Source organism: Streptomyces sp. NBC_01257 (assembly GCF_035917255.1).
In the GTDB taxonomy this organism is placed as follows: Bacteria; Actinomycetota; Actinomycetes; order Streptomycetales; family Streptomycetaceae; genus Streptomyces.
In genome coordinates, this window is sequence record NZ_CP108472.1 from 4,677,006 (window position 1) to 4,733,282 (window position 56,277).

The 56,277-nt window shown below is 72.0% G+C and carries 50 protein-coding genes and 3 tRNA genes (1 of these 53 cut by a window edge); 24 read left to right on the forward strand and 29 right to left on the reverse strand.

Translation table 11 applies throughout. The features are described from left to right. The 5 genes from OG408_RS20085 to OG408_RS20105 all read right to left on the reverse strand — a co-directional run. Nucleotides 1–589, reverse strand: the 5' portion of a protein-coding gene (locus OG408_RS20085; protein WP_326671143.1) for a copper resistance CopC/CopD family protein. The gene continues 1,400 nt to the left of window position 1, outside the view; 589 of the gene's 1,989 nt are visible here — the first part of the coding sequence; the start codon lies at nt 587–589; its stop codon lies off the left edge, out of view. Between the two features lie 14 nt (nt 590–603). Next, the gene (locus OG408_RS20090; protein WP_266780457.1) at nt 604–1,053 is read right to left on the reverse strand and encodes a copper chaperone PCu(A)C; all 450 of its coding nucleotides are present in this window, start codon (nt 1,051–1,053) and stop codon (nt 604–606) included. Continuing rightward, nucleotides 1,050–1,703 (reverse strand): SCO family protein, encoded by a 654-nt coding sequence (locus tag OG408_RS20095; protein ID WP_266780458.1) that lies wholly within the window; start codon nt 1,701–1,703, stop codon nt 1,050–1,052. The genes OG408_RS20090 and OG408_RS20095 overlap by 4 nt, the downstream gene beginning before the upstream one ends. A 49-nt stretch (nt 1,704–1,752) precedes the next feature. After that, nucleotides 1,753–2,490, reverse strand: a complete 738-nt coding sequence (locus OG408_RS20100) for a YcnI family copper-binding membrane protein (RefSeq protein ID WP_266780459.1) — start codon at nt 2,488–2,490, stop codon at nt 1,753–1,755. 102 nt (nt 2,491–2,592) lie between these two features. After that, nucleotides 2,593–3,411, reverse strand: coding sequence for a hypothetical protein (locus OG408_RS20105; RefSeq protein ID WP_266780460.1), 819 nt, complete (start codon nt 3,409–3,411; stop codon nt 2,593–2,595). Between the two features lie 257 nt (nt 3,412–3,668). On the opposite strand from OG408_RS20105, the gene OG408_RS20110 reads away from it, so the two are divergent. Continuing rightward, nucleotides 3,669–4,241, forward strand: a complete 573-nt coding sequence (locus OG408_RS20110) for an ATP-binding protein (protein ID WP_266780461.1) — start codon at nt 3,669–3,671, stop codon at nt 4,239–4,241. Between the two features lie 34 nt (nt 4,242–4,275). Here OG408_RS20110 and OG408_RS20115 read toward each other — a convergent pair whose 3' ends face one another. Together OG408_RS20115 and OG408_RS20120 are read right to left on the reverse strand one after the other, a co-directional pair. Continuing rightward, a complete protein-coding gene (locus OG408_RS20115; RefSeq protein WP_326671146.1) occupies nt 4,276–5,739 on the reverse strand; it encodes an aminopeptidase P family protein in 1,464 nt (487 codons plus the stop codon). A 121-nt stretch (nt 5,740–5,860) separates the two neighbouring features. Further along, nucleotides 5,861–7,348 (reverse strand): PP2C family protein-serine/threonine phosphatase, encoded by a 1,488-nt coding sequence (locus OG408_RS20120; RefSeq protein ID WP_266780463.1) that lies wholly within the window; start codon nt 7,346–7,348, stop codon nt 5,861–5,863. Nucleotides 7,349–7,840: 492 nt separating this feature from the next. Here OG408_RS20120 and OG408_RS20125 point away from each other — a divergent pair, with 492 nt between their 5' ends. Next, the gene (locus tag OG408_RS20125) at nt 7,841–8,560 is read left to right on the forward strand and encodes a bifunctional DNA primase/polymerase (RefSeq protein WP_326671148.1); all 720 of its coding nucleotides are present in this window, start codon (nt 7,841–7,843) and stop codon (nt 8,558–8,560) included. A gap of 790 nt (nt 8,561–9,350) precedes the next feature. Here the strand turns inward: OG408_RS20125 and OG408_RS20130 are convergent. The 3 genes from OG408_RS20130 to OG408_RS20140 form a co-directional block, all read right to left on the reverse strand. Then, a complete protein-coding gene (locus OG408_RS20130; RefSeq protein WP_266780465.1) occupies nt 9,351–10,316 on the reverse strand; it encodes a DUF5926 family protein in 966 nt (321 codons plus the stop codon). A 188-nt stretch (nt 10,317–10,504) separates the two neighbouring features. Next, nucleotides 10,505–11,173, reverse strand: coding sequence for an ATP-binding protein (locus OG408_RS20135; RefSeq protein WP_266780466.1), 669 nt, complete (start codon nt 11,171–11,173; stop codon nt 10,505–10,507). Nucleotides 11,174–11,226: 53 nt separating this feature from the next. Next, the gene (locus tag OG408_RS20140) at nt 11,227–12,072 is read right to left on the reverse strand and encodes a glycerophosphodiester phosphodiesterase (RefSeq protein WP_266780467.1); all 846 of its coding nucleotides are present in this window, start codon (nt 12,070–12,072) and stop codon (nt 11,227–11,229) included. Between the two features lie 190 nt (nt 12,073–12,262). Between OG408_RS20140 and OG408_RS20145 the strand changes: the two genes are divergently transcribed. Together OG408_RS20145 and OG408_RS20150 are read left to right on the forward strand one after the other, a co-directional pair. After that, on the forward strand, nt 12,263–13,747 hold the full coding sequence (locus OG408_RS20145) for a S1C family serine protease (RefSeq protein ID WP_326671152.1): 1,485 nt from the start codon (nt 12,263–12,265) through the stop codon (nt 13,745–13,747). A 51-nt stretch (nt 13,748–13,798) separates the two neighbouring features. Beyond that, nucleotides 13,799–13,883: transfer RNA gene (locus OG408_RS20150), tRNA-Ser, on the forward strand. Nucleotides 13,884–14,035: 152 nt separating this feature from the next. Here OG408_RS20150 and OG408_RS20155 read toward each other — a convergent pair. Then, the gene (locus tag OG408_RS20155) at nt 14,036–14,914 is read right to left on the reverse strand and encodes a bifunctional DNA primase/polymerase (RefSeq protein ID WP_285564397.1); all 879 of its coding nucleotides are present in this window, start codon (nt 14,912–14,914) and stop codon (nt 14,036–14,038) included. Nucleotides 14,915–15,223: 309 nt separating this feature from the next. On the opposite strand from OG408_RS20155, the gene OG408_RS20160 reads away from it, so the two are divergent. The 8 genes from OG408_RS20160 (at nt 15,224) to OG408_RS20195 (ending at nt 23,468) form a co-directional block, all read left to right on the forward strand. Then, complete coding sequence (locus OG408_RS20160; protein WP_266780470.1) at nt 15,224–15,535, forward strand: hypothetical protein; 312 nt, start codon at nt 15,224–15,226, stop codon at nt 15,533–15,535. Between the two features lie 340 nt (nt 15,536–15,875). Further along, on the forward strand, nt 15,876–17,051 hold the full coding sequence (locus OG408_RS20165) for an acyl-CoA dehydrogenase family protein (RefSeq protein WP_326671156.1): 1,176 nt from the start codon (nt 15,876–15,878) through the stop codon (nt 17,049–17,051). Next, nucleotides 17,048–18,031, forward strand: coding sequence for a bifunctional MaoC family dehydratase N-terminal/OB-fold nucleic acid binding domain-containing protein (locus tag OG408_RS20170; protein WP_326671158.1), 984 nt, complete (start codon nt 17,048–17,050; stop codon nt 18,029–18,031). The genes OG408_RS20165 and OG408_RS20170 overlap by 4 nt, the downstream gene beginning before the upstream one ends. Nucleotide 18,032: 1 nt before the next feature. Next, nucleotides 18,033–19,067 carry an acyl-CoA dehydrogenase family protein gene (locus OG408_RS20175; protein ID WP_326671160.1) on the forward strand — a complete coding sequence of 345 codons (1,035 nt, stop codon included), beginning with the start codon at nt 18,033–18,035 and terminating at the stop codon, nt 19,065–19,067. Next, nucleotides 19,064–19,459: a MaoC family dehydratase gene (locus OG408_RS20180; RefSeq protein WP_266780474.1), complete on the forward strand. Its 396-nt coding sequence runs from the start codon at nt 19,064–19,066 to the stop codon at nt 19,457–19,459. The genes OG408_RS20175 and OG408_RS20180 overlap by 4 nt, the downstream gene beginning before the upstream one ends. Then, nucleotides 19,456–20,622 (forward strand): lipid-transfer protein, encoded by a 1,167-nt coding sequence (locus OG408_RS20185; protein WP_285564394.1) that lies wholly within the window; start codon nt 19,456–19,458, stop codon nt 20,620–20,622. Before OG408_RS20180 ends, OG408_RS20185 begins: the two co-directional genes overlap by 4 nt. A gap of 285 nt (nt 20,623–20,907) precedes the next feature. After that, nucleotides 20,908–21,636, forward strand: a complete 729-nt coding sequence (locus OG408_RS20190; RefSeq protein WP_442806047.1) for a SigE family RNA polymerase sigma factor — start codon at nt 20,908–20,910, stop codon at nt 21,634–21,636. Nucleotides 21,637–21,818: 182 nt separating this feature from the next. Beyond that, nucleotides 21,819–23,468 carry a long-chain fatty acid--CoA ligase gene (locus OG408_RS20195; RefSeq protein ID WP_266780476.1) on the forward strand — a complete coding sequence of 550 codons (1,650 nt, stop codon included), beginning with the start codon at nt 21,819–21,821 and terminating at the stop codon, nt 23,466–23,468. 92 nt (nt 23,469–23,560) lie between these two features. Here OG408_RS20195 and OG408_RS20200 read toward each other — a convergent pair whose 3' ends face one another. After that, entirely contained in the window at nt 23,561–27,916 is a 4,356-nt protein-coding gene (locus OG408_RS20200) for a PAS domain-containing protein (protein WP_326671164.1), read from the reverse strand. 213 nt (nt 27,917–28,129) lie between these two features. Then, on the reverse strand, nt 28,130–28,588 hold the full coding sequence (locus OG408_RS20205) for an SSI family serine proteinase inhibitor (RefSeq protein WP_326671166.1): 459 nt from the start codon (nt 28,586–28,588) through the stop codon (nt 28,130–28,132). 221 nt (nt 28,589–28,809) lie between these two features. On the opposite strand from OG408_RS20205, the gene OG408_RS20210 reads away from it, so the two are divergent. Both OG408_RS20210 and OG408_RS20215 read left to right on the forward strand, forming a co-directional pair. Beyond that, a tRNA-Ser gene (locus OG408_RS20210) sits at nt 28,810–28,900 on the forward strand. 198 nt (nt 28,901–29,098) lie between these two features. After that, nucleotides 29,099–29,171 (forward strand) — tRNA-Arg (locus OG408_RS20215). A 74-nt stretch (nt 29,172–29,245) separates the two neighbouring features. Here the strand turns inward: OG408_RS20215 and OG408_RS20220 are convergent. Then, nucleotides 29,246–29,686 carry a VOC family protein gene (locus OG408_RS20220; protein ID WP_266780479.1) on the reverse strand — a complete coding sequence of 147 codons (441 nt, stop codon included), beginning with the start codon at nt 29,684–29,686 and terminating at the stop codon, nt 29,246–29,248. 194 nt (nt 29,687–29,880) lie between these two features. Here OG408_RS20220 and OG408_RS20225 point away from each other — a divergent pair, with 194 nt between their 5' ends. Next, nucleotides 29,881–30,027 carry a hypothetical protein gene (locus OG408_RS20225; protein WP_326671168.1) on the forward strand — a complete coding sequence of 49 codons (147 nt, stop codon included), beginning with the start codon at nt 29,881–29,883 and terminating at the stop codon, nt 30,025–30,027. A 24-nt stretch (nt 30,028–30,051) separates the two neighbouring features. On the opposite strand, the gene OG408_RS20230 is transcribed toward OG408_RS20225, so the two are convergent. The 3 genes from OG408_RS20230 to OG408_RS20240 all read right to left on the reverse strand — a co-directional run bounded on the left by OG408_RS20230 (nt 30,052) and on the right by OG408_RS20240 (nt 33,800). Next, nucleotides 30,052–31,284, reverse strand: coding sequence for an NAD(P)/FAD-dependent oxidoreductase (locus OG408_RS20230; protein ID WP_326671170.1), 1,233 nt, complete (start codon nt 31,282–31,284; stop codon nt 30,052–30,054). 92 nt (nt 31,285–31,376) lie between these two features. Then, entirely contained in the window at nt 31,377–32,321 is a 945-nt protein-coding gene (locus OG408_RS20235; protein WP_285564390.1) for an RNA polymerase sigma-70 factor, read from the reverse strand. A 78-nt stretch (nt 32,322–32,399) separates the two neighbouring features. Next, complete coding sequence (locus tag OG408_RS20240) at nt 32,400–33,800, reverse strand: FAD-binding oxidoreductase (protein ID WP_266780483.1); 1,401 nt, start codon at nt 33,798–33,800, stop codon at nt 32,400–32,402. Nucleotides 33,801–33,984: 184 nt separating this feature from the next. Between OG408_RS20240 and OG408_RS20245 the strand changes: the two genes are divergently transcribed. From OG408_RS20245 to OG408_RS20270, 6 genes are all read left to right on the forward strand, one after another. Next, a complete protein-coding gene (locus OG408_RS20245) occupies nt 33,985–34,875 on the forward strand; it encodes a DUF2797 domain-containing protein (protein ID WP_326671173.1) in 891 nt (296 codons plus the stop codon). 33 nt (nt 34,876–34,908) lie between these two features. Beyond that, a complete protein-coding gene (locus OG408_RS20250) occupies nt 34,909–35,790 on the forward strand; it encodes an amidohydrolase family protein (protein WP_266780485.1) in 882 nt (293 codons plus the stop codon). A 90-nt stretch (nt 35,791–35,880) separates the two neighbouring features. Beyond that, the gene (locus OG408_RS20255; protein WP_266780486.1) at nt 35,881–36,621 is read left to right on the forward strand and encodes a response regulator transcription factor; all 741 of its coding nucleotides are present in this window, start codon (nt 35,881–35,883) and stop codon (nt 36,619–36,621) included. After that, nucleotides 36,614–38,209, forward strand: coding sequence for a HAMP domain-containing sensor histidine kinase (locus OG408_RS20260; protein WP_285564387.1), 1,596 nt, complete (start codon nt 36,614–36,616; stop codon nt 38,207–38,209). Before OG408_RS20255 ends, OG408_RS20260 begins: the two co-directional genes overlap by 8 nt. Nucleotides 38,210–38,235: 26 nt before the next feature. After that, nucleotides 38,236–39,603 (forward strand): bifunctional glycosyltransferase family 2/GtrA family protein, encoded by a 1,368-nt coding sequence (locus OG408_RS20265; protein WP_266780488.1) that lies wholly within the window; start codon nt 38,236–38,238, stop codon nt 39,601–39,603. Then, nucleotides 39,600–41,759 (forward strand): glycosyltransferase family 39 protein, encoded by a 2,160-nt coding sequence (locus tag OG408_RS20270; RefSeq protein WP_326671176.1) that lies wholly within the window; start codon nt 39,600–39,602, stop codon nt 41,757–41,759. Before OG408_RS20265 ends, OG408_RS20270 begins: the two co-directional genes overlap by 4 nt. 12 nt (nt 41,760–41,771) lie before the next feature. Here the strand turns inward: OG408_RS20270 and OG408_RS20275 are convergent, their stop codons facing one another. After that, nucleotides 41,772–42,635 carry an endonuclease/exonuclease/phosphatase family protein gene (locus OG408_RS20275; protein ID WP_285564385.1) on the reverse strand — a complete coding sequence of 288 codons (864 nt, stop codon included), beginning with the start codon at nt 42,633–42,635 and terminating at the stop codon, nt 41,772–41,774. Nucleotides 42,636–42,776: 141 nt separating this feature from the next. On the opposite strand from OG408_RS20275, the gene OG408_RS20280 reads away from it, so the two are divergent. Together OG408_RS20280 and OG408_RS20285 are read left to right on the forward strand one after the other, a co-directional pair. Continuing rightward, entirely contained in the window at nt 42,777–44,300 is a 1,524-nt protein-coding gene (locus OG408_RS20280) for an MFS transporter (protein ID WP_266780491.1), read from the forward strand. Nucleotides 44,301–44,449: 149 nt separating this feature from the next. Beyond that, nucleotides 44,450–45,256, forward strand: a complete 807-nt coding sequence (locus OG408_RS20285) for a TetR/AcrR family transcriptional regulator (RefSeq protein WP_266780492.1) — start codon at nt 44,450–44,452, stop codon at nt 45,254–45,256. Here the strand turns inward: OG408_RS20285 and OG408_RS20290 are convergent. The 5 genes from OG408_RS20290 to OG408_RS20310 form a co-directional block, all read right to left on the reverse strand. Continuing rightward, nucleotides 45,250–46,182 carry an NAD(P)-dependent oxidoreductase gene (locus OG408_RS20290; protein WP_285564383.1) on the reverse strand — a complete coding sequence of 311 codons (933 nt, stop codon included), beginning with the start codon at nt 46,180–46,182 and terminating at the stop codon, nt 45,250–45,252. The two genes, OG408_RS20285 and OG408_RS20290, sit on opposite strands and share 7 nt — an antisense overlap. A gap of 5 nt (nt 46,183–46,187) precedes the next feature. Further along, nucleotides 46,188–46,658 carry a PPOX class F420-dependent oxidoreductase gene (locus OG408_RS20295; protein ID WP_266780494.1) on the reverse strand — a complete coding sequence of 157 codons (471 nt, stop codon included), beginning with the start codon at nt 46,656–46,658 and terminating at the stop codon, nt 46,188–46,190. Nucleotides 46,659–46,682: 24 nt separating this feature from the next. Beyond that, entirely contained in the window at nt 46,683–47,501 is an 819-nt protein-coding gene (locus OG408_RS20300) for a YceI family protein (RefSeq protein WP_285564381.1), read from the reverse strand. Nucleotides 47,502–47,713: 212 nt separating this feature from the next. Continuing rightward, nucleotides 47,714–50,203: an MFS transporter gene (locus OG408_RS20305; RefSeq protein WP_266780496.1), complete on the reverse strand. Its 2,490-nt coding sequence runs from the start codon at nt 50,201–50,203 to the stop codon at nt 47,714–47,716. A gap of 23 nt (nt 50,204–50,226) precedes the next feature. After that, entirely contained in the window at nt 50,227–50,748 is a 522-nt protein-coding gene (locus OG408_RS20310; protein WP_266780497.1) for a MarR family winged helix-turn-helix transcriptional regulator, read from the reverse strand. 495 nt (nt 50,749–51,243) lie between these two features. On the opposite strand from OG408_RS20310, the gene OG408_RS20315 reads away from it, so the two are divergent. After that, nucleotides 51,244–51,456, forward strand: a complete 213-nt coding sequence (locus tag OG408_RS20315; RefSeq protein ID WP_266780498.1) for a hypothetical protein — start codon at nt 51,244–51,246, stop codon at nt 51,454–51,456. A gap of 30 nt (nt 51,457–51,486) precedes the next feature. Here the strand turns inward: OG408_RS20315 and OG408_RS20320 are convergent, their stop codons facing one another. The 6 genes from OG408_RS20320 to OG408_RS20345 form a co-directional block, all read right to left on the reverse strand. After that, nucleotides 51,487–52,347, reverse strand: a complete 861-nt coding sequence (locus tag OG408_RS20320) for a hypothetical protein (RefSeq protein WP_326671183.1) — start codon at nt 52,345–52,347, stop codon at nt 51,487–51,489. 57 nt (nt 52,348–52,404) lie between these two features. Next, entirely contained in the window at nt 52,405–53,271 is an 867-nt protein-coding gene (locus tag OG408_RS20325; protein WP_266780500.1) for an RNA polymerase sigma factor SigF, read from the reverse strand. A 234-nt stretch (nt 53,272–53,505) separates the two neighbouring features. Continuing rightward, nucleotides 53,506–54,396, reverse strand: coding sequence for an RNA polymerase sigma factor SigF (locus OG408_RS20330; protein WP_442806048.1), 891 nt, complete (start codon nt 54,394–54,396; stop codon nt 53,506–53,508). Between the two features lie 203 nt (nt 54,397–54,599). Further along, on the reverse strand, nt 54,600–54,893 hold the full coding sequence (locus OG408_RS20335; protein ID WP_266780502.1) for a Dabb family protein: 294 nt from the start codon (nt 54,891–54,893) through the stop codon (nt 54,600–54,602). Between the two features lie 10 nt (nt 54,894–54,903). Then, nucleotides 54,904–55,068 carry a hypothetical protein gene (locus OG408_RS20340; protein ID WP_164494166.1) on the reverse strand — a complete coding sequence of 55 codons (165 nt, stop codon included), beginning with the start codon at nt 55,066–55,068 and terminating at the stop codon, nt 54,904–54,906. 413 nt (nt 55,069–55,481) lie between these two features. Then, nucleotides 55,482–56,180 (reverse strand): GntR family transcriptional regulator, encoded by a 699-nt coding sequence (locus tag OG408_RS20345; RefSeq protein WP_266780503.1) that lies wholly within the window; start codon nt 56,178–56,180, stop codon nt 55,482–55,484. Nucleotides 56,181–56,277 lie beyond the last annotated feature (97 nt).

Consider the following 56,277-nt stretch of genomic DNA (forward strand, 5'->3'; position numbering starts at 1 on the left):
AGCAGGCCAGCACGAAGGCGGCACCGCCGGCGAGCACGATGAATCCGGCGTACGCGGCGTAGCGGGCGATGCCGTAGAGCGTGCCGACGAGGCCGCCGCCGGCCTCGTTGTCCGGGAGGGCGACCGTGGTCTCCGAGGGCGCGCCGATGGAGAAGGTGAAGGCGCCGGACACCGGATGGCTGTCGGCGGAGACCGCCTGCCAGGCGACGGTGTACGTACCGTCGGGCAGCCCGGTGTGCAGGGAGACGCCGTACTTCACGGTGGAGCCTGCGGTCAGGTCGCTCGGGGCCTTCTCAGTGTCGGCGCGCTTGCCGTCCGGGTCGAGGATCCGGATGGAGCCCTCGCCCATGGCGACCTGTTCGGAGAAGGTGAGCGTGACCTCCTTGGGTGCGGTGGCGACCACCGCCCCGTCCTGCGGATCGCTCCCGGTCAGCGCGGCGTGCGCCGACGCGGGGCCCGCGACGGCCAGCAGCAGACCGAACACCACGCCGGCCAGCGCGGCGAGGAGCCCGGCGACGGCGAGCGGCCGCCGCCGGGCGGGTGCGGATATGGACGGGGCCGGCCCGAAGGGCGGGGCGGTGGCTGTCATGGTCGGTCAGTCCCTCACTGCTTCTTCGGGTTGTGGGTGGTCTCCTTCACGGGAAGGTCGACCCTGATGGGGCCGGCCTTCTCGAAGTGCAGTTCCACGGACACCTTCTGGCCCTGCTTGGGCTGCTGCTTGAGCTTCGCGAACATGATGTGGTTTCCACCGCGTTCCAGGTCCAGCTCACCGCCCGCGGGTACGTCGAAGGACGTCACCATGCGCATGACCTGGTTCTTCGTCTCGTGGATCGTGACGTCGTCCGACAGCGGACTGGTGACCGAGGTGAGCCGGTCCGAGCTGCCGCCGTTGTTCTTCACGACGAGGAAGCCGGCCGCCATGTCGCTGACGGGCTGCGGCATGAACGCGCCGATGACCTTCAGTTCCGGTGTGCTGTCCGAGGTGGAGCACCCCGCCAGCGTCAGACCCGTGGAGAGGGTCAGGACGCCGGCGAGGGTGGTGCGGCGGTTCACGGGTTCTCCCCCTTGACGATCTTGGGGAGGTCCTTGGTGTAGTCGTCGGGCGTGGTGTCCTCGCTGTACAGCACGTACCCCTGGTCGGTCTTCGGGGAGAAGGCGATGACCTGGGAACCGTGCATCGAGACGATCGTGCCGTCCTTCTCCTTCTTCGGTGCGTCGATCCCGATGCCGATCTGCCGGGCGCCCGCCTGGATGGTCGGGAAGTCGCCGGTGAGACCGATGAAGGACGGGTCCTGGGACTTGAGCCAGCTGCCAAGCGAGGACGGGGTGTCCCGCTCCGGGTCGGTGGTGACGAAGACGACCTGGAGCTTCTCCTGGTCGGCCTTGGGGAGGGACTTCTTGGCGACGGCGATGTTGCTCATGATGAGCGGGCAGACGTCGGGGCAGTTCGTGTAGCCGAAGTAGATGAGCGTCGGCTTGCCCTTGGTCTTCTCGCGCAGGTCGTACTTCTTGCCGTGCGTGTCGGTCAGGACGAGGTTCGGCTTGGTGAACGGCTGGTCCAGCACCGTCGCGGCCTGGGTCTTCGCCTCCACCGACACGTCGGCGATGGGCTTCTTGCTGTCGTTGTCACTGCCGCCGCAGGCGGACAGGGTGAGCGCGGCCGCGGCGACGAGCGCCGCGGCCAGCACAGACTTCTTAACCATGGAGCACTGTTTCCTGATGGGTCGGTATTACGGGTGGGGCCAGGGGTGATCAGGCGGTGCGGCGACGGCCGGCCAGGACGCCGAAGGCGACGCCCGCGACGCCGATGACGATGCCGACGATGCCGAGGACACGGGCGGTGGTGTCACTGGAGGAGGACGACGCGGAAGCCGTCGTCTGCTTGTCCTTCGCGGCGGCGTCCTTGTCGGCGGCGCCGGAACCGGAGGCGGCGGTGGCACCGTGCGCGTCGTCGGCGGCCGCCGTCAGCTTGAGTACGGGAGCGGGGCTCTCGGGCTCCTCCGCCCCGTCCTTCGGCTCCTCGATCCAGCGCACGACCTCCTTGTTGTCGTACGTCTGGATGGCCTTGAAGACCAGCTGGTCGGCGTCCTCGGGGAGCTGGCCGACGGAGAGCGGGAACTGCTGGAAGCGGCCGGGCTCGATCTTGCCGCCGTCCGCGGTCCAGGTGACCTTGGAGACGGCCTCGTTGATCTTCTTGCCGTGCATGTCGAGCGGCTTGGCCAGCTTGCTCTTGGTGACGTCGATCTTCCAGCCGGGTACGGGCTGCGGCATGACGGACGCCAGCGGGTGGTCGGTGGGGAAGTTGACCTCGAGCTTGGTCGTCGAGGCGTCGTCGCGCTCGTTGGGGACCTTGAAGTTGATGACGGCGTAACCGCCCTTGGCGGCCTCGCCCTGCGGCTGGACGCTGACATGGGCGGAGGCCGTACCGGCGAGGATCAGCACGGTGGACGCGGCGACGCCGCCGGCGAGGGCGATGCGGGAAATGTTCATGGCAGGGATCACTCCACGGATGCACGAAGGAAGGGTGCTCCGGCGCGCGGGTGCGCGACGGCATCGCGACACCGCTTCCGTTCTTGCGTGGAGGGCGTCGCGTCAGGCTGCGAGGGTGAGTACGGGAGGCGGCCCGCGCCTGATCACCATGTGCTGCAGCGGATCCCCGGTGACCGGCGACGGCGCGTCCACGGCGGTACGGGGGGTGCACGGCCCGGTCGTCGGCCCGCCGGGAAGCCCGGCGCGCAGGGCGGCCACGAGGACGAGCGCGGCCCGCAGCGCCCGCAGCCGGGCCCCGGCCGCCACCTGCTGGGCGCCGTGGGCCGACAGCCGGGCGATACGGAACAGGGCGATCTCGCCGCGCCGCAGCAGCCAGCCCGCGGTGAGCGCGGCCAGCAGGTGGCCGAGCAGCATGGGCAGGGTCGGCAGCATTCCGACGACGTCGGCGACGGTGCCGCCGGCCGTCGCGGAGGAGGCGGCCGCCATGTGCTGGTGAGCCTGGTCGGCCACCGACTGCGGGTCGATGCCCGCGGTGGTGACGATGCGGTGGGCGTCGGCCGCGTTGAGCTGACCGGGCCCGGCACCGCAGACGAGGCTCGCCGCGAACCGGACCAGGGCGTCGTCACCGCCAGCCGTGGCCTGGGGCGCGGCGGTGTGCGTCCCCACGCCGAACAACGTGTGGAGGGCGACCTGTCCGCCGGCCAGGGCCGCGGCGATGGACGGCAGTGAGCGCTCGCGGCCGGCGAGCGGGACGGCCACCGCGAGGATTCCGAGGAATCCGGCGAGCAGCGTCCACCAGGGGACGGTCGCACAGGCGGCCATGGTGTGCCCGGCAGCGGACAACGCGACACAGACCGCGGCGAACACCGCGGCCCTCAGCAGCCGCATACCGGCTCCGGCGCGTCCCACAGACGTAGTCATGGCCGGGACATCATCGCACTGAGGCCCCGCCCTCCGTACGGCAGGTCCGGAAGGTCACCTTCCGCCCGAATGCCCGCGCGCGGGCCTGTTCGGACTGGTTACTGACGGGGCAGAACGGTTCTGTGGGCCGGGGATGCACACGTGTGGCGAGCGCGGGTATCCGCCGAATGAGCGGTCTCACATCCCGTCCGTGCTTACGAACGGCCTCGGGCGGCAATACGTATCGGTATGTCGAGCCGCAGCCAGGAGGCTGGAGCATGAGCATCTGGTGGTCACTCCATTTGCGGCGCGAAGCTGCGAGCGTTCCGCTCGCCCGTCGGTTCCTGCTGGGCACGATGGAATCCGCGGGCGTGGACCCGGACATCTCCTTCGACCTGTCGCTCGCCCTGAGCGAGGCCTGCGCGAACGCCGTCGAGCACGGCGGGGCGCACGGTGACGCGGGCGATGTCCTGAACGACTGGGACGCTTGGGACGCCTGGGAGGAGCCGTCCGGTACGGCCTGCGGGCAGTACCGGGTCACCGCGTATCTGGACGGCGAGAAGTGCCGTATCGAAGTCGCCGATTCGGGACCGGGCTTCCCCGCCAGGCGCGTGCTTCGCACCGCCGCACAGCCGGACGAAGCGGTTCCGCTGCCCGGGTCCAAGCAGCCGCACGGACCGCAGTACGCCGAGTACCCGCCGCTCACCGCCGAGGACGGGCGGGGGCTCTGTCTGATCGAGCAGCTCGCCGATCACGTCCACTTCGGCAACAGGCCGGGGCAGGGCGGCGCGGTGGTCAGCTTCGACAAGGTCCTGAAATGGCGGGAGGGCGCCCTGCTCATGGCGTCCTGAGCGGGGCGCCCTCCGGCGTGTGGAACGGGGTCGATCAGCCCTTGAGCCGGGCCATCCACGCCTCGACCTCGTCGGCCTGCCGGGGCAGCTTGTCCGAGAGGTTCCGGTTGCCGTCCTCGGTGACGAGGATGTCGTCCTCGATCCGGACGCCGATGCCGCGGTACTCCGCGGGCACGGTCAGGTCGTCGGCCTGGAAGTAGAGACCGGGCTCGACGGTGAGGCACACGCCGGGCTCCAGCGTTCCGTTGACGTACGACTCGGTCCGCGCGGCGGCGCAGTCGTGGACGTCCATGCCGAGCATGTGGCCGGTGCCGTGCAGGGTCCAGCGGCGCTGGAGACCCAGCTCCAGGACCTTGTCCACGGAGAGGTCGCCGAGCAGGCCCCACTCGACCAGCTTCTCGGTGAGCACGCGCTGCGCGGCGTCGTGGAAGTCGCGGAACTCCGCGCCGGGCTTCACCGCGGCGATGCCGGCCTCCTGCGCCTCGTACACCGCGTCGTAGATCTTCCGCTGCAGCGGCGTGAACGTGCCGTCGATGGGAAGGGTGCGGGTCACGTCGGCGGTGTAGAGGTCGTTGGTCTCCACACCGGCGTCGAGCAGCAGCAGTTCGCCGGAGCGCACCGCGCCGTCGTTGCGCACCCAGTGCAGGGTGGTGGCGTGCGGGCCCGCGGCGCAGATCGAGCCGTAGCCGATGTCGTTGCCCTCGATGCGGGCGCGGAGGAAGAACGTTCCCTCGATGTAGCGCTCGCTCGTCGCCTCGGCCTTGTCGAGGACCTTCACGACGTCCTCGAAGCCGCGCGCGGTGATGTCGCAGGCCTTCGCCAGCTCGGCGATCTCGAACGCGTCCTTGACCAGGCGCGCCTCGGAGAGGAAGACCCGCAGCTCCTCGTCGCGCTCCGCGGTGACCTTGTCGGTCAGCGCGGCTTCGATGCCCGCGTCGTGACCGCGGACGTTACGCACCGGACCGGTGGCCTCGGACAGCGCGGCGGGCAGCTCGCGGACGTCCTTCGCCGGGATGCCCAGCAGGGTCCCCGCCTCGGTGAGGGAGTGGCGGCGGCCGACCCAGAGCTCGCCCTGCCCGTCGAGCCAGAACTCGCCGTTCTCACGGTCGGAGCGCGGCAGCAGGTAGACGGTCGCCTCGTGGCCCTCGCCCTTCGGCTCCAGGACGAGAACGCCGTCCTGGGTCTGGTCACCGGTCAGGTACGCGTACTCGGTGGAGGCGCGGAAGGCGTACTCGGTGTCGTTGGACCGCGTCTTGAGCCGGCCGGCCGGGATGACCAGCCGCTCGCCGGGGAAGCGCGCCGAGAGCGCGGCACGGCGGTCGGCGGTGTGGCCGGCCTGGGCGATCGGCTCCAGACCGTGCAGCTCGGTGTCGGCCCAGCCGGACTTCATGTTCGCGGCGAGCTCATCGGAGACGCCCGGGTACAGGCCGTTCTTCCGCTGCTTGACCGGCTCGGTCTCTTCGGTCTCCGGGTTCTCCGGGGTGAGCTCCTCAGACACGACTTCGACTCTCCTTGATACGACACTGGACCCTCTCCATCGTACGGGCGTACGGAAGGGGGCCCAGGGCCGGAAGGCCTCTTACCTGCGAGGGCGCCCGCACCGGCCCGTACGGGGCGGCTCAGTCGAAGCGGGCCGCCAGCAGGACCACGTCCTCGGTGTCGTCGCCCTGGTCGATCCCGCCGGGCAGCACGGTGCGCACGACATGGTCGGCGACCGATGCGGCGTCGTGGCGCAGCGCCTTCGGGACGCTCGCCGCCGCCGAGTGGAGCCGTGCGAACGCGCGGTCCATCGAGTCGCCGGCCCGGCGCAGCAGCCCGTCGGTGTACAGCAGCACGGTCTCGCCGGGCGCCGGGGCGATCTCCACGCTCGGCGCCTCCCAGCAGGCCAGCATGCCCAGCGGGGCGGAGAGGGTGGTCTCGACGAACTCGGTGCGCCGGTCGCCGACGATGAGCGGCGGGGTGTGCCCGGCACCGGCAAGGAGGATCTTGCGGCGCGCCGGTTCGCAGTAGGCGAAGAGCGCGGTCGCGGATCGGGACGGTTCGGTCAGCCGCATCAGGAGTTCGAGGTCGGAGAGGACCGCGACCGGATCCTCGCCCTCCATCACCGCGTAGGCCCGCAGACCCGCGCGCAGCCGTCCCATGGCGGCCAGGGCGCTGGGTCCGGAACCGCCCACCGAGCCGACGGCGAGACCGAGTGCCCCCTCCGGCAGGGCCAGCGCGTCGTACCAGTCGCTGCCGCTCTGCGGCGCCGCGTGATGGCGTACGGCCAGCTGGACGCCGGGGACGCGGGGCAGCCGGCTGGGCAGGAGCTCCTCGGCGATGGTGGCGACGTCGGTCCTGGCCCGTTCCAGTTCCAGCAGGCGGGCCAGGTGTTCGGCGGCGTATCCGGCGTACAGGCCGGCGAGGTGGCGCTGGCGCTCCAGCGGTTCGGCGGGTTCGTCGTAGAGCCAGACCGCGGCGCCCAGCCGTCCGGTGCGATCGGTGGTGATCGGCAGCGCGTAACTGGCGGCGTAGCCGAGGCGGGCGGCGACCTCGCGCCTGCGGGGGTCCAGGCTGGTGTCGCCGAGCAGATCGGGGGTGGTCAGCGGGCCGTCGGGGTTGGGCAGACCTTCCAGGATGCGGCCGTAGGAGGTCGCGCTGCGCGGCACCGTCTCGATCTGGCCGAGCTCCGCGTGGGCCAGCCCGAGACCGATGGTGCTGACGGGGCCGCGGAGGTCCGACGGTTCGAAGACGATCAGTCCGCGGCGGGCGCCGACCAGGGCCGCTCCGGCGTCGAGCAGTTCGTGGAGGGCGTCGTCGAGGGTGCTGGTTCTGGCCAGCCGTTCGGTGAGCTCGTGCAGCGTGGTGAGGTCGGAGACCCAGCCCGCCAGACGGTCCTGGATGAAGGCGCCGGGGGCTGCGGGCACCTCGGAGAGAGGCCCGGCAGTGTGCGCCGAAACCGGAACTGTGGGATCGATTCCAGCCACTTTCGGCAGGTGTGGGGCGCTCATGGTCGCCGGCTTTCCGACTGGTGTGTTTCGTCGAATAGCATCGCAAACCCCCATGTCATTCTGCGCCGCTATCAGTGCATCCACATGTACACGCACAAGTAAGGGGATGTCCAGCATTGTCCCCACGGGATTTGTGGTGTCCACGCGACTACTAACTTGGCCAAAAAATGCACCCCGTGGCTGCCATTTGCGGTCGACTGGGTCTGCTCGACGGGGGTTGCCCCCGGGGTGAAGTCCCAGAGGGAGCGTCATTCCGGGCATGCTGGGTACGTAAATCGGTAGATGATCGGCAGATGACCAGGGGCGGTTCCGACCGCCTCCGGAACCTGGCAGCGGGCCCGGACGTCCTCACTTGTGACGGCCACGCCCCGCCCCCGAGTGGCAAGGCCGCACGACGGACGGCAGGCGCCGCACGCGCCCTGCACCTCGCCATGATCCCGACCGGAACCGGCTCGATTCGGCTCAGCACAGCTCACGCTCGGTACCGACGATTCACCCGTACCGCAGGCTCGACGAGCATGTACACAAAGTAAGCATCTACACGCGTGGTGTGACGTACACGCGGTGTGATGTGGACCCTCGGCGTTCAACGGAAAGGAACGAGCGCTCATGCGCGAGATCCTCGGAAGGCGACGCAGGCTCCGGTTCGGACGCAGGGGCGGGACCGCCCGGCTCGACGCGGCCCTGACCTGTGCCACCGCATGGCAGTGGCCCGTGCTCCCAGGGGCGGGACTCCAGGCGGCCGGCAGCCTCGGTGACCGCGGCCGCGGCTGCGCCTGCCCCGATCCCGAGTGCGCCGTGCCCGGCGCGCACCCCTTCGATCCCGGACTGCTCGCCGCGACCACCGACGCCCGGATGGTGCGCTGGTGGTGGACGAACCGGCCCACCGCGCCGGTCCTGCTGGCCACGGGCGGGCGTGCGCCGTGCGCACTGAGCCTGCCTGCCGTGGCCGGCGCCAGGGCGCTGGCCGAACTCGACCGGATGGGGCTGCGACTGGGCCCCGTGGTGGCGACCCCGACCCGGTGGTCGTTGCTGGTGGCCCCGTACACCCTTGAACGGCTCGGCGAACTGCTGCACGCCCAGGACTGGGTGCCCAGTTCCCTGCGGTTCCACGGGGAGGGCGGCTATCTCGTCCTGCCGCCGTCCGAGATCGGCACGGGGCAGGTGCGCTGGGAGCGGGCGCCGGAGCGCATCGGACGCCTGAGCCTCGGCGGGACGTCGGTCCGTGCGGCGGCATCGCCGTGGCTGCCGGATGTGGGGGCGGTTCTGGACGCGCTGGTCGAGGCGAGCAACAGCGCCCCGGACGGCGGAAGCCGGCTCGCCTACTGAACGGCGGGCGGCGCCGCGCCTGCTCGGGGACGAGCGCCGCTACTGAACGGCGAGCGTCGTTACGGGACGGCGAGCGCCGCTACTGAACGGCGAGCGCCGCTTTGGGACGGCGAGCGTCGCTTCCGTTCTTGATCTCTGTCTGTTCTTCTCGGTCCGTTTTCATTACCGAGCGCTGTCGGATCCCTGACGTATCCCTTCCGAGTGGTCGGATCGGTGTGAGCTTTTTCGGCCATGCAAAGTCTGCCGGTGCAAAGTCGGCCGGTGGTCGGCTTTCTGATGCCCCTTCCGGAAATCGTTCGAACCGTCTTCGAAGATCTCTTCGGTGGGCTGTTCCGCGGCGTATTCGGAAAGGGACCGGCCGATGACTTCTGTCCGATACCGAACGGTCCGGCCGAGCCGCGTCACCGTTTGCCGTCGCTGTCGACAGGGGGTCCAATAGGGCTGCCCCGGTGGCGGGTTGATGTTCCATCGCCTGTGGAGCCCTGGCGGAGCCGTCGGGAGGACGCGAGGCGCGAGGGCCGGACGCGTGGGTGGCCAGGGGGGCCTGACCGGGAAGCTGTGGGGGGCCTGTGCGCGGTTCGTGCGCCGTCTGGCGCGCCGTGTGCGCCGCCCCCGGACATGAGGATGCCCGATCGCTGGCGACGGGGGATGCACCAGCGACCGGGCTTCTAGAACGGTAACAAGAGATCTGCCGTTCGCAAATTCGATCTCGCGTATTCGGACAGCGATTTACCTGCCAGTACGCCGAGTTGTGACGGGAGTCACCGTTCGGGCCGGGTGACGGTCACTGTCAGCTGAGGGTCACCTGGCGGTTGGTGAGCCCGCCGCGCGCCCGTCGCTCCTCGGCGGTGAGCGGCGCGTCCGACGCGAGCGCCGTCGCGAGCTGCTCCGCGAACGCGGCGGCGGGCTTCTCGCACTCCTCGGCGCCCATCGCGCTCGGCAGGTCCCAGACGGGGACCATCAGGCCGTGGGCACGGAAGGAGCCGACCAGCCGGGTCCCCTCGCCGAGGGAGGAGGCGCCGGCGGCGTGCAGCCGGGCGAGCGCGTCGAGGAGCTGCTCCTCGGGGTGCGGCATGACCCAGCGCAGATGGTTCTTCTCCGGGGTCTCGCACCAGTAGGCGGCGTCCACCCCGGACAGCAGGACGGTCGGGATCGCCGCGTCGTTGGCCCGCTCCAGGGACGCGGACACCTCGGCCGTGGCGTTCTCCGCGTCCGGCACCCAGAACTCGAATCCGGGGTGCACGACGGGCGAGAACGCGGCGTCGGCGTCCAGCACGTCCTGCAGCCGCGGACCGTCGGCCGGAACACGCCGGGCGGCGACGGGCGAGCCGGGCTCGGTCTCCAGCGCGCGCTGGAGGGTGTCGGCGAGGTCGCGGCTCAGGTCGCCGGAGGAGGTGTCGTTCTGCAGGGCGAGCAGGACCGAACCGTCGTCGCGGCGCAGCGCGGGCCACGCCATCGGCAGGACGGTCGCGAGCGTCACCGACGGCACACCGTCGGGCAGGCCGCCCTTCAGCGTCAGTTCGACCGTGGCGGCGGGGACCAGCTCGCGCAGCGCGACCCAGTCGCATTCGCCGGCCAGGCCCTCGAAGGGGCGCTGGACGAGCTCGGTCACGGCCTGGGCGGCGGCACGGCCGTGACAGGCCTTGTAGCGGCGGCCCGAACCGCACGGGCAGGGCTCGCGAGCCCCGACCACCGGGATCTCGCCGTCCTTGAGCTGCTGCTTCCCGGCCTTGGTCTGAGGGCGCTTCTTCGCCATGGTGGGCTTTCTCCCGATTGCGACAGTGCGGTCTGGGCCGCGAGCCTAGCCGCCCGCGCACCGTCCGGTGGCACGGCTGCCCCGAGATCCGCGCCCGCCGATGTCCGATGATCGGCACGCGCGATGCCGACCGGGTTCCACGCCGGTGGGACCGTCCCGGGAGGCGGCGTGGGCCGGCGCCCCGACGGTCAGCCCGCGTCGTCGAAGGCGTCGGCGAAATCCAGCCCGTCGAGGCCCGCGCCGGTCACCGCGGAGCCGGTGCCCGCGGGTGCCGTCCCGGCCGGTGTCCGGCCGTTGGGCCGTGCGCCCGGCCGTTCCTCCGGGTGCCCGTGACCCTCGTTGACCAGCACCCAGACGGTGACCTCGCCCGAGGAGTCGTCACGCACGCCCCACGCCTCGGCGAGGGCGCTGATGATGTTGAGCCCCCGGCCACCGCGCGCGGTCACCGAAGGAGTGGCCGGAACCGGCCGGGTCGGGCCGCCACCGTCGGTCACCTCGACGGTCAGCCCGCCCGTTCTGTCGACGCGCCAGGCGGCGCGCACGTCCCCGTCCCCCACATCGGTGTGCCGGCCCAGTGGCCTGCCGTGCCGGCAGGCGTTGCTGAGCAGTTCGGAAAGGATCAATACAGCATCGTCGACGACCGAATCCGACACCCCGTAGCTGCGCAACTGCTCACGCATCCGGTGCCGTGCCTGACCCACGCCCGCAGGGCCATGGGGTACGGCCATGCTCGACGACGTGGGCACTTCCTGTGCCACCACCAACGCCACCCCCGAGACCTCCTTTGCCCCACGCCACGGAGTGGATGCCCCCCTGACGTGGACCGGAAACCGGCCAATGGCCTGCCAGTGACGCACTCGTAACGATCGAGCACACGCCGAATGCGCCGGTGTACTCCGTGTAACTGATGTTAAGAGCGTCCCAGTTGTGACAGAACCTGTTTTGGGCGATTCGTGATGATTGCCTCGACGCCGAGCCGGATGCAGAGCTCGACATCCTCCGGTTCGTTCACCGTCCAGACGTGCGCCTGCCGTCCGGCGCGGTGCAGGCGTTCGATGTATCCCGGGTGGCTGCGTACGATCCGCATCCCCGGACCGGCGATGCGGGCCCCGGCCGGCAGCCGCCCGTCGCGCAGCCGCGGGGAGACGAACTGCATCAGGTACACGGTGGGCAGGCCGGGTGCGGCGGCCTGGATGCGGTGCAGGGAGCGGGCCGAGAAGCTCATGATGCGGACCGGCGAGGCCTCGTCGGCGGGCGGCGCGTCGAGCTCGAAGCGCTTCAGCAGGTGCAGCAGCCGCTCCTCGACCTGGCCCGCCCAGCGTGTGGGGTGCTTGGTCTCGATGGCCAGCTGGAGCGGCCGGCCGGCGGCTCTCGTCTCGACGAGGAGTTCGAGGAGGCGCTCCAGGGTGAGTACGGAGGTGAGCTCGCCCGGCACCGGGTCCCAGTCCGGGGACTCCGACTCCTCGCGGTCCTTCCACGACCCGAAGTCGAGTGCGGCGAGCTCGTTGAGCTCCAGGGCGGAGACCGCGCCGCGGCCGTTGGACGTGCGGTTCACCCGGCGGTCGTGTACGCATACGAGATGACCGTCGGCCGTGAGCCGTACGTCGCACTCCAGGGCGTCGGCGCCGTCCTCGATCGCCTTCCGGTACGCGGCCAGGGTGTGCTCGGGGGCGTCGTCGGACGCGCCCCGGTGTGCGATGACCTGGATGGGATGCTGCTTGGGGCGCTGCTGCCGTGCTTGGGTCACCCGCGCCATGGTGTCACCGGGAGACCATGGGTGAGCGCACCTGATGAAGTCGGACCGTTTTGTCCGATGTAAAGGCCCGTGCGCAGATGCACAGGTCCTGTTTACAGTGGCCTGACGTGCTGTGGGAAAAGCTGACTCCAGACACGTACACAGCGGATCTCTTGCCGAATGATGATGTGGAACCGAGGAGTAAAGAGCTGTGAGCACAGAGAACGAGGGCAACGAGGGCAACGCGGCCGAGGCCGCCCCGTCCGTTCCGTCCGCACCTCCAGTGCCGGCCGACGCTCCCCAGGGGCCCCCGCAGAGCGCGCCCGCCGCCCCGTCGCATCCGGATGCGACGGCGACGCAGCAGCAGCCGCACTCCCCCGCACCGGACCCGGCGACCGCTCCGATGAACCCGGTCCCGGCGGCCGCGCCGCAGTACGCGCCGCCCGCACCGCAGGCCGCGGCCGACGCCGGCTGGCCCCCGCCGCCGCCCGCCGTCCCGGCGTACGCCCACCATGCGCAGGGCGGCGGCCCCGTGTGGGGCGCACCCGGCCAGGTGCACGCGCCCGACGCGCCGCGCAAGCGGGGCGCGGGCGGACTGGTGGCCGCGGTGGTCGTCGCGGCGCTCGTCGCGGGCGGAGTCGGCGGCGCCCTCGGCTTCTGGGCCGCGGACAGCAACAACAGTTCGGACTCCTCCGGTTCGACCACGGTCTCGGCGTCGGGCAACCCGCAGGACCTCAAGCGCGACCCGGGGACGGTCGCGGGCGTCGCGGCCAAGGCGCTGCCCAGCGTCGTCACGATCGACGCGCAGGGCGGTGACGGCGAGGGCGGCACCGGCACCGGCTTCGTGTACGACAAGGAAGGCCACATCCTCACGAACAACCACGTGGTGGCCTCCGCGGCGGACAGCGGTCAGCTCACGGCGACGTTCTCCAACGGCAAGAAGTACGACGCCGAGGTGGTCGGCCGGGCCCAGGGCTACGACGTGGCCGTCCTGAAGCTGAAGAACCCGCCGCAGGGGCTCACCCCGCTGCCGCTGGGCAATTCGGACCAGGTGGCGGTCGGCGACTCGACGATCGCGATCGGCGCCCCGTTCGGCCTCTCCAACACGGTCACCACGGGCATCATCAGCGCCAAGAACCGCCCGGTGGCCTCCGGTGACGGCTCCGGCGGCAGCAACTCGTACATGAGCGCGCTGCAGACGGACGCCTCGATCAACCCGGGCAACTCCGGCGGCCCGCTGCTGAGCGCCGGCGGCGCGGTCATCGGCATCAACTCGGCGATCCAGTCGACCGGAAGCAGCGGCCAGAGCCAGGCCGGCTCCATCGGCCTCGGCTTCGCCATCCCGGTCAACCAGGCGAAGAACGTCGCACAGCAGCTGATCAAGACCGGCCAGCCGGTCTACCCGGTCATCGGCGCCACGGTGACGATGGACGAGAAGACCGGCGGCGCGGTCATCTCGGACCAGGGCGCGGGCGGCACGGAGGCGGTCTCGAAGGACGGCCCCGCGGCCCGGGCCGGTCTCAAGGCGGGCGACGTCATCACGAAGTTCAACGACACCGTCGTCGACAGCGGCCCGACCCTGATCGGCGAGATCTGGACCCACAAGCCGGGCGACAAGGTCACGCTGACGTACAAGCGCGACGGCAAGACGGCGACGGCGGAAGTCACCCTGGGCGAGCGCAAGGGCGACAGCTGACCGGCTAGGCTGTCCTCGCGCCGATCCGGTCCTCGTTGACCGCCGGCGCGGGGTGGGTTGCCCGAGCGGCCTAAGGGAACGGTCTTGAAAACCGTCGTGGCGCGAGTCACCGTGGGTTCAAATCCCACACCCACCGCAGAGAGACGGCCCCTGACCGGGTGAATCGGTCGGGGGCCGTTCGCGTGCCCGCCCGCGGTGAGGGCGCTGAGGGCATCCGGGCGCCCGGACTTCGCCGGTCGCCACTACCGGGCTGCCGGGCTGCCGGGCTACCGGTCCGCCGGTCCGCCGTCAGGCGGGAGGCTCGCAGCGGGTCGCGGTGAGGCGGGCCGCGGAGGCGATCGTGGCGCGGGCCTCGTGTTCGGGGAGGCCGGTGCGGACGGCGGCCCGGGTGAGGGCGTCCGCGAGGGCGTCGCCGAAGCCGTGTTCGTAGGCGCGGCAGGCCGCCCAGAAGAGCCGGGTGTTGCGCTGGCCCTCGTCCGCAGCGAGGACGAACTGGATCAGGCCGCCGCCCTGGTCGGTGTGGTCCGCGTGCCGGCGGGGGCGGGCCGGGGGAGTCAGGAGGTGGAGGAGGGCGCTCGGGCAGGGTGCGGGCGGGAGGGTGCCGGTTCCGGGAACGAGGCGGTAGGTGCCGTGGGCGGTGACCGAGCCCGGGCCGACCAGGTAGCCGCCGGTGCCGCGGATGTCGATGCCGGGGGCCAGGCGGCCGGCCGAGTTCGGCACGGCCACGTCGGGCGGGCCGGACAGCCAGATGTGGCGGCCGCCGCTGGGGGTGAGCACCGTGACGGTCGGCGGGATGGTGAACAGGTGCTGCAGGGCCAGCTGTTGCAGGGACGCCACGGAGTCGTTCCGGCCGGTCGCGTCGATGTCGAGGTCCACGCCGATGAGGTGGTGCGGGGCGCGCCCGCAGGCGATGCCGTAGCCGGTGGCCCAGGGGGCGGCGGCGAAGAGGGCGCGTACGGCGACGGGGTCGGTGGTCGCGTCGTGGACACCGTGTCCGGGCAGGCCGCAGGCTCCCCGGCAGCTGACCGGACGGGTCTCGTGGCGGTGCGGGGAGCGCAGAGCGGGGAGCTTGGTGGCGGACAGCGGGATGACGGGGAGCCCGTGCTCCGCGGCGGAGAGCGCGTGGGCCAGGGCCAGGGTGGCGGTTCGCCGGTCAGTGGTGGCCATGGATCCATGTTCGTACTAATGTTCGAATAAGGGAAGAGGGGGTGCGGAGGGAGGTCGTCGGAGTGGCATGACGGAACGCTTCTTCTCCGGTGGGGCAAGGGTTCTTCCGGTGTGCCGGGCTGACCTGCGAGTTCGATGGGTGTGGGGGTTTATCTTCGCTTCCTCATGCTTGCGGGGGAATCGGAGTGCATGGGTGGTTCGTCGGTGAGGTGCTGGGCAACTCTGATCTCGCGACGTCGTGACCATCACCCGGTCGGTCGGCCAACTGGCCCGGGATCAGCCTTACTTTCGGTTCCTGGAGGAATAGACATGGCAAGCATCCGTACCGCTCGTGCCCTCGCCGTTGTTGCCGCCCTGCCTCTCGCCGCCGTTCTCCTCAGCGGTGTGGCCCAGGCCGACAACGGCTCGTTCGCGAACGACGGATCGAACGCGGGAGTGGCCACGATCAGCGGCAGCGGGGTCGGTGGGAACAACCTCGGCAACTCGTCCACCTCGCAGCAGCAGGCCGTCGGTTCCGGGGCGTCGAACCAGAGCAACTCCGCCCAGGTGAACGGTTCCGCGTTCACCGCGATCGACCAGTCCAACCACAACCTGGCGGTGAACTTCACCAATCTCTGGTGAGCCGGTGACTGCCACGATCCGGTCGGGGGGTCGGGTCGCGGTGGGGGGAACGACGGCCTGTGCGGCGCCACTTCGGTGGCGCCGCACAGGCCGTTCGGCGTTTGGTGGATGGGTGGGCGGGCGGAACAGACGGATGGGTGAGCGTGCGGGCGGTCGTGCGCGAGCGGTTCGGTGTTGTCGGCGGTCGCGTGCCGGACGCTCGGCGCGGGGTGCGGTGGCGGGCAGGGGGGTAGCCGGGAATCGGGGCGGGTCCGGACGTCCGGTGCCTTGACAGCCGAACGGAATCTGACGGACAGTCAGAAACCCTGATCCTCGTGCCCGTTCCCGGGAGGCAGTCGCCGTGCATCTGGCCCCGACCGAGCGCCAGCGGGAGCTGCGCGCCGAACTCCGCGCCTACTTCCACGATGTGATGCCCGACAGAAGCGGGCCCGCCGGCTCCACGCCCCAGGACCTGGACGCGCAGCGCCGGCTGCTGCGCCGTATCGGGTCCGACGGGATGCTCGGTCTGGGCTGGCCCGTCGAGTACGGGGGGCAGGGCCGGGGCGCGGACGAACAGTTCGTGTTCTTCGACGAGGCCTACCGGGCCGGCGCCCCGGTCTCCATGGTCACCCTCAACACGGTCGGCCCGACCCTGATGAAGTACGGGACCCAGGAGCAGAAGGAGTACTTCCTCCCGCGCATCCTCGCCGGCGAGATCGTCTTCGCCATCGGCTACAGCGAACCCGAGGCCGGGACCGACCTCGCCGCGCTGCGCACCAGGGCCGTCCACGAGGGCGACTCCTGGGTCATCGACGGTCAGAAGATCTTCACCAGCAACGCCCAGAACGCGGACTGGATCTGGCTCGCCTGCCGCACGGACCCGGATGTGCCCAAGCACCGGGGCATCTCGATCGTGCTCGTGCCGACGGACGCGCCCGGTTTCTCCTGGACACCCATCGAAACCGTGGGCGGGCTGACCACGACCGCCACGTACTACGACGGGGTACGGGTGCCCGGCACCGCGCTGGTCGGCGCGGAGAACGGTGGCTGGGGGCTGATCACCAACCAGCTCAACCACGAGCGGGTGGCGCTCGCGGCGATCGGTATGCAGGCCGAGGACTTCTTCGACGCGGCGCTCGCCTTCGCGCGCACCCCCGACCCGGTGACCGGGCGGCGGCCAGCCGACGAGCCGTGGGTGCGCTCCCGGCTGGCCGAGGCGCACGCCCGGCTGGCCGCGACGCGGTTGCTCAACTGGCGGCTGGTGGGGGACGTGGGCGCGGGGGCGCTGGCCCCCGGCGACGCGAGCGGCGTGAAGTTCACGGGAACCGAATCCGCCGTGGAGGTGTATCGAATGTGCCAGGAAATCACGGGCGACGCCGGAACGGTGCGGGGCGGTTCGCCCGGTTCCTTCGGGGACGGGGAGCTGGAGCGGATGAACAGGGCGGCGCAGATCAACACCTTCGGGGGCGGGGTGAGCGAGGTGCAGCGGGAGATCGTCGCGACGATGCGGCTCGGCATGAAGAGGGGGAAGCGGTGACGGACGGGCAGGGCGTTCGCGACGAGCTGTACGAGCGGCTCAGGTCGTACGAGGGCCGGGCGGCCGCCACCGCGGGCGTGGGCAAGGACCTGGTCAACGAGCCGATGATCAGGCACTGGTGCGAGGCGATGGGCGAAACGAACGAGGCGTACGCGGGGCCGGGCGCGATCGCGCCGCCCACGATGCTCCAGGCCTGGACGATGGCCGGCCTGTCGGGGTACGCGGACCGGAGCGGGGCCTACGACGAACTGCTGGGCCTCCTCGACGGGGCGGGCTGCACCTCCGTGGTGGCGACCGACTGCGAGCAGGAGTACCTGCGTCCGCTGCGGCCCGGCGACCGGATCACGTTCGACGCGGTGATCGAGTCGGTGTCGGAGCGCAAGACGACGAAGCTGGGGACGGGCTACTTCGTCACCACCCGGATGGACATCCGGGCGCAGGACGAGCCGGCCGGGACGCACCGCTTCCGGATCCTCAAGTACCGCCCGGCGAAACCCAAGGAGACGACGAAGCCGAAAGAGGCGGCGAAGCCCGGGGCGAAGGAGGCGGTGCGCGGCACGGACCGGGCTCTGCGGGCGAGGCCGGTGATCAACCGGGACAACGCCGGCTTCTGGGAGGGCGTCGCCGCCCGCCGGCTGCTGATCCAGCGCTGCGGTGCGTGCACCGCCCTGCGCTTCCCCTGGCTGCCCGGGTGCAACGCCTGCGGGTCGCCCGAGTGGGACACGGTCGAGGCGTCCGGCGAGGGCACCGTCTTCAGTTACGTCGTGATGCACCACCCCTCCTTCCCCGCCTACGGCGAGTCCGGCGAGGGCGGACCGTACGCGGTGGCACTGATCGAACTCGCGGAAGGCGTCCGGATGGTCAGCAACGTGCTCGGGGTGCCCTGCGACAAGGTGCGGGTCGGCATGCCGGTGCGGCTGGAGTTCCTGCGTACGGACGCCGAGTCGGTGCTGCCGGTCTTCCGGGGGAGTGAGGGCTGACATGGATTTCACACCGAGTGAGGAACAGGCCGAGGCACGCGGGCTCGCCGCCCGGATCTTCGGGGACCTGTCGACGCACGACCGTCTCGTCGCGGCAGGCAGCGGCACGGACGCCGCACTCTGGAAGGAGCTCTGCGAGGCCGGACTGCCCGGCGCCGTCGAGGAGACCGGACTCCTCGGACTGGTGCTCCTGCTGGAGGAGCAGGGCCGGACGACCGCGCAGGTGCCGTTCGCGGCGAGCTGTGTGTACGGCCTCCTCGCCGTCGCAGGGCACGGTACGGACGAGCAGCGCGGCCGGCTGCTGCCGCCGCTGCGGGACGGTACGGCGGTGGCGGCGGGGGCGTTGCCGGACCGCGGCTCCGTGCGCGCGGAGCCGGGCGGGCGGCTGAGCGGCAGCGTGCCGGTGGTGCCGTGGCTGCGGGACGCCACCCACGTCCTGGTCGCGGCCGCGGACCGGACGCTGTGGATCGTACGGACCGCGGATCCCGGTGTGCTGACCGAGCCCGTCGAGACCACGGCCCCGTGGTCGGCCGGCCGGCTCGTGCTGGACGGCGCTCCCGCGGAGCGGCTCGGGGGGCCGGGGGCGTACGAGGAGATGCTCGCCACCGCCCGGACGGCGTTCGCCGGAGTGCAGGCGGGCGTGTGCGCGGGTTCGCTGGCCCGCGCGGTCGAACACACCGGCACACGCGAGCAGTTCGGGCGCCCCCTCTCGACCAACCAGGCGGTCCTGCTGCGGGCCGCCGACGCGTACATGGACACCGAGGCGATACGGGTCACGGCGTACGAGGCGGCATGGCGGCACGACGAGGGGCTGCCGTACGAGGCGCAGGCACTGACCGCCGCGTGGTGGGCGTCCGAGGCCGGCAGACGGGTCGTCCACGCGGGACAGCATCTGCACGGCGGCACGGGTGCCGACCTGGACCACCCCGTGCACCGCCACTTCCTGTGGGGGCGCCAGCTCGACGCCCATCTCGGCAGCGGAGGCGAAGTGCTCCAGGAACTGGGCGGACTGCTCCTGAAGGAGGGACCGGAGTGAAGGCCGGTGAGGAACTGCCACCGCTGGAGATCGCGGTGACCCGCACGCTGATCGTGGCCGGAGCCGTCGCCTCCCGCGACTACCAGGACGTGCACCATGACGCGGAACTGGCGCGGGAGAAGGGGTCCCCGGACATCTTCATGAACATCCTGACGACCAACGGCCTGGTCGGGCGGTACGTCACCGATCACTTCGGGCCCGCCGCGGTGCTCAGACGCGTCGCCATCCGGCTCGGGGCGCCCAACTATCCGGGCGACACGATGGTGTTGAGCGGCACGGTCGTCTCGGTGGACGACGACGGGACGGCCGAGGTGGCGGTCGTCGGCGACAACGGGATCGGACGGCATGTCACGGGCACGGTGACCATCAGCGTTCCGGAGGGATCCGCATGAGCGTGCGCAGGGCCGATTCGCTCGGCGGGAAGGCGGCGGTGGCCGGGATCGGGGCCACCGAGTTCTCCAAGGAGTCCGGGCGCAGCGAACTCAAGCTGGCCGTCGAGGCGGTGCACGCGGCGCTCGACGACGCGGGGCTCGTCCCCGCCGACGTCGACGGGCTGGTGACCTTCACGATGGACACCAGCCCCGAGATCACCGTCGCCCAGGCGGCCGGCATCGGCGAGCTGTCGTTCTTCTCCCGCATCCACTACGGCGGCGGCGCGGCCTGCGCCACGGTGCAACAGGCAGCGCTCGCCGTCGCCTGCGGCGTGGCCGACGTGGTCGTCTGCTATCGCGCGTTCAACGAGCGCTCGGGCCGCCGCTTCGGCTCCGGGGTGCAGCAGCGGGAACCCACGGCCGAAGGGGCCGCGCTCGGCTGGAACCTGCCGTTCGGGCTGCTCACCCCCGCCTCCTGGGTGGCGATGGCGGCCCAGCGGTATCTGCACGCGTACGGGCTGACGCCGGAGGCCTTCGGCCATGTCGCGGTGACGGACCGCCGCCATGCCGCGCGCAACCCGGCGGCGTACTTCTACGGGAAGCCGATCACCCTGGCCGACCATGCCGCCTCGCGGTGGATCGTCGAACCGCTGCGGCTGCTCGACTGCTGCCAGGAGACCGACGGCGGGCAGGCGATCGTCGTCACCAGCGCGGAACGGGCCAGGGACCTGCGGCAGCCGCCCGCGGTGATCGTCGGGGCGGCGCAGGGCGCCGGGCGGGCGCAGGAGCAGATGACGAGCTTCTACCGCGACGGGCTGACCGGGCTGCCGGAGATGGGCGTCGTCGCCCGCCAGCTGTGGCGCAACGCGGGGCTCGGTCCCGCCGACATCGACGTGGCGATCCTGTACGACCACTTCACCCCGTTCGTACTGATGCAGCTGGAGGAGTTCGGCTTCTGCGGACCGGGGGAGGCCGCGGATCTCGTGGCCGCCGACGCGCTGCCCCTGAACACGCACGGGGGGCAGCTCGGGGAGGCGTATCTGCACGGGATGAACGGCATAGCCGAGGCGGTCCGGCAGATCCGGGGGACCTCGGTCAACCAGGTGCCGGGAGCCGCCACCTCCCTGGTCACGGCCGGTACGGGGGTGCCGACCTCGGGACTCCTGCTGGGCCGGGCCCAGTAGCGGTCCGGTCATGGCACGGCGAAGTGGCCGGGGCGTGGTGCCGGGCCGTCCCGCGGTGGAGAGTCCGGCCGTCCCGCGGCGAGGGCGCCGGGCCCGTCCCGTACCGGAGGGGTCCGCGCCGCTTCCGTGAGCCGGCCGGCGGTCTCGGGGACGACCCTGAGTACGGGAGGACGGCCCCTCCACCTACAGGAGGTGGACGCGGCGCCGGCCCTACTCCCTGAGGCGGACCCCGTTTCGGGACCTGGGTGCGATCCCCTCGGCGGCGCCCGCTCCTAGCGTGGAGATATGACCACGCCAGTCTGCACGGGCGCCTCCAGGGGAGCCGCTGCCACCACCGGGGACGCACAGCGCAGCCCGCGCGCGCCGCACACCGGCCACCCGCCGCGCGCCCCGCACGCATCGCCCGCCGCGCATCCGCCCCACGCGTCGCTCGCTCCCTACGCCGTGCCCCGCGCCCCGGCCCTCCCGCGCACCCCGGCCACCGCGAGAACACCGTACGGCGCGCGGGCGCCCTACGTGCCGTACCCGTCGTTCACGTCGTTCGTGAAGGCCCGCGGTCCGGTGCTGCTGCGGGCCGCCCGCTCGCTCACCGCGAACCCGAGCGATGCCGAGGACCTGCTGCAGACGGCGCTGACCAAGACGTATGTCGCCTGGGAGCGGATCGAGGACCACCGGGCGCTCGACGGCTATGTCCGCCGGGCCCTGCTGAACACCCGGACCTCGCAGTGGCGCAAGCGCAAGGTCGACGAGTTCGCCTGCGACGAACTGCCCGAGCAGGAGGCGGTGCCCGGCCCCGACCCGGCCGAGCAGCAGTCGCTGCACGACGCGATGTGGCGCGCCGTGCTGAAGCTTCCGGACCGCCAGCGGGCCATGGTCGTCCTGCGCTACTACGAGGACCTCAGCGAGGCGCAGACCGCCGAGGTGCTCGGGGTGTCCATCGGCACGGTCAAGAGCGCGGTGTCCCGGGCGCTCGGCAAGCTGCGGCAGGACCCGGAGCTGTCACCCGTCCGGTGACCTGCCCGGGCCGCTTCGGCCTGCTGTCCGGCGAGGTGTCCGGGCTGTCCCGCGACGCCCCGGCCGGGACGGATGTTCCGGACGACACCGATTCGTACGCCCGGAAGTAGTGACATACCGCTCGGTATGTGCGCAGAATCAGCGGAACCTTACTGCCGCGTAGCGCCCACCGGGAGGACGCCGTGCTCAGCACCATGCAGGACGTACCGCTGACTGTCACCCGCATCCTGACCCATGGGATGACGATCCACGGGAAGTCGCAGGTCACGACCTGGACCGGAGAGCCCGAGCCGCACCGGCGCAGCTTCGCCGAGATCGGCCGGCGGGCCACCCAGCTCGCCCACGCCCTGCACGACGAGCTCGGCATCGACGGGGACCAGAGGGTCGCGACCCTCATGTGGAACAACTCGGAACACGTGGAGGCGTACCTCGCCATCCCGTCGATGGGCGCCGTCCTCCACACCCTCAACCTCCGGCTCCCCGCCGAGCAGCTGGTCTGGATCGTCGGGCACGCGGACGACAAGGCCGTCATCGTCAACGGCTCCCTGCTGCCGCTCCTCGCCCCGCTGCTCCCCCGGCTGACGTCGCTCGAACACGTCGTCGTGGCGGGCCCCGGTGACCGTTCCGTCCTGGACGGCGCCCCGGTGCGGGTGCACGACTACGAGGAGCTGATCGCCGGCCGGCCCACCAGCTACGACTGGCCCGAGCTGGACGAACGCCAGGCCGCCGCCATGTGCTACACCTCCGGCACCACCGGGGACCCGAAGGGCGTCGTCTACTCCCACCGCTCGATCTACCTGCACTCCATGCAGGTCAACATGTCCGAGTCGATGGGTCTCACCGACAAGGACACCACCCTGGTGGTCGTCCCCCAGTTCCACGTCAACGCCTGGGGGCTGCCGCACGCGACGTTCATGTCCGGCGTCAACATGCTGATGCCGGACCGCTTCCTGCAGCCCGCCCCGCTCGCCGACATGATCGAACGCGAGCGGCCGACCCACGCCGCCGCCGTCCCCACCATCTGGCAGGGACTGCTGGCCGAGGTCACCGCCAACCCGCGCGACCTCACCTCGATGGCCAACGTCACCATCGGCGGCGCCGCCTGTCCGCCCTCCCTCATGGAGGCGTACGACAGGCTCGGTGTCCGCCTCTGTCACGCCTGGGGCATGACGGAGACCTCGCCGCTCGGCACGATGGCCAACCCGCCCGCCGGGCTGACCGAGGAGCAGGAGTGGCCCTACCGCATCACCCAGGGCCGCTTCCCGGCCGGCGTCGAGGCGCGCCTGGTCGGCCCCGGCGGCGAACACCTCCCGTGGGACGGCGAGTCCGCCGGTGAGCTGGAGGTGCGCGGCGCCTGGATCGCCGGTTCGTACTACGGCGGCGCGGACGGCGAGGCGCTGCGTCCCGAGGACAAGTTCAGCGAGGACGGCTGGCTGAAGACCGGCGACGTCGGCGTGATCAGCGGCGAGGGCTTCCTCACCCTCACCGACCGGGCCAAGGACGTCATCAAGTCCGGTGGCGAGTGGATCTCCAGCGTCGAGCTGGAGAACGCCCTGATGGCGCACCCCGATGTCGCCGAGGCCGCCGTCGTGGCCGTCCCGGACGACAAGTGGGGCGAGCGCCCGCTCGCGACCGTCGTCCTGAAGGAGGGCGCCACCGCCGACTACGAGGCGCTGCAGACGTTCCTCGCCGACGCGGGCATCGCCAAGTGGCAGCTGCCGGAGCGCTGGTCGGTCATCGCGTCCGTGCCGAAGACGAGCGTCGGCAAGTTCGACAAGAAGGTCATCCGCAAGCAGTACGCGGCGGGCGAGCTGGACATCACCCGGCTCTGAGCCGTCCGAGCCGGGGCCGCTGACACGACGAGGGCGGTACGGGAGGGTTCCCGTACCGCCCTCGTCGTGTGCGGAAGCAGCGCCTCCGGCGGTCAGTTCGTGCCGATCTTCGCGAGCAGGTCGACGATGCGGGACTGCACCTCGTCGCTGGTCGAGCGCTCCGCCAGGAAGAGCACGGTCTCGCCCGAGCTCAGCTTCGGCAGCTCGGAGGGGTTCATCTCGGCCGAGGTGTAGACGACCAGGGGGGTGCGGTTCAGCTGGCCGTTGGCGCGCAGCCAGTCCACGATCCCGGCCCGGCGGCGGCGTACCTGCATCAGGTCCATCACCACCAGGTTCGGCCGCATCCGGGTCGCGAGCGAGACGGCCTCGCTGTCCGTCGCGGCGCAGGCGACCTGCATGCCGCGGCGCTCCAGCGTCTGCGTCAGCGCGAGCGCGATGTCGCCGTTCTCCTCGATGAGCAGGACGCGGGGCGGATGCTGTTCGCTGTCGCGCGGGGCGAGCGCCTTCAGGAGTACGGCCGGGTCGGCGCCGTACGCCGCCTCCCGCGAGGCCTGCCCCAGACCGGCCGTCACCAGCACCGGCACCTCGGCCGCCACCGCCGCCTGGCGCAGCGACTGGAGCGCCTTGCGGGTGATGGGACCGGTCAGCGGGTCCACGAACAGCGCGGCGGGGAACGCCGCGATCTGCGCGTCGACCTCCTCGCGCGAGTGCACGATCACCGGCCGGTAGCCGCGGTCGCTCAGTGCCTGCTGGGTGGAGACGTCGGGCGCCGGCCAGACCAGAAGCCGGCGCGGGTTGTCCAGCGGCTCCGGGGGCAGTTCGTCGTCGACGGGCTGCGGGGAGGGCCGGTTGGCGACCTCGACCGCGCCGCCGGGCCCGTCCAGCGGCTCCGGCCCCTCGGCGGCTCCCTCGTCGGGCGCCCCTATTGCGTACGCGCGTCCTTCGGCGGCCGGAGCGGCGAGCAGTTGCCCGGAACCCTGGCCCTGCACGGTGCCGCCCGCACCGCCCATGCCTCCTGTGCCGCCCGGGCCGCTCTGCGCGGCGGGCGGCTGCGACGGTGTGGCGGCGGGTGCCGCGGGCCCCGCAGGCGGCAGGGCGGCGCGCTCGTTGCGGTCGCCCTCGGGCGGGGCGGCGAGCTTGCGGCGCCGGCCGGCGCCACCGCCGCCGAGCGTCTGGTTCTGCTGATGGGCGATGTGCTGGGAGAACGGCACGCCCTGCCCCAGCGTCCGCACGCTGAACGCGCGCCCCTGCGTCGAGTCGGACGAGCCGCCGGGCATGGGCGCCTCGGCGGGCAGCGGCTGCCGCCGCGCGTCCGGGCCGGGCGAGAGCGTCCGCGGACGGGTCCCGTCATGGGCGTCCGGGCCGGCGGGAACCGCGGGACCCTCCAGGCCTTCGGAATCGGCGCCACGGGCGTTGCCGGCCGGGGTCGTCCCGGTCGTGTGCGTGGTCCGGCCCGATCCGGGGAGCTCCGGATCGCCGCCGGGCCCGTCGGGCGTGCCCGGTGCGGCGGCAGGGCCCTGGCCCGACGCGTCGTCCGTGTCCCAGCCACCGGGCTGCGCGGGCGGGGACGGAAGGTCGGACGGGCTGCCGGGGCCGTTCGGGTCCCTCGGGTCGTACGGACCGGGCTGCCCCGGTGATCCGAACGGCGCGCCCGGCCCGTCCTGCTGGGGCGCGTCGGCGTGCCGCGCACGGCGCCGTCCGGTCGGGACGGGGTGCGCCTGCGGCGGGGTGTGGTCGTCGCCCGGCGCACCGGACACCGCGTCGTGGCGCCCGGGCAGCGAGGCGTCCGCCTCACCGGCGGTGGGCGGCACCCGGTCGGCGTCGGCGGGCGGGAGCGCGAAGGGGACGCGCGGGCCCGCCTCGGCCTGGGCGGCGCGGTCCTGGGCGGCCGACAGGGCGCGGCGCGCCCGCCGCCCGGTCGGCTGCTGCGCCGGAGCGGGCGCCTGAGGCGCTCCCGCGTCGGCCGGTGACGTTCCATGGGGCCGGGGGGCGTCGTGGAGGTCGGTGTAGGCCGCGGGGGCTGTGGACTGCACGGCGTTCACGGCGGCGGGAAGAGCCAGTTGGCTCTCGCCGCCCCGGTGCGCCCGGTGCCCGCCGGCGGGCACCGGCCGCTGGGCCTCGGCCGGAACGCCCTGCGGCGGCACGGTCTGCCCGCGCTGCGGCCGGCCCCCGGCACCCTGAGCACCCTCGGCGGCCGTCACGACGGACCCCTCCGAAGGAGAGGGCCCCGGGGAGGCGGGCAGCGCGAGGGCCTGGCCCGGCCCCTGCTGCCCGGCACCGTCCCGGTCACCGCTCTCCGCGGGACTGGGCCGCCCGCGCCTGCGCCCGGAACCCTCGCTGGGCCGGGCCGGCACGAGCGCGTGCGGATGTCCGGCCCCGGGCGCTGCGGCATCGGCGGAGCCGGGAAGGGCCCCGGCCTCCGGAACAGCCCCGTGGCCGGGCCCGCTCCCGGCCTCCCGGCGCGCACGCCGTCGCCCGGTCGGCTCGGCCGGCTCGGTTCCGGGACCGGCGGCACCGGGTTCGCCGACGCCGTCGGAACCGTCCACCGGGCTGTCCAGGAAGGCATCCGTGGAGGCCCTGCGCGCCCGGCGCCGCCCCCGGCCGCCCTCGGGAAGCGCGACCTCACCGGACGCCCCGGAATCGGACACCCCGGTATCGAACGCCCCCGGCCCGGACACCCCGGCCCCGGGCACCGTGGCCCCGGGCACGCCGGGATCGCCGTGGACCTCAGGGGGCACAGGCCCCAGGGCCTGCTGCTCGGGAGCCATCGGCGGCATGACGGTCCCCGCGCCCGCGCCGAGCGGGACCTCGAGGACGTACGCGCTGCCGCTCATCCCGGCCATCTCGTGCGTCTGGAGCACACCGCCGTGCGCCCGCACGATCCCGCGCACGATCGGCACGTGCACCGGGTCTCCCCCGGCGAACGGCCCGCGCACCTCGATGCGGACCACATCACCGCGCTGGGCCGCCGCGACGACGACGGTCGAGTCGACGTAGCCGCCGCCCGGCACCAGCCGGGCCTTGCCGGTCGAGTCGACTCCGGCGACGTCCGCGACCAGGTGCGCGAGCGCGGTCACCAGCCGTCCCGCGTCGACCTCGGCCTCGATCGGCGGGGCATGCACGGCGAACTGGGCACGGCCGGGGCCGATCAGTTCGACCGCCGCGTCGATGCCGGCGGTCACCACGCCGTCGAGCAGCACGTTCGTCTTGACGAGCGCCTCGGAGCCGCCGTCCAGCCGCTGGTAGCTCAGCACGTTGTCGACGAGCGTCGTCATCCGCGCGTAGCCCGCCGCCAGGTGGTGCAGGATCTGGTTGGCCTCGGGCCACAGCTGCCCGGCCGGGTCGGCGGCCAGTGTGGACAGCTCGCCGCGCAGCTCCTGGAGCGGTCCGCGCAGCGACTCGCCGAGCACGGCGGTCAGCTGGGAGTGCCGGGCGGACAGGTCCGCGAGCCGCTCGGCCTGCTCCTCCAGCTCGGAGGCGTACCGCTCGGTGCGGTCGGCCAGCTCGGCGGCGTGCTGTTCCGTCAGCCCGGTGACCTCGGCGGTGTGCCGTTCGGTCAGTTCCGTGACCTCCGCGGTGTGGCGGTCGGTCAGCTCGGTGACCTCGGTCCTGCGCTGCTCGTCGAGCTCCTCGTACGGCCTGCGGTCGGTGAACGTCATGACCGCGCCGACCAACTGGTCGCCGTCGCGCACGGGGGCCGTGGTCAGGTCGACGGGCACCTGCGCACCGCTCTTGGACCACAGGACCTGCCCGCGCACCCGGTGCTTGCGCCCCGACTTGAGGGTGTCGGCCAGCGGCGACTCCTCGTACGGGAACGGCTCGCCCTCGGCCCGTGAGTGCAGGATCAGCGGATGGAGCTCCTGGCCGCCCAGGTCGCTGGCGCGGAAGCCCAGGATCTGCGCGGCGGCCGGGTTCACGAGGACGACCCGGCCGTCGGTGTCCGTGCCGACGACGCCCTCGGAGGCGGCCCGCAGGATCATCTCGGTCTGGCGCTGCGACCGGGCCAGCTCGGCCTCGGTGTCGACGGTGCCCGACAGATCGCGCACGACCAGCATGAGCAGCTCGTCACCCGTGTAGCTGCCGCTGTACGAGCTCTGGACGTCGTTGTACGCCGCCTGCCCGTCCTCCAGGCTGGCGCTCGTCACCTCGACGGGGTACTCGTTGCCGTCGGTCCGCCGCGCGATCATCCGCGTGGGCTTGGTCCGGCCCCGCTCGTCCGCAGCCTCCGGCCTCCGCATCGACCCCGGGATCAGCTTGGAGTCGAACTCCGGCAGCAGATCGAGCAGTCCGCGACCCACGAGCGCGGTGCCCGGAGTCTCGAACATTTCGAGGGCGATGGTGTTGGCGTTGACGACCGTACCGTTGCAGTTGACGAGCAGGAGCCCGTCCGGAAGGGCGTCGAGTATGGCTGCGAGGCGAGCAGCGCCTCGGGATGGCCTGCTGCTCACGACGACGCTTCCTCCCTGATTACTGCACCTTGCCGACAGCGGGCCCCATCTTGCCCCTCGGGCCTCAGGCTGTCACTGGAGGAGTCTAAAGGCAGGGGAGGGGCAAGGGGCGGCGGATGAGGGGGAGCTCTCACCAAGGTTCTGTGCATACGGTGTACGACTCTGGCCCATTACGTGCCCCGCGGCCCGCCCCGAATGCCGTGCAGCCGCAGCTCACCGCACGTTCGGGAGCACCGGCCGCAGGCTGTTCCAGCGCCCGATCTCGCACCCGTTGGTCCGGTCGAACGCGGAGTCGATGCTTCGCCCCTGCCACGTTCCGGTGATCCGGGCGGTGGCCGGTCCGCCGAACTGCTGCGTGCACATCGCGGCCCGGGACACCGGTGCGAACGGGTCCGCGCTCTCGCCCGGCAGCTGCGCCAGCCGGTCGCAGGCCTGCTGCGCCACCGGGTGGCTGCCGCCGGCCGGCTCGCAGTCCAGCTCGTACGTGCCGTCGGCCGCCGGGTCCCCCGAGCCGGAGACGACGACGGTGAGGTGGGTGCCCTCGTCGTCGTTCTGCAGCACGGGCAGCGGCACCGGCAGCGGAAGGGGACCGGCCACGGCCGTCGCCGCGGGCGCGGCGGCGGACAGTGCGGCCAGCGACACGAGGGCGGTGAGGGCGAGACGACGCATCATGCGGGCTCCTGTGGTCGTACGTGCCGCCGGACCGGGCCGGCGGCGCGGGTAACGAAGGGCGGACGCCCCACCCCGACTAACGCTCCGCACGCCACGGCGTTGCGCAACCGCAGGCGCTTTGCTCTCGCGGCCGACTGCCTAGTACCGTAGGCATCGATTGGTGACGCAACGCTCAGCTGTGTCATCATCTGCACGCACCACCGCGCATGCGCGGGTGTGCTGGAGGCGTCGCCTAGTCCGGTCTATGGCGCCGCACTGCTAATGCGGTTTGGGTCTTAAAGCCCATCGAGGGTTCAAATCCCTCCGCCTCCGCTTGATCACCGAAGCCCCGGGCCAACGGCCTGGGGCTTCGGTCGTTCCCGGGTCCGAGCGGCATCCACCGGGAGGGTCTCGAACCGGTGATCTCGCAGCTCAGCAGGGGTGCGGCTAATGGATTTCGCGTCACGGCGCAGGTCATGTAATGTTGTTCTCGCAACGCCGACGGGGCAGAGAAAAGCCCGGAACGCACAAGCACTCGTAGCTTAACGGATAGAGCATCTGACTACGGATCAGAAGGTTGCAGGTTCGAATCCTGCCGAGTGCACAGCAGGCCAGAGGCCCCCAGGAGAAATCCTGGGGGCCTCTCGCGTTGCCCGTACAGCAGCGAAGTACGCCTTCTCAGCCCAGCTGCTCGGCCAGGCCGACGATGATGCCCTCCGGCCCGCGGAGGTAGCAGAGCAGGTAGCTGTCCTCGAACCGGGCGATCTCGCCGACGAGTTCCGCGCCGTGCGGGCGCAGGCGGGCGACGGTGTCCTCGATGTCGTCGACGGCGAACATGACGCGGTGCGTGCCCAGGATGTTGTGCGGCCGGTTGCGCGGTTCGTCGCTGGTCGCCTCGGGGCTCCGGTACCTCGCCAGTTCGAGCCGGCTGTGACCGTCCGGGGTCCGGATCATCGCGATGTCGCAGCGGACACCGTCGAGTCCGGTGCACTGGTCGGCGAAGAGGCCCTCGACCGTCCCCCTGCCCTCCAGCTCCAGACCGAGCTCCACGAAGAACGCGATGGCCGCGTCCAAGTCCTCGACGACGATGCCGACGTTGTCCATCCGCTGAATCGCCATGGTGGCTTCTCCTTCGTTCCGTGTGGCCGGTGGCGGCCCCTGATGCTCCTGGGACGGAGCCGGTGGCACGTTCTCGACATCCCCGGATCGCCCGACTCCGAATAGTCCGGGTCGTTTCCCGGGCGGGATTCGTCCGGATGGGTGTGACGGGCTCGTGGAGGAGGTGCTGCTGCGAGCATTCGCCGGAGTGAGGCGTGGGCGTCCCGACGCCGGGCAATACCCCGCCCTCCTGGCGGGTGTGGTCGCCGGTGGTGTCCGAGGAACGTCTTGGTGTGTATCTCCTCGCGGTGGCGCTGGTGGCGGCTCTGGCGGCGCGCCTGGTTGCCGCCTGGCGCGAGTGAACCGTGCCGGAACGCCGTCGTCCGTCAGGCCTCGGCGTTGGCGGTGGTGGCCACCTGGGGCCCGGGTCGGGGGCGGAGTACCGGGCGGCGTCGGGTCGGGGCGCCGAGGGTGGGGTGGGCGACGCCCCAGGCCGCGCCCTTGCAGACCAGTTCCTTGTAGAGGGCGGCCGTCCTGCCGGTCAGGGCCGCGCTCACGGCGCGGTCGTCCGCGGTGACGTACTGGATGAGGCCTTCCCTGCGGCCCAGCGAGATGCACTGGTTGAAGTAGCGGAGCGGGGTCTTCGGCACCTTCGTGCCGGTCAGGCGGGCCGCGATGGCGTCGGCGGCCTGCCAGGCGGTGGGGACGCCCGAGGCGCACGACATCCGCAGGGGCTTGTCGCCGGGGCCCGCCACGAGGGCCGCGTCGCCGATGGCGTACACGTCCGGGTGCGAGAGCGAGCGCATGGTCGCGTCGACCGTGATCCGGCCGGTGTCGGAGACGTCCAGTGTGGTCGCCTCCGCGATCGGGTGGACCGCGAAGCCGGCGGTCCAGACGGCGACGGCGGCGGGGAGGGAGATGCCGTCGGCGGTGGTGACGGCGTCGGCCGTCACCTCGGTGATCCTGGTGTGTTCGTGGACCGTGATGCCGAGGCCGGCGAAGACCTTCCGCAGGTGCCGGGCCCCCTTGGGCGAGAACCCGTCGCCGAGGCCGCCGTGCGTAGCGAGGGCTACGGAGAGGTCGGGCCGGGCCTCGGCGAGTTCGGTCGCGGCCTCCAGGCCGGTGAGGCCGCCGCCGATGACGAGGACCTGCTCGCCGGCGTCCAGACGGGCGAGGCGTTCGCGGAGCCGGAGTGCGCCGGGGCGGCCGGCGATCTGGTGGGCGTGCTCGGCGGTGCCGGGGACGCCCTGGCTGTTCCAGCCGCTGCCGAGGGCGTACACGAGGGTGTCGTACGGCAGGTCCTCGGTGACCTCCTGCGCGCCGTCCTGCGCGTCGTTCACGTCCACGACCGTGACGCGCTTGCCGTCGGGGTCGATGCCGGTCACCTTCGCGTGCTTCAGTGCGACGCCGGTGCCCGCGAACATCTCGGCGAAGGGCCTGGGGGTCAGCTCCTGGCCCACCGCCAGCTGGTGCATCCGGACGCGCTCGACGAAGTCGGGCTCGGCGTTGACGAGGGTGATGGCGACGTCCTCGCGGCGCAGCCGCTTGGCAAGGCGGCCGGCGGCGATGGCTCCCGAGTATCCGGCCCCGAGGACGATGATGCGGTGCTGCTGCTGCATTTCCCTGCTCCTGTCTCGCGCGGGTTCGCCTCTTGAACCGGGCGGCCCGGCGATTTCTGACAGGGGGTGTGTGTGACCTGCGTCACGAGGGGCTAGAAGGCTCGGAACAGGGGGTCCCCGTGGTCGGAGGCCGCCCAGCGCCGGGTCGCGCGTTCGAGTTTGTCGGGGTTGACCTGGTTGCGGAACGCGGCGATGCCCTCGGCGGTGATCTCCAGGCACATCACGCCGATGACCCGGCCGTCCACGACCGCCACGACGGCCGGGAGGCCGTTGGCGGTCGTGGTGTGGACCTCGGGGGAGCCGCCGGCGATGTCGCGCTTGGCCTTGCTGGGCTTGAACAGACCGCGCATGAACGTCGCGACCGCGACAGCGCCCTCGAACGCCTTGGCGCGGGCCGGGACCTTGCCGCCGCCGTCGCCGATCGCGACGGCGTCCTCGGTCAGGAGCCGTACGAGCGGCTCGGTCCGGCCGGTGGTCGCGGCCGCGAGGAACTCCTCGACGATCCGCCGGGCGGCCGCCTCGTCGATCCCGGTGCGGGGCCTGCCGTGCGCGAGGTGCTTCTTGGCGCGGTGGAAGATCTGCTGGGTGGCGGCCTCGGTGAGGTCGAGGATCTCGGCGATCTCGCGGTGCGGGTAGCCGAAGGCCTCCCGCAGGACGTACACCGCCCGCTCGTTGGGGGAGAGCCGCTCCATGAGGGTGAGGACCGCGTACGAGACGGAGTCGCGCTGCTCGGCCGTGTCGGCGGGCCCGAGCATCGGGTCTCCGGCGAGCAGCGGCTCGGGGAGCCATTCGCCCACATAGGTCTCGCGCCGGGCGCGGGCCGACGTGAGCTGGTTGAGGCAGACGTTGGTGAGGACCTTCGTCAGCCAGGCCTCCAGGACCTCGATGCGGTCGACGTCGGCTGCCTGCCAGCGCAGGAACGTGTCCTGTACGGCGTCCTCGGCCTCGGTCGCGGAGCCGAGGAGCCGGTAGGCGATCGCCTCCAGACGGGGCCTGGAGGTCTCGAACCGCTCCACGTCCTGCACGCTCAGGGGCATGGACCGGATCCTAACGCCCGCCGCCGCACGGGTCCCGGGGGCGTCCCGGGCGATTCCCCGGCGGTCGCGGACGGGTTCTCACGCCGCGGCCGGCGGGATGTTCTGGTTGGCGTGGAAGAAGTTGTCCGGGTCGTAGGTGCGCTTGACCGCGGCCAGGCGGTCGTAGTTGCCGCCGTACGTGGACCGGACGCGGTCCGGGTCCTCCGCCTCCCCGAGGAAGTTGATGTACGCGCCGCCCATGGAGTGCGGGTGCAGCGCGGTCCAGTAGTCGACGCACCACCGGCGGATCCGTTCGGCGTTGGCCGGGTCGGGGTCGATGCCCGCGATGACACCGGACCAGGTGGCGTCCCGGTAGGCCCAGGGCGTCGCGGCGGGGCCGACCCGGTGGGCGGCTCCGTCGACCGGGTACAGGTGCATCGTCGACAGGCCGGTGGGCAGGTTGCGGCCGAACTCCGCGTGCACGTCGACCGCCGCGTCCGGGATCCCGTCGAAGAAGTCGCCGCGCCAGTACCACTGGAGCCCCTTGGGGATCAGCCCGTCGAACATGGTCTGCAGGGCCGGGTAGGGCATCGGGCTGGTGAAGTGGAACGCGGGCGGCGCCGGTTCCTCGACCGCCTTCAGCAGCTCCTCCAGCCGGCCGGACGCCGGGTCGGCCGTGCAGCACCAGACCACGCCGCACATCTTCTGCCCGTGGATCGCTTCGGGGAAGGGCGGTCCCGGCGGGACCGACAGGAGGGCGAAGAAGCCGTAGAGGTCCTCCGGCGCGGCGGGCAGGAACTCCCGGTACCAGCGCAGGACCTCCGCCGTGCGGTCGACCGGCCACACGGTCACCGCGACCCCGACCGTGCCCACCGTGTGCAGCCGGTACGTGAACGACGTGACCACGCCGAAGTTGCCGCCGCCGCCCCGCAGCGCCCAGAACAGGTCGGCGTGGTGGTTCTCGTTCGCGGTGACGAAGGTGCCGTCGGCCAGCACGACGTCCGCGGCGATCAGGCTGTCGATCGTGAGCCCGTATCTGCGGGTCAGATAGCCGTGTCCGCCGCCCAGGGTGAGGCCGCCCACTCCGGTCGTCGACATGATTCCGGCCGGTACGCCGAGACCGAAGGTGTCCGCCGCGTGGTCCAGGTCGCCCAGCTGACTGCCCCCGCCCACCTGGGCCGTCCTGGCCTCGGGGTCGACGCGCACCCAGCGCATCGGGGACAGGTCGAGGGTCAGCCCGCCGTCGGTCAGGCACAGGCCGGGCCCGCTGTGTCCGCCGCCTCGGACGGCGAGGCCGAGCCCTGTCTCCTGGGCGAAGCCGAGCGTCGCCCGTACGTCCGCGACGTCCACGCACGAGGCGATGGCGGCGGGGCGCCGGTCGATCATGGCGTTGTAGAGGCTGCGGGACGGGTCGTAGTCCGGGTCCCCCGGCGCGACGACCGGGCCCCGCAGGGCCGTGCGCAGGGTGTCGAGGGCGGTTCCGTCGATGGTGGTGGTCATGGCCGAACACCTCTGAGGGATTCCGGTGGCGAACCCACCGCCCTTCCAGTGTGACGCAGGTCACACCGCAAGGCGATATGTGTGGGATCATTGTGGGTTCGTATCCGTGGTGCCCCTCGGTATCCGGCTCGTATCCCGTTTCGCCTCTCTTTCCGTCCACGTCCAGAAGTCCGGGAGTTCACGCATGGGTTGGCAGTGCGGCGGTCTTCGGTGGCCCGAGGACCGGGGCGGTCCGGTGCTCGCGTGGCACCGGGGCCGGCAGACGCGGGGGAGCGTGCTGGCGTACGGGACGGAGCTCGGGTTCCGGGCCGCGGGCGGGCGGACGTGCATCGGCGCGCGGGGCAACGCGTGCCCGGTGACGGCCGCGGTCCCGGAGCGCAGCACCGGCGCGCGCTGCGCGGAGTGCGGGCGGCTGGACCGGGCGCATTCGGTGGCGGCCGACACGATTCCCGACGACCCGCGGACGTACCGCGTGTACCTGGCCTGGTTCGGTCCCGGGATGGTGAAGGTCGGGATCACCGCCGAGGAGCGGGGCGCGGCCCGGCTGCGGGAGCAGGGGGCGGTGGTCTTCAGCTGGCTGGGGCGTGGGCCGTTGATGGCGGCGCGACGGGCCGAGGAGGTGCTGCGGGCCGCGCTCGGGGTGCCGGACCGGATCCCGTACGCGCGCAAGCGGGCGGTGCGGGCGGATCTCCCGGTGGCCGGCGAGCGGGCCGGCGAGGTGGCGGAGCTGTACGGGAAGGCCGCGGCACTCGACGGGCGGGGCTGGCCCGAGGCGCTGGAGCGGCTGCCGTTCGAGGCCGTCGACCACGCGGGCATCTTCGGGATCGAGGGGGCGGCCGGGACGGCCGGGCCGCTGCGGGCGGTGAGCGGGCTGGTGGACGGCGGCGCGGTCGCGGGGCGGCTGGTCGCGGCGGCCGGGCCGGATCTGCATCTGGACACCGGGACGGACGGGGTCGTCGTGGTGGACACCCGGCTGATGACCGGCTGGGACCTGGCGGCGGCCGGCCCGGACAGCGGGGTGAGCGTGCCGACCGTCACCGCGGGGGGCGGCGCTTCGCAGGCCGGGCTGTTCTGAGATCGTCGGAGACGGTCGAAGGAGGAGCGCCTGATGGACACGGATGACGGACGCGACGACGTGGTGCGGTTCCATGAGCGGCTCGGACTGCCCGGGATCATCGACGTCCACACGCACTTCATGCCGGAGCGGGTGCTGCGCAAGGTCTGGGCGTACTTCGACTCGGCCGGCCCGCTGACCGGGATGGAGTGGCCGATCGCCTACCGGCACGACGAGGACGAACGCCTCGCGCTGCTGCGCTCGTTCGGCGTGCTCCGGTTCACCTCGATGCTCTACCCGCACAAGGCCGGCATGGCGGCCTGGCTGAACGGCTGGGCGGCCGGATTCGCGGCCCGGGTGCCCGACTGTCTGCACACCGCGACCTTCTTCCCGGAGGAGGGCGCCGGGAAGTACGTGGCGGAGGCCGTCGACGCGGGGGCCCGGGTCTTCAAGTCGCACGTCCAGGTCGGCGCGTACGACCCGAACGATCCGCTGCTGGACCCGGTGTGGGGACTGCTCGCCGAGGCCGGGATCCCCGTCGTGACGCACTGCGGGTCGGGGCCCGCGCCCGGCAGGTTCACCGGGCCGGGACCGGTCGGCGGACTGCTCGCCCGGCACCCCCGGCTGCGGCTGGTCGTGGCGCACATGGGGATGCCGGAGTACGCGGAGTTCCTGGCGCTGGCGGAGACGTACCGGGAGGTGCGGCTCGACACGACGATGGCGTTCACCGACTTCACGGAGGAGCTCACCCCCTTCCCGGCGGCGGAGCGCGGGCGGCTCGCGGCGCTCGGCGACCGGATTCTGCTGGGGACGGACTTCCCGAACATCCCGTATCCGTACGCCCACCAGCTGCACGCGCTGGAACGGCTGGGGCTCGGGGACGACTGGCTGCGGGCGGTCTGCCACGACAACGCGAAGGCGCTGTTCGACTGCTGAGGGCGCGGGTTCGGCCGCATCGAACGCTTTCTCAGGGAATTCACAGAATCGGAAAAGAACTCTCTCAGGGGCGTCTCACAGGGTTGGGGCATGACGACGACGACCTCGCCCCAGGGGCGTACCGAACTGCTCAGGCCGGACCGGACGCCCGTCCGGGTGCTGGTCGTGGACGACGAGGCCCCGCTGGCCGAGCTGCTCTCCATGGCGCTTCGCTACGAGGGCTGGGAGGTGCGCAGCGCGGGGGACGGCGCGGGCGCCCTGCGCACGGCCCGGGACTTCCGGCCCGACGCGGTGATCCTCGACGTGATGCTGCCCGACATGGACGGGCTCGCCGTCCTCGGCAGGCTGCGCCGGGAGCTCTCCGACGTGCCCGTGCTGTTCCTGACCGCCCGGGACTCCGTCGAGGACCGGATCGCCGGGCTCACGGCCGGCGGCGACGACTACGTCACCAAGCCGTTCAGCCTGGAGGAGGTCGTGGCCCGGCTGCGCGGCCTGATCCGGCGGTCCGGCACGGCGGCGGTGCGCAGCGAGTCGACGCTCGTCGTCGGCGACCTGATGCTGGACGAGGACAGCCACGAGGTGAGCCGCGGCGGGGCCAACATCCACCTCACGGCAACCGAGTTCGAGCTGCTGCGTTTCCTGATGCGCAATCCGCGCCGGGTGCTGAGCAAGGCGCAGATCCTGGACCGGGTCTGGAACTACGACTTCGGCGGACAGGCCAACGTCGTCGAGCTCTACATCTCCTACCTGCGCAAGAAGATCGACGCCGGCCGCTCGCCGATGATCCACACCCGGCGCGGGGCGGGATACCTCATCAAGCCCGGTGAGTAGCACCGTGAAACGGCTGGCGAAGGGGCCGTGGACGCTGCGGACGCGGCTCGTCGTCTCCGCGGTGACGCTGATCGCTGTCGTCGCGGCCGTCATCGGCACGGTGACCGCCATAGCGTTCCACACCTACATGTACGGCAAGCTGGACGACCAGCTGCGTGACATCACGATGCGGGCCGAGCGCAGGCCGGGTGAGCCCGTTCCCGGTGGGCTCAAGAACAAGGATCCGCTCGGCTTCATCGGGATGGGCGGGCAGCCGCTGAAGACGTTCGGTGCGCTGTCCCTGGACGGTGACGTGTCGGAGTCCGCGGTCGTGAACGGGGGCGGGTTCGACGCCAAGGAGAACGTCGACCCCCTGACCGGTGCCCAGGAGGCCGCCCTGGAGGCGGCCGGGGTCACCTCGGACGGCCGTGCGCACGACGTCGACCTCCCCGGGCTCGGCAGCTACCGGGTGCAGGCCACCGCCCCCGCGAGCGACGGGACGACCGTCCTGGTCGGCATCCCCACCGAAGAGGTGAGCCGGGCCATCACCACCCTGATCCTCGTCGAGGTCTGCGTCACCGGGGCCGGGCTCATCGCCGCCGGGATCGCGGGCGCCGCCATGGTCACGGTCGCCCTGCGGCCGCTGCGCCGGGTGGCCGCCACCGCGACCCGTGTCTCCGAACTCCCGCTGCACAGCGGCGAGGTCACCCTCTTCGAACGGGTCCCGGACGCCGAGGCCGATCCGCGCACCGAGGTCGGGCAGGTCGGCGCGGCCCTCAACCGGATGCTCGGCCACGTCGGTTCGGCCCTGGACGTGCGGCAGAAGAGCGAGATGCGGGTGCGGCAGTTCGTCGCCGACGCCAGCCACGAGCTGCGGACCCCGCTCGCCTCGATCCGCGGATACGCCGAACTCACCCGGCGCGGACGGGAGAACGCCGGACCCGACACCCGGCACGCTCTCGGCCGGATCGAGTCCGAGGCGGAGCGCATGACGGGCATGGTGGAGGATCTGCTGCTCCTCGCCCGGCTGGACGCAGGCCGGCCGCTCTCGTGCGAGAGCACTGATCTCTCGCCGCTCGTCATCGACGCGGTGAGCGACGCACGCGTCGCGGGCCGGGTCGCCTCACCGGACGGCTCCGGGTCCACGCACCACTGGCGGCTGGAGCTGCCCGAGGTGCCCGCGACCGTCCGGGCCGACCCGACCAGGATTCAGCAGGTGCTGGTCAACCTGCTGGCCAACGCCCGTACGCACACCCCGCCCGGGACCACGGTCACGGTCCGGGTCCTCGCGGGGACCGGGCAGCCGTGGGTGACGCTGGAGGTCCGGGACGACGGGCCGGGCATTCCGGCGGAGCTGCTGCCGCACGTCTTCGAACGGTTCGCGCGGGGGGACGCCTCGCGCTCCCGGCACGCCGGTTCGACGGGGCTCGGGCTCGCCATCGTGCAGGCCGTCACCGCCGCGCACGGCGGTGTCGCCGAGGTGCGTTCGGTGCCCGGGGACACGGTGTTCGCCGTCCATCTGCCGGCCGATGGCGGGCACGCGGGCGGTCCGGGCCCGGACGGTTCCACCACCTCACAGCGGGACCACAGGCTCACCACACGGGTGTGACAGCGCGGTTGGCGAGTGTCGGTGTCATGCGAACCGACACTCCCTGGAGCACCCTGCCGGCCCGGGACCACCTCCTGGCCCGCGCGGGCGATGCGGCAGGTGCCCCCGTACTCGACGTGGTGGTACCCGTCTACAACGAGGAGAAGGACCTGGAGCCGTGCGTGCTGCGGCTGCACGACCATCTGGCCCGCACCTTCCCGTACGCCTTCCGGATCACCGTCGCGGACAACGCGAGCACCGACCGGACGCCCGAGGTGGCGCGGCGCCTGGCACGGTCACTGCCCGGGGTGCGGTCCTTCCGGCTGGAGGAGAAGGGCCGCGGACGGGCGCTGCGCACCGTCTGGTCGCACTCGGACGCCCCGGTCCTCGCCTACATGGACGTGGACCTGTCCACCGACCTGAACGCACTGCTCCCGCTCGTCGCGCCGCTGATCTCCGGCCACTCGGACCTGGCGATCGGCTCGCGGCTGGCCCGCAGTTCGCGGGTGGTGCGGGGCACGAAGCGGGAGTTCATCTCGCGGGCGTACAACATCGTCCTGCGCTCGTCGCTGGCCGCCCGGTTCAGTGACGCGCAGTGCGGGTTCAAGGCGATCCGCCGGGAGGTCGCGCAGCGGCTGCTGCCGATGGTCGAGGACACCGGCTGGTTCTTCGACACCGAGATGCTGGTGCTCGCCGAGCGGGCCGGGCTGCGCATCCACGAGGTGCCGGTGGACTGGGTCGACGACCCCGACTCGACGGTCCACATCGTGCGGACCGCCACCGAGGACCTGAAGGGCGTGTGGCGGGTCGGGCGGGCGCTGGCCGTCGGCGCACTGCCGCTCGACCGTCTGGCCCGGCCCTTCGGCGACGACCCGCGCGACCGCGGGATCGGCGGGGTGCCGGGCGGACTGGCCCGGCAGCTGGTCGGGTTCTGCGTCGTGGGCGCTCTCTCCACGCTCGTCTACCTGCTCCTCTACTCGCTCTTCCGGCTGGGCGCCGGCCCGCAGATCGCCAACGGCGGCGCGCTGCTGGTGTCGGCCGTCGCCAACACGGCAGCGAACCGGAGGCTCACCTTCGGCGTACGCGGCCGGGGCGGGGCCGTCCGTCACCAGGCGCAGGGCCTCGTGGTCTTCGCCATCGGCCTGGCGCTGACCAGCGGTTCGCTGGCCGCACTGGGCGCGGCCTCCGGCTCGCCCTCGCACGGCACCGAACTCGCCGTGCTGATCGCGGCCAACCTCGCGGCGACGGTGCTGCGGTTCCTGCTCTTCCGCGCCTGGGTCTTCCCCGACCGCGACCGCGACCGGAGCGGTGGCGGCCGCGGCGGTGACGCGGCCCGCCCGGCGGGCACCCCCGCGCCCGGCCCGGCCGCCGCCCCGGCCGACGACACCCACCACGAACTGAGGAACGTCCGATGACCACGCTCGACCACCTTCCGGCCCCACCCCACGCGGGCTCGCCGAGCCTCGGACGGACGGCCGGCCCGCTGCCGCGCCGGCTGTGGCGGGGCAGGCCCGAGGACCCCCGCTGGGCGCGCCCGGCCTTCCTCGCCATGCTGCTGGTCATCACGCTGGCGTACCTCTGGAACCTCGGCTCCTCCGGCTACGCCAACTCCTTCTACTCCGCGGCCGTGCAGGCCGGCAGCCAGAGCTGGAAGGCCTTCTTCTTCGGCTCGCTGGACTCGGCCAACGCCATCACCGTCGACAAACCCCCCGCCACCCTGTGGCCGATGGCGCTGTCGGTGCGGATCTTCGGCCTGAGCTCGTGGGCGATCCTGGCCCCGCAGGTGCTGATGGCCGCGGCCACGGCGGGCGTGCTCTACGCCTCCGTGCGCCGCCGGTTCAGTGCCGCCGCCGGGCTGATCACCATGGCGGTGTTCGCGCTCACGCCCGTCGCCGCGCTGATGTTCCGCTTCAACAACCCGGACGCGCTGCTCGCACTGCTGATGACCGTCACGGTCTACTGCGTGCTGCGCGCGATGGAGAACGGCCGCACCAAGTGGCTGGTGTGGGCGGGCGTCGCGGTCGGTCTGGCGTTCCTGTCCAAGACCCTTCAGGCGTTCCTGATCCTGCCACCGCTGGCGGTGCTGTACGCGGTGTTCGCGCCGGTCTCCGTACGCAGGCGGTTCGGCCAGCTCGGCCTCTCGGCGCTGGCGATGATCCTCGCGGGCGGCTGGTGGGTGGCGATCGTCGAACTGTGGCCCGCCTCCTCGCGCCCGTACATCGGCGGCTCGCAGAACAACTCGTTCCTGGAGCTCACCTTCGGCTACAACGGGCTCGGCCGGATCAACGGCGAGGAGACCGGCAGCGTCGGCGGCGGGGGCGGCCCGGGCGGCGGCTCCGGCGGCCAGTGGGGCGAGACCGGCATCGGCCGGATGTTCAACTCCGAGATCGGCAGCCAGATCTCCTGGCTGCTGCCCGCCGCGCTGATCCTGCTGGTCGCGGGCGTCTGGCTGACCTGGCGGGCGAAGCGGACGGACACCGCCCGGGCGGCGTTCCTCGCCTGGGGCAGCTCGCTGCTGATGACCACGGCCGTGTTCAGCTTCATGGCGGGGATCTTCCACCAGTACTACACGGTGGCTCTGGCGCCCTACCTCGCGGCGCTGGTCGGCATGGGCGCCACGGTCCTGTGGGAGGAGCGGTCCCGCTGGTGGGCGGGCGCCGCGCTCGGTGTCACGGTGGCGGTGACGGCCTACTGGTCGTACGTGCTGCTGGGGCGGACCCCGGACTACCAGGCGTGGCTGCGGCCGGCGGTGCTCGTCGTCGGTCTCGTGGGCGCGGTGGGCCTGCTGCTCGCCTCGCGGCTGGGGCGCCGGCTGGCGCTCGCCGCGGTGGGTCTGGGCTTCGCCGCGTCACTGGCCGGGCCGGCCGCGTACACCGTGAGCACGCTGAACACCGGACACCAGGGCTCGATCGTCACGGCCGGCCCGGCCTCCGGCGGGATGGGCGGCGGCATGGGCGGCGGTCCGGGCGGCGGTGGCGGCCGCGGTGGCGGGATGCGGCCGCCCGGGCAGGGTGCCCAGCAGGGCAACCAGCAGGGCGGCGGCATGGGACAGCCGCCGGCCGGTGGCCGGGGCGGGCAGCCCCCGACCGGCACCCAGCAGGGCCAGGGCGGTACCGGCACCGCACAGCAGGGGCAGCGGCCCGGAGCCATGCCCGGCATGGGCGAGGGCGGACGGGGCGGTGGCGGCGGTATGGGCGGGCTGCTCAACGGCGCGTCCGTCGACGCCGCGGCCAAGAAGCTCCTCGCGGCCGACGCGGACGACTACACCTGGGCCGCCGCGGCCATCGGCTCGCAGAACGCGGCCAGTTACCAGCTCGCCACCGGCGACCCGGTGATGGCGATCGGCGGCTTCAACGGGAGCGACCCGTCCCCGACGCTCTCCCAGTTCAAGAAGTACGTCGAGGACGGCCGGATCCACTACTTCGTCTCCAGCGGCACGGGCGGCGGTGGCGGCATGGGCGGCAGCGGCGGCACCTCGTCGAAGATCTCCGCCTGGGTGGAGGCCAACTACAAGGAGGTCACGGCCGGCAGCGCCACCTTCTACGACCTGACACAGCCCAAGAGCGCCTGAGGCGGCAGCCCCTCAGCGCCGCAGCAGCAGGTCGGCGACAACAGGGCGGTGGTCCGAGGCGAGCGTCTCGGCCACCGCCGCGTCGCGTACCCGCACGGTGTCCTTCGACACCGCGACGTAGTCGATCCGCTGCACCGGGTCCTGCGCCGGATACGTCGGCCCGCCCGGCTCGATGTCGGTGAGCGTCTCCCACAGCGGGGCCAGCTCCGGCGCGGCCGGTGCCGCGTTGAAGTCGCCGAGCAGGATCTGGTGCACCGGCCGCCGCTCCGACTCCTGGTCCTCGGCCATGATCCGGCGGGTGTCGGCCACCTGGGCGGTCCGGACGGACGGGTCGCCGCGGTAGTCGAGGTGCGTCGCGTACACGTGCACCGGGACCCCCTTCACCCGCAGCACCACCTCGCCGAAGCCGGGCGCGGGGGCCGGGACCGGGTTCGGGTCCTGGGTGGAGAGCCGGGTGATGTCGTGGTTCTCGGCGCTCACGATGCGGTAGCGGGACAGCACCGCGACGCCGAACTCGCGCCGCGGAGCGTCCGCCGTCGCCGGATCGAGGCTGTAGATCGGTGCGAACGACACGTGCATGCCGAGCCGTTGGCCCAGTTCGGCCGCCAGGTCGCGGTTCTGGCTGCGGTCGCCCCAGTGGACGTCGACCTCCTGGAGCCCGATCACGTCCGCGTGCAGCGAGCGGAGCTCGGCCACCTGCCGGTCGAGATCGAAGACGTTGTCCATGCCGGCTCCCGCATGGATGTTGTACGTGGCGACGCGCAGGGGCACCAGCTGCCCCGGCCCGTGCCCCGCAGCGGCCGCGGGCGGCATCAGAGCCGCCCCCAACAGGCCTGCGGCCAGCAGAACTTCCACCGTACGACGACGCAGTGACATACCACTCCAGCCCTTGTCGGATCAGCGACCGGAACGCTATCGCGGGAAAGCCGTTTGTACGTGGCTCATGCACGGCTATACGGTGTACAACACTTTCCCTGTACACCGTATAGGACCTTGATCCGACGCCCGGGAGTCCGAATGACGGCGACCTCCGCCGAGCCGAACCGCCTTGTGTCGCCGAGCCATCCGCAGCGCTGGCTGATCCTCGGCGTCATCTGTCTCGCGCAGCTCACCGTGCTGCTCGACAACACCGTCCTCAACGTCGCGATCCCCTCCCTCACCCGGGAGCTGCACGCCTCCACCGCCGATGTGCAGTGGATGATCAACGCCTACTCGCTCGTGCAGTCGGGGCTGCTGCTGACCGCCGGCAGCTCGGCCGACCGCTACGGCCGCAAGAAGATGCTGATCGCGGGTCTCGCCCTGTTCGGCGTCGGCTCACTGGTCGCCGGGCTCGCCCAGTCGTCCGGGCAGCTGATCGCCGCCCGGGCGGGCATGGGCATCGGCGGTGCGCTGCTGATGACCACGACCCTCGCCGTCGTCGTCCAGATCTTCGACGACACCGAGCGGGTGAAGGCGATCGGCATCTGGTCGACCGTCAGCTCGCTCGGCTTCGCGGTCGGCCCGCTGATCGGCGGGGTGATGCTCGACCACTTCTGGTGGGGCGCCATCTTCCTGATCAACATCCCGGTCGCCGTGATCGGCCTGGTGGCAGTGGCGCGGCTGGTCCCGGAGTCGAAGAACCCGAGCGGGGAGCGCCCCGACCTGCTGGGCGCGCTGCTCTCCACCATCGGCATGGCCGCGGTCGTGTACGCGATCATCTCCGGCCCGGGCCACGGCTGGACCTCCGGCCAGGTGCTGCTGACCGCCTTCGTCGGGGTCGCCGTCCTCACCGGGTTCGTGCTGTGGGAGCTGCACATCCCGTATCCGATGCTGGACATGCACTTCTTCCGGAACCAGAAGTTCATCGGCGCGGTCGCGGGCGCGATCCTGGTCGCGTTCGGAATGGGCGGCTCGCTGTTCCTGCTCACCCAGCAGCTCCAGTTCGTGCTCGGGTACGGGCCGCTGGAGGCGGGGCTGCGCACGGCCCCGCTGGCGCTGAGCGTCGTCGCGCTGAACCTCACCGGGCTGGGCGCCCGGCTGGTGCCCAGGCTCGGTACGCCGGTCACCATCGCCTCCGGGATGGGGCTGCTCGCCGCGGGCCTCGCCGCGATCGCCCTGTTCGGCGGGGACGGTTACGGCGGCACCCTGCTCGGCCTGCTGGTGATGGGCGCCGGCATCGCGCTCGCCATGCCCGCCATGGCCAACGCGATCATGAGCGCCATCCCGCCGGAGAAGGCGGGCGTCGGCGCCGGGGTCAACGGCACCCTGGCCGAATGCGGCAACGGCCTCGGGGTCGCGGTGCTCGGCGCGGTCCTCAACTCCCGCTTCGCCGCGCTCGTCCCGTCCGCCGTCGGCGCCGCCTCGCTGCCGGCCGCGCTGGCCGCCGCGGACGGTGCGGGGGAGCGGCGGGCCATCACCGACGCCTTCTCCTCGGGCCTGGAGACCAGCATGCTGGTGGGGGCGGTGGCCGTGCTGGCCGGCGGTCTGCTGGCCGCGGTGCTGCTGCGGCGGGCGGAACGGGGAGAATCGGGGCAGGCTGATCCTGCCGCGGCGGCGGCATAGCATCAGGCGGGATGTACCGGACCGTACTGCTCCGTTTACCGGCACGGACACGTGAGCACGCGGTATGCGGGCACGGAGTAGGTGAGCACGGGTACGTGAGCACGGAGTACGTATCCGGTCCGTCCCGCCGGTGAGACGAGGAGTGCGCCATGGTGTCCGCGGCCGACCGCGCGAAGGACCCTGCCCGGACGAGTGTGTGGCTGAACCACCGGCCACCGTCGCGCGCCCGGAAACCGGACCAGCCCGCAGGACTCGACCGCGACCGGATCACCGCGGCCACGGTCCGGCTGCTGGACGCCGAGGGGCTCGCGAAGTTCTCCATGCGCCGGCTCGCCGCCGAACTCGACGTCACCGCGATGTCCCTCTACTGGTACGTCGACACCAAGGACGACCTGCTGGAACTGGCCCTCGACTCGGTCTACAGCGAGATCGACCCCCCGCAGGAGGACGCGCCCTGGGAGACCCGGCTGCGCACGTTGGCGACGGCCTACCGGGAGCTGCTGGTCCGGCACGTCTGGGTCTCCCCGCTCGTCGGGAAGTTCCTCAACACGGGCCCGCACGCGATGCTCATGTCGTACGCGATCCAGGACGTGATCCGCGCGACCGGCCTGCCGATGGGACGGCAGACCGGCGCGCTGTCCGCGGTCTTCCAGTTCGTGTACGGATTCGGCACCGTCGAGGGCCAGTTCGCCCAGCGCAGTGCCGAGGCGGGGCTCACCCAGGACGAGTACTTCCAGCAGGCGATGGCGGCCATCCAGGGCCAGCCGCAGCTGGGCCCGATCGTGGAGAACTCGCAGGACCTCATCGCCGCGCGCGGCGCCGACACCGTGCACGAGATGCACGAGCGGGACTTCGCGTTCGCGCTCGACCTGCTGATCGCGGGCATCGTCGCGATGCGGGAGCGGGCCGGGCGGGAGCAAGCCGGGGACGGGGAAGAGGCCCGCCCCCGTCAGTAGCCGCGAGCCGTGTCCACGGCGAGCGCCGGGAGCCGCCCCGCCGTCAGCTCCCGCAGACAGGCCGTGAAGTCCGTGACCACGTCCTCGTCGGCCGTGATTCCCGCGGAGTGCGAGGTGATGACCGTACGGGGCAGCCGCCAGCAGGGATCGTCCGGCGCCGCGGGCTCATCGGGCAGGACGTCGAGCACCGCGCGCCCGACCGTGCCCGCACGCAGCGCCCGCTCCAGCGCGGCCAGGTCCACGGTCGCGCCCCGGCCCACGTTGACGAAGGTGGCCCCGCCCATGGCCGCGAACCGGTCCGCCCCGAAGTACCCGGCCGTCGCGTCCGTCAGCGGCAGCGCGGCCACCACCCAGCGGGCGGCCACCGGCTCGTCCGGACGGGCCAGCGCGTCGAAGCCCGGCGGCACCTCGCGCGGTGTGCGGGCCACGCCCACCGTCCGGATGCCGCACGCCCGCAGCAGCCCGGCGACGGACGAGCCGATCCGTCCGGTGCCGTGAACCAGGGCCGTCTGCCCGGCCGCGAGTTCCGAGGGGATGCGGCGCCACTCGGCCCGGGCGTGCTGTTCGGCGAACTCCGGGACCGACTGGCACTCGGCGAGCACCCAGCCCAGCACGTACTGCGCGATCCGTTCGCCCATCCGGCCCACCGTCCGGGTGAGCAGCGCACCGGCCGGCCACGGCCCGGCGCCCAGCAGGGCGTCCGTACCGGCGTTCACGCTGTGGAACCAGAGCAGGCCGTCCCCGCGCAGCGCCTCGGGCAGTGTGGCCCCCACGTAGACGTAGGGGCCGCCTCCGGCGTCCGCGGCGCGCTCCACCCGGTGTCCGGTGGCCCGCTCCAGGGCGGCGGCCGTGGTGGGCCCCACCTCGGGGCCGGCCAGCAGCCGGGCCCGGGCGAGCCGTTCGGCAGGGGGCGGCGGGAGCGTCATAGCGGTCAGCTGCCCGGGGCCAGGTGCGCCGGGAAGCCGCCGGTGGCGACCGGGCTCCACCGCTCGGGGGTGATCCTGATGATCGACTTGCCCTGCTTCAGCATGGCCGCCCGGTACTCGTCCCAGTCGGGGTGCTCCCCCGAGATGTTCCGGAAGTACTCGACCAGCGGCTCGACCGAGTCCGGTGAGTCGATCACCTCGGCCGAACCGTCGACCTGGACCCACGGCCCGTTCCACTCGTCCGACAGGACGATGACGCTGACCCGCTCGTCGCGCTTGGCGTTGCGGGTCTTGGCCCGTTCGGGGTAGGTCGAGACGACGATCCGGCCGGCGTCGTCGACGCCGCAGGTGAGCGGCGAGCCCTGGGGGCGGCCGTCGGACCGGGTGGTCAGCAGGATCGCCCGGTGCCGGGGCCGTACGAAGGCCAGCAAGTCGTCGAGTTCCACGGCGGTGTTGGTCGCGATGTTGGATGCCATGGAACCGACCCTACGACCGTGCGGTCAGGCGGTCGGCAGGGAATCGCCCTGCACGGCCTGGATGTCGAGCTCCACCCGCAGCGTCGTGCCGATCGCCGAGATGCCCGCCTGGACCACCTGGTTGTAGTTCATGGCGAAGTCCTCGCGGCGCAGCTCGGCCGTGGCACGGAACGCCGCACGGACGCCGCCCCACGGGTCGGGGCCGGTGCCGAGGTAGCTCAGGTCCAGGTCGACCGGGCGCTCCACGCCGTGCAGCGTCAGCTCGCCGTGCACGGTCCAGCGGTCGGGGCCCGCCGGGGTCAGTCCGCCGGAGCGGTAGGTGATCTCCGGGAACCGCTCGGTGTCCAGGAAGTCGGGCGACCGCAGGTGCTTGTCCCGCATGCCGTTGCCGGTGTCGATGCTGGCCGCGCTGATGACCGCGTCCACGCGGGAGCGCTGGACGTCCTCGGCGATCTCGATCCGGCCGCCGAACTCGGTGAACCGGCCGTGCACGCTGGAGATCCCCAGGTGCTGGGCGACCGCGGCGACCGAGGAGTGCGCCGGGTCCAGCGACCAGGCGCCCGGCGGCGGCAGCTCCACGCCGCCCTGGCGGGCCAGCACCACAGTGCCGGCCTCGACCCGGCCGCTCGCCGTGACGAGGGCGGTGGAGGCGGCGGGTGCGTACCCGACCGCCGTCACGATCACGGTGTACGCGCCCGCGGACAGCGGGGTGTCCGTCCGCACCGTCCCGTCCTCGTCGGCGGCGGCCCGCAGCACCTGCGTACCGGTCATGTCGGTGACCGTCACGACCGCGTGCTGGACGGCCCAGCCGTCCCGCGTGCGTACCTGTGCGCGAAGTCCCATCCCGTTTTCTCTCCTTGCGTCCTTGCTCAATGGCCCGTCCGCTCCCGGAACGGGTCACTCAATGAGTCGGGCCCCGGGGCGGGGACGGCAGGCCGTCCCCTGCCTGCCGTCCCCACCGCCGGGGCCCATTTTCCGCCTGCCCGGACAGACTCTCCGCTCGAAGTGCCGTCCCGCCAGGGGTCCTGCGGGTCCGGGGAGAACCCCCGGACCGGTTACGCGCCCGGGTGGACGAGCTCGATGTCGTGGCCGTCGACCCCGCGACCGGCCACGGTCAGGGCGCCGGCCACCGGCGGGTAGCCGGTCGCGATGACCGAGTACTCGCCCGCGTCCAGGTCGGCGAAGGCGTACGCCCCGTCCTCCCCGGTCGTCGAGGTGGCGATCACGTTGCCGGCCGCGTCGACCAGCGTGACCCGGGCGTCGGGCAGCGGCCGCCGGCTCGTGCCGGCCCGCACCACGCCCTGGACCAGCGCACCGGACTGCAGTGCGGCGTCGACCCGGGTGACACCCTGGCCGCCGACCTCGACGGGCAGCGCCAGCGGGCGGAAGCCGGCCGCGTTGACCGCGACGGTCACCGCGCCGGGGACCAGCTCACCGAAGGTGAACTCGCCCGCGTCGCCGGACTTGCCGGTCGCCAGCACGTCGCCGCGCACATCGGTCACGATGACCATGGCGCCCTCGACCGGAGTGCCGCCCTCGGCGGCCCGCACGGTCCCGGCCAGGCCGCTCGTGCCGGCCAGCAGGATGTCGTAGGCGAGCGGTGAGTCACCGACGACCACGGTGGACGCCTGCGGCTGGAAACCGTCGGCGGACGCGATCAGCACGTAACTTCCGGCGCCCGGGGCGTCCAGCCCGTAGGAGCCGTCGGCCTGCGCGACCGAGATGCCCAGCTGCCGGCCGCCCAGCGAGATCAGCGTGACGGCGGCCTTGGCGACCGGCACACCCTCGGCGCCGCGCACCACACCGCGGACCGCGGTGCCCTGCACGGCCGTCACCGGGGCGGCCACCGGGTCCTGAAGGGTGTCCACGGCGGTGACGCCGGCGGTTCCCTCGGAGACCAGGGCGGCGGTACCGGAGGGGACCTCGGCGAGTGCCGCGGTCTCGGCCGGGGCCGGTGCGTCGTTGGCGGCGTTCGTCCTGAGCGCGACCTCCTTGATGAAGATCGTGATCAGGAAGGCGAGCAGCGCGGCCGGAGCGGCGTACAGGAAGACGTCACCGACGCCGTGCCCGTACGCGGCCTCCACGACCGTGCGGAACGGTGCGGGCAGCGTGTCCAGGTTGGGGATGCCCCCGCCGCCCGTCCCGCCGTGGCCGAGGGCCGCGCCCTGCGGACCGAGGTCCGCCAGGCCGTCCTTGACGTAGTGGGTGACGCGGTTCGCCATGACGGCGCCCAGGGCCGAGACCCCGATCGCACCACCGAGCGAACGGAAGAAGGTGACGACGGAGCTGGCCGAACCGAGGTCCGAGGGGTCGACCTGGTTCTGCGTGGCGAGCACCAGGTTCTGCATCATCATGCCGATGCCGAGACCCATCACGAACATGAAGATCGCGATGTGCCAGTACGTGGTGTCGTACCGGATGGTGCCGAGCATCCCGAGGCCCGCGGTGAGCAGGAAGCCACCGCTGACCAGCCAGGCCTTCCAGCGGCCCGTCTTGGTGATGATCTGGCCCGAGAGGGTCGACGAGAGGAAGAGACCCGTGATCATCGGGATCGTCATCACACCGGACATCGTCGGCGACTTGCCGCGTGCCAGCTGGAAGTACTGGCTGAAGAAGACGGTTCCCGCGAACATCGCGATACCGACGAACAGCGAGGCGAGCGAGGCGAGCGTGATCGTCCGGTTGCGGAAGAGCCGCAGCGGGATGATCGGCTCCTTGGCCCGGGACTCGGTGAAGACGAACAGCAGCACGAGGACCAGGGAACCCGCGAGCATCGCGCCGGTCTGCCAGGACATCCAGTCGTACTTGTCGCCCGCGAAGGTCACCCAGAGGAGCAGCAGCGAGACGGCGGCGCTGATGAAGAAGGCGCCGGTCCAGTCGACCTTGACCTCACGCTTGACGACCGGGAGCTTCAGGGTCTTCTGGAGCACGATCAGGGCGATGACCGCGAACGGCACACCCACGTAGAAGCACCAGCGCCAGCCCATCCAGCTGGTGTCGGTGATGACACCGCCGAGCAGCGGGCCGCCGACGGTGGCGACGGCGAAGACCGCGCCGAGGTAGCCGCTGTAGCGGCCGCGCTCGCGCGGGGCGATCATCGCGGCCATCACGATCTGGGCCAGGGCGGAGAGACCGCCGACGCCGATGCCCTGCACCACACGGCAGGCGATCAGCATGCCGCTGCTGGTCGACATACCGGCGACGACCGAGCCCGCGACGTAGATGATCAGTGCTATCTGGACCAGCAGCTTCTTGCTGAACAGGTCCGAGAGCTTGCCCCACAGGGGGGTGGTCGCCGTCATGGCCAGCAGCGAGGCCGTGACGACCCAGGTGTAGGCGCTCTGGCCGCCGCCCAGGTCGGAGATGATCTCCGGCAGGGCGTTGGAGACGACGGTGGACGACAGAATCGCGACGAACATGCCGAGCAGCAGCCCGGTGAGCGCTTCCATGATCTGCCGGTGTGTCATCGGCGTGCCGTCGGAGGAGTCGTTCCCTCCGTGCTTGGCGTGGCCGCCCCGCACACCGGTTGGTGTGGTCGTAGCCATTTAAATCCTTGTCTTTGCTTCTGTTACACGGGTGTACGGGTGTACGAGCCGTTGTGGCTGTCGGTGTGCCGGGAGCGGCAGTCGCCGCTGTGCTTTCCGGGGGCGCACCCGCCGGAGCCGCGACAGGAGAAGCTGTCGCGCAGCCGGGCCAGCAACGTGTTGAGCTGCCCGACCTCTTCGTCGGACCAATCCTCGAGGTGGTGGGCGAACATCTCGGTCGTCCGCCGGTTCAGTTCGCCGAGCACGCCCTCGCCCGCGGGGGTCAGCCGCAGGATCCGGGAGCGCTTGTCCGCCGGGTCCGGGGACCGCTCGATCCAGCCGCGTTCCGCCACGTGAGCGACGTGCCGGCTGGTCACCGACATGTCGACCGCGAGGAGCTCGGCCAGTCTGCTGATCCGTATCTCCCCGTGCTGGCTCAGCAGAGCCAGCACGGCGGCGGAGCCGGCAGGGCACTCGGCGGGCAGGATGCGGGCGAGTCCCCGTTTGACGGCGCCGATGGCGCTGAGCTGCCGGGCCAGTTCTTCGTACTGACTCCGTGCGGCCACGGGACCCCCAGACATCTCGCACCGGTCATCTTGTTGCTTAGGGCAACCATAGAAGCCGTTGGTTGCTGCAGGCAAACGAAAAGTGGCTTGCATAAGTAAAGGAACGCAAAAGGCTGTGTAGGGCGCGGGTCAAACGCCCAGCGTGTGCGCCACAGGAGTGGCAGGTGTGTCTCCTGCCACACCGGGGTCGCGATGCGGTGGCTCGGGGCGGGCTGCCGAGTTCCGCGGGACGTACGTGCGACGCCCCGTCGCGCGCACCTCGGCGGCCCTTCGCGCACATATACGGGTGCGGGGCGGGCGTCACGGCGAGGTGATCCGTCAACTGCACGCGGGTGCGGGCTGGTTGGTGGATCCCCGCCGTCGCGGGCCCGGTGCCGGGGCCGGCGGACGCGGCGGCATCGGCACCGCTCCTTCACCGCTTCCCCGGTTATGGCCTCGCGCCTTCACCGCCCCGGGGGTTGGGCCCTTCCGCCGAGTTCGCTAGGGTCCTGCGACATGGCACACAACCCCCACGCCCCGCAGGGTCCCGAGGGCAACAGCGACCCGGCAGGCAACACCCAGATGTTCCGCGCCTTCGTCGACGAGGGCGAGCCGCAGCGCAGGCAGCAGCCCGCCGCCGTGTCGTCCGGACCGAGGACCGGGATGATCGCCGCGGTCGTCGCGGTGATCGTCGTGCTCGGCGCGGTCGCCTGGCTCGCGCTCGGCTGACCGGCCCTCCGGTCACTCCGCACCCACCCGTCACTTCCAGACGGCGGTGACGTCCCGGGTATCGACATGCATGCCCAGGGGCACCCGCCAGGCGTCCACACAGACGGTGTACGTCTTCTTCAGCGCCGCTCCCGCGCCGATCGGTGCGGGCAGCGGCGCTGTCGATTCCCGGGTCGCCCAGTCGATCCCCAGCCCGCCGATGATGTGCGTGGCGAAGGTGACGGTGCCCGAACGCACCGGTGAGCCGCCGGTGTTGCGGAACTCCACGGTCACCTTCTCGCACCACCGCTCGTCCGCCGCCGCGCGCACGGGCGCGCCGACCTTCAGGACGGCGGGGCCGGCGGGAGCGGTGGAGCCGGGTGCGGAGGGGGATGCGGGGCCGGTGGACCCGGTCGATCCGGTAGATCCGCCCGTGGACCCGCCGGAGGAACTGGTTCCGGTCCCGCTTCCGGCCGCGGAACCGGTTGACGGGGTGCCGCCGGCCGTTCCGGTGCTGCCGGACGCGCCGCCTGAGGTCCGTGCCGGACTGCCGGAGGCTCCCGGCCGCGCCGTGTCCGCCCCGGAGCCGCCCGTACCGCCGCCGGCACCCGTACCGCCCGCACCGCCCGCACTGTCCGGGCTTCCGGCGGAGGGCGAGGAGTCCGAAGGGTCCCCGGTCCCGCTCGTGCCGCCGGCCCCGTCCAGCGGGACCAGCGTGACCTTCCCCGAGGGCGCCACCGCACCCGACGGCGTCCTCCCCGGGCCCGCACCGGCGGCGCCGACCGCCGTGTAGCCCTCGCCGCCGGCCCGGTCGCCGCAGCCTGTCAGCGCACCGCCCAGGCACAGCACGGCCGCCGAGGCGGCGAGCACGGTGCCCCGGCGGCCGGACCTGACCCATGTCTGACGTCGCATCGCGCCAGTGTGTCTGACGGACCGTCAAATCGGAACCCTCGGGTCCCGGCTTCCGGGTCAGTCGGCGATGAGCCCCTCCCTGAGCTGGGCGAGCGTGCGGGTCAGCAGCCGCGAGACGTGCATCTGCGAGATGCCGACCTCCTCGCCGATCTGCGACTGGGTCATGTTGGCGAAGAACCGCAGCATGATGATCTGGCGCTCGCGGGCCGGGAGTTTGGCCAGCAGCGGCTTGAGCGACTCGCGGTACTCGACGCCCTCCAGCGCCGCGTCCTCGTACCCCAGCCGGTCCGCCAGCGAGCCCTCGCCGCCGTCGTCCTCGGGTGAAGGCGAGTCCAGCGAGGAGGCGGTGTAGGCGTTGCCGACGGCCAGGCCGTCGACGACGTCCTCCTCGGAGACGCCGAGCGCCTTGGCCAGCTCGGGAACGGTCGGCGAGCGGTCGAGCTTCTGGGCGAGCTCGTCGCTGGTCTTGGTGAGGGCGAGCCGCAGCTCCTGGAGCCGGCGCGGCACCCGCACCGACCACGAGGTGTCGCGGAAGAAGCGCTTGATCTCGCCGACGACGGTGGGCATCGCGAACGTGGGGAACTCCACGCCGCGTTCGCAGTCGAACCGGTCGATCGCCTTGATCAGGCCGATCGTGCCGACCTGGACGATGTCCTCCATGGGTTCGTTACGGCTGCGGAACCGTGCCGCGGCGTAGCGCACCAGCGGCAGGTTGAGCTCGATGAGTGTGTCCCGCACATAGGCGCGCTCCGGACTGTCCGTTCCGTCGGGGCCCGGTGCGGGACCCAGCGCGGCGAGCCGCAGGAACAGGGAGCGGGACAGCGTGCGGGTGTCGATGGCTTCCGACGAGCTGGTGAGCACAACGGGTGCGGGTGCGCTCTTCGTGAGCGTGAGCACCTTCGAGCTGCCCTGTTCTGCGGACATGCCACCCCCTTGAGGTCGCGGACGGTCGCGGTGGCCGCGACCATCGGAGGAACGCAGCCTCCACCTGAATACCGGAGGGGAGGCTGCGGCAAACGCGGTTCCCGCAGAATGTCACATGTCGGCAACACGCTGTAGTGACTTGTCGACAAGTTCTGGGGGTGTCTGCGCAGTTAACAAGGGGTGTGCGGCTTTTGGTCCGCGAGGGGCGCCCGAGGATCGGTCTACCCGATCCGGTTACGCCTCGATCCTGTTTGCGGATCGCAGTCGGGCAAAGCTTCGGGCCAGGAGCCTTGACACGTGCATCTGGGAGACTCCCAGTTCGGCGCTGATCTGGGACTGCGTCAGATTGCTGTAGTAGCGCAGCAGCAGGATCCGCTGTTCGCGTTCGGGCAGTTGTACGAGCAGGTGCCGGACCAGGTCGCGGTGTTCGACCCCGGCCAGCGCCGGGTCCTCGTAGCCGAGCCGGTCGAGCAGGCCGGGCAGCCCGTCGCCCTCCTGGGCGGCTTCGAGCGAGGTCGCGTGGTACGAGCGGCCGGCCTCGATGCAGGCCAGCACCTCGTCCTCGGAGATCTTCAGCCGCTCGGCGATCTCCGCGGTGGTGGGGGAGCGGCCGTGAGCGGTCGTCAGGTCCTCGGTGGCGCCGGTGACCTGGACCCAGAGCTCGTGCAGCCGGCGCGGTACGTGGACGGTCCGCACGTTGTCCCGGAAGTACCGCTTGATCTCGCCGACCACGGTCGGCATCGCGAAGGTGGGGAACTGGACGCCGCGTTCGGGGTCGAACCGGTCGATGGCGTTGATCAGGCCGATCGTGCCGACCTGGACGACGTCCTCCATCGGCTCGTTGCGGCTGCGGAACCGCGCGGCGGCGTACCGCACGAGCGGCAGGTTGGCCTCGATCAGGGCCGTCCTGACCCTGCCGTGCTCCGGGGTGCCCGCCTCCAGCCCCTGGAGGCGGCCGAAGAGCACCTGGGTGAGCGCCCTGGTGTCCGCGCCCCGGGTCCTGGCGGGCGCGACCGTGTCATCGGGCGTCTCGGTCTGGATCGTCTGGACTGTCTGGGCCGTCTCTGCCGCCGCCGGGGACGGCGTCCGGGTGGCCTGGACGGCCTGGACGGTCTGGGGAGGCACTTGAGGCGCTGTACTGGCCGGCACGATGACGCCACCCCTTTGCGGTCAACTTCGGTCAACTCATCCTTCAAAAGCGGTCATAGCATCACAAGACATGTCCACTATGTGCAAGCACCCCATAGCGCCGTGTTGACCCTGAATCGGTTTAAACACAAAGAAAAGCCCCTCACCATCGTGGTGAGGGGCTCGCAGGGCCGAAGGCGTCAGAACGGGTAGTCGGCGATCACCCAGGTGGCGAATTCACGCCACTGCCCGGCGGCCGCCTGGTGGGCCGGATGCTCGATGTAGCTCTTCAGCGCGGCCTCGTCGGCGACCGCGGAGTTGATGGCGAAGTCGTACGCGATCGGCCGGTCGGTGATGTTCCAGGCGCACTCCCAGAACTCCAGCCCGGGCACCTTGTCCGGCAGTTCCCGGAAGGCGGCGGCGCCCGCGACGACCCGCGGATCCTCCCGCTCGACGCCGTCGTTCAGCTTGAACAGGACCAGATGGCGGATCATGGGGGTACTCCTACTTCACGAGCTCGGACATGAAGTCGCCGACGCCCTGTGCGGCACTCGAAACGCCCTCGAACCCTACCTGGACGAGGTCCGCGGCCCGGGCGGGGGACGTGATGATCGTGTAGAGCACGAAGACGACTATCAAGTAGAGAGCAATCTTCTTCGCTTGCACCATCAGCCCCTGACTCCCCTTCGATCCCCTGTGCGGTCGGGCGAGTCTATCCGTACACATGGCCGTATCCGCCTGCTGTTTCCGATCACACATACGGTCTTTAAGGACCAAGGACCCGGTGATCGGGGTCCTTCGCCCGCCCCCGCGGCTTATGCGGCAAGGCAGCATGGAGAACGAGCCCCCGGGGATCTGGCAGGAATCCGAGGGGCGAGGAACAGGACCTCTCTGTGGGGTCCTCGCCGCGGCCTCCCCCGATCGCGACGAGGGCTGGTAGGGCCTGTTCTCATCGGGGGAAGCGGCTTGTCCCCCCGATGCCGCTTCCCCCGACCTGAACGCACACGAGGCCCCGGGTCCGACGACGGTCGGACCCGGGGCCTCTGTCATGACCCGTCCGGGGCAGGCGACGCCCGGCCCGTTCAGGCCGGCCGGCCGCGGCGGCCGCGCTGGCGCTCCAGGCTGCTCCGCAGATGGTCGGTCATGGCCTCGGCGGCCCGCTCGGGGCTGCGGCGCAGGATGGCCCGGACGATCCGGTCGTGCTCGGCATGGGTGGGCTCGCCCGCGCCCGGGATGCTGCTCAGCCGGAAGATGTGCAGGTGCGAGTGGAGACGTTCCACCGCGTCGCACAGCAGAGGACGTCCCGCGGCCTCGGCCACGGTCTCGTGGAAGCGCTGGTCGAGGGCGGCGAACTCCCGGTAGACGGCGTACCTGTCGCCGGATCCCGGCAGGCTGCGCATCGACTCCTGGAGCTGTTCGAGCCGGTCGAGCCGGGCCTCGTCGGCGTGCCGGGCGGCCAGCGCGGCCGCCTCGGGCTCCAGGAGCAGCCGCATGTCGAACAGCTCTTCCAGCCCCTGGGAGGTGAGCAGCGCGGTCGCCCGGTAGCCCGCCTGGGACCGCTTGACGACCAGGCCGTCCGATTCGAGCCGGGCCAGCGCCTCGCGTACCGGAGTGGGCGAGACCGCCAGGGTGCGGGCCAGCGCGTCGATCCCGACGCGGGCCTCCGGGGCGATCTCATGGTCCATGACCATGGCCTTGATCGCCTCGTACACGGTGTCGGCCAGCACCTGCCGGGGAGGCTCCGGCGACTGGGGGGAGCCGGCGGACTCTTCCGACGGCATCCGGCCTCCTGCGGCAGTGGGCGGTGGCGGGACCGCGCACCTGCGGCGCAGTCTATCGAGCCGGGCCTTGCGGCCCTTGGGCGCGCCCGGCTCCCGC

What these genes read in the sequence shown, in the direction of transcription:
- OG408_RS20125 (WP_326671148.1), top strand. Translation starts at nt 7,841, where the DNA reads ATGCGCGAGATCCTCGGAAGGCGACGCAGGCTCCGGTTCGGACGCAGG.
- OG408_RS20110 (WP_266780461.1), top strand. Translation starts at nt 3,669, where the DNA reads ATGAGCATCTGGTGGTCACTCCATTTGCGGCGCGAAGCTGCGAGCGTT.
- OG408_RS20265 (WP_266780488.1), top strand. Translation starts at nt 38,236, where the DNA reads ATGCGAACCGACACTCCCTGGAGCACCCTGCCGGCCCGGGACCACCTC.
- OG408_RS20130 (WP_266780465.1), bottom strand. Translation starts at nt 10,316, where the DNA reads ATGGCGAAGAAGCGCCCTCAGACCAAGGCCGGGAAGCAGCAGCTCAAG.
- OG408_RS20120 (WP_266780463.1), bottom strand. Translation starts at nt 7,348, where the DNA reads ATGCTGGACATCCCCTTACTTGTGCGTGTACATGTGGATGCACTGATA.
- OG408_RS20190 (WP_442806047.1), top strand. Translation starts at nt 20,908, where the DNA reads ATGACCACGCCAGTCTGCACGGGCGCCTCCAGGGGAGCCGCTGCCACC.
- OG408_RS20175 (WP_326671160.1), top strand. Translation starts at nt 18,033, where the DNA reads ATGGATTTCACACCGAGTGAGGAACAGGCCGAGGCACGCGGGCTCGCC.
- OG408_RS20290 (WP_285564383.1), bottom strand. Translation starts at nt 46,182, where the DNA reads ATGACGCTCCCGCCGCCCCCTGCCGAACGGCTCGCCCGGGCCCGGCTG.
- OG408_RS20185 (WP_285564394.1), top strand. Translation starts at nt 19,456, where the DNA reads ATGAGCGTGCGCAGGGCCGATTCGCTCGGCGGGAAGGCGGCGGTGGCC.
- OG408_RS20140 (WP_266780467.1), bottom strand. Translation starts at nt 12,072, where the DNA reads ATGGCGCGGGTGACCCAAGCACGGCAGCAGCGCCCCAAGCAGCATCCC.
- OG408_RS20105 (WP_266780460.1), bottom strand. Translation starts at nt 3,411, where the DNA reads ATGACTACGTCTGTGGGACGCGCCGGAGCCGGTATGCGGCTGCTGAGG.
- OG408_RS20315 (WP_266780498.1), top strand. Translation starts at nt 51,244, where the DNA reads ATGGCACACAACCCCCACGCCCCGCAGGGTCCCGAGGGCAACAGCGAC.
- OG408_RS20160 (WP_266780470.1), top strand. Translation starts at nt 15,224, where the DNA reads ATGGCAAGCATCCGTACCGCTCGTGCCCTCGCCGTTGTTGCCGCCCTG.
- OG408_RS20340 (WP_164494166.1), bottom strand. Translation starts at nt 55,068, where the DNA reads ATGGTGCAAGCGAAGAAGATTGCTCTCTACTTGATAGTCGTCTTCGTG.
- OG408_RS20325 (WP_266780500.1), bottom strand. Translation starts at nt 53,271, where the DNA reads ATGTCCGCAGAACAGGGCAGCTCGAAGGTGCTCACGCTCACGAAGAGC.
- OG408_RS20345 (WP_266780503.1), bottom strand. Translation starts at nt 56,180, where the DNA reads ATGCCGTCGGAAGAGTCCGCCGGCTCCCCCCAGTCGCCGGAGCCTCCC.
- OG408_RS20300 (WP_285564381.1), bottom strand. Translation starts at nt 47,501, where the DNA reads ATGGGACTTCGCGCACAGGTACGCACGCGGGACGGCTGGGCCGTCCAG.
- OG408_RS20095 (WP_266780458.1), bottom strand. Translation starts at nt 1,703, where the DNA reads ATGGTTAAGAAGTCTGTGCTGGCCGCGGCGCTCGTCGCCGCGGCCGCG.
- OG408_RS20245 (WP_326671173.1), top strand. Translation starts at nt 33,985, where the DNA reads ATGGGTTGGCAGTGCGGCGGTCTTCGGTGGCCCGAGGACCGGGGCGGT.
- OG408_RS20320 (WP_326671183.1), bottom strand. Translation starts at nt 52,347, where the DNA reads ATGCGACGTCAGACATGGGTCAGGTCCGGCCGCCGGGGCACCGTGCTC.
- OG408_RS20250 (WP_266780485.1), top strand. Translation starts at nt 34,909, where the DNA reads ATGGACACGGATGACGGACGCGACGACGTGGTGCGGTTCCATGAGCGG.
- OG408_RS20205 (WP_326671166.1), bottom strand. Translation starts at nt 28,588, where the DNA reads ATGATGCGTCGTCTCGCCCTCACCGCCCTCGTGTCGCTGGCCGCACTG.
- OG408_RS20240 (WP_266780483.1), bottom strand. Translation starts at nt 33,800, where the DNA reads ATGACCACCACCATCGACGGAACCGCCCTCGACACCCTGCGCACGGCC.
- OG408_RS20285 (WP_266780492.1), top strand. Translation starts at nt 44,450, where the DNA reads ATGGTGTCCGCGGCCGACCGCGCGAAGGACCCTGCCCGGACGAGTGTG.
- OG408_RS20235 (WP_285564390.1), bottom strand. Translation starts at nt 32,321, where the DNA reads ATGCCCCTGAGCGTGCAGGACGTGGAGCGGTTCGAGACCTCCAGGCCC.
- OG408_RS20295 (WP_266780494.1), bottom strand. Translation starts at nt 46,658, where the DNA reads ATGGCATCCAACATCGCGACCAACACCGCCGTGGAACTCGACGACTTG.
- OG408_RS20100 (WP_266780459.1), bottom strand. Translation starts at nt 2,490, where the DNA reads ATGAACATTTCCCGCATCGCCCTCGCCGGCGGCGTCGCCGCGTCCACC.
- OG408_RS20275 (WP_285564385.1), bottom strand. Translation starts at nt 42,635, where the DNA reads ATGTCACTGCGTCGTCGTACGGTGGAAGTTCTGCTGGCCGCAGGCCTG.
- OG408_RS20305 (WP_266780496.1), bottom strand. Translation starts at nt 50,203, where the DNA reads ATGGCTACGACCACACCAACCGGTGTGCGGGGCGGCCACGCCAAGCAC.
- OG408_RS20255 (WP_266780486.1), top strand. Translation starts at nt 35,881, where the DNA reads ATGACGACGACGACCTCGCCCCAGGGGCGTACCGAACTGCTCAGGCCG.
- OG408_RS20270 (WP_326671176.1), top strand. Translation starts at nt 39,600, where the DNA reads ATGACCACGCTCGACCACCTTCCGGCCCCACCCCACGCGGGCTCGCCG.
- OG408_RS20155 (WP_285564397.1), bottom strand. Translation starts at nt 14,914, where the DNA reads ATGGCCACCACTGACCGGCGAACCGCCACCCTGGCCCTGGCCCACGCG.
- OG408_RS20220 (WP_266780479.1), bottom strand. Translation starts at nt 29,686, where the DNA reads ATGGCGATTCAGCGGATGGACAACGTCGGCATCGTCGTCGAGGACTTG.
- OG408_RS20335 (WP_266780502.1), bottom strand. Translation starts at nt 54,893, where the DNA reads ATGATCCGCCATCTGGTCCTGTTCAAGCTGAACGACGGCGTCGAGCGG.
- OG408_RS20230 (WP_326671170.1), bottom strand. Translation starts at nt 31,284, where the DNA reads ATGCAGCAGCAGCACCGCATCATCGTCCTCGGGGCCGGATACTCGGGA.
- OG408_RS20280 (WP_266780491.1), top strand. Translation starts at nt 42,777, where the DNA reads ATGACGGCGACCTCCGCCGAGCCGAACCGCCTTGTGTCGCCGAGCCAT.